Origin of the sequence: Tenacibaculum skagerrakense (assembly GCF_004345825.1) — a bacterium.
GTDB lineage: Bacteria > Bacteroidota > Bacteroidia > Flavobacteriales > Flavobacteriaceae > Polaribacter > Polaribacter skagerrakensis.
Window position 1 is genome coordinate 1 of sequence record NZ_SLXM01000010.1, and the last position, 57,671, is coordinate 57,671.

Here is a 57,671-nt window from a genome sequence, read left to right on the forward strand (position 1 = left end):
AGATGACAACGTTGATAGGCTATAGGTGTAAGTGCAGTAATGTATGTAGCCGAGTAGTACTAATAACCCATAGGCTTATGTACGTATCCCGGTCTTCGGACCGGGAACAAACTCTTTGATAATTTATGATATAATTTTACTAATATGTTAACTTATACAGTTGAAATATACTGAAACAACTTAAGGTGATTATAGCAATGGGGCTCACCTCTTACCATTCCGAACAGAGAAGTTAAGCCCATTAGCGCCGATGGTACTGCCAATGGTGGGAGAGTAGGTCGTCGCCTTTCTTTTTATAAAAAAACGCTCAATATTATATTGAGCGTTTTTTTTGTTATATAATCAACAATAAAGTATATCGTTATAGTTAATCTACTGTAAAGTTTATACAATTAAAAGTTGATTTTTTATCAACTATATAATTTTTACTGCTTTTTTTTAATAATTATTTCATCTCTTTTTTCTTGCTATTCATTAACTTTAAAGGAATGTAAATTCTTCTTTTAATGAAAGTTCTTCATACAAGTTTCGAGTGTTATCCAGTAGCTAAAGTAGGTGGTTTAGCTGATGTTGTTGGTTCCCTTCCGTCATATCAGTCCTTATTAGGTATTAATACTTCTATTATAATGCCTTATTATGATAACTCATATGTAAAAAAGCAAAACTTGAGAACCATTTATAGTGGTGAAATTTATTTAGAAACTGAAAACTACGAATATGATATTTTAGAGATAATCTCAAAAAAGAACTCTTTTAAACTTTACTTGGTTTATATAAACGGATTGTTAGATAGAGAAGCTGTATATGGATACGAAGATGAAACAGAGAGATATCTTAGTTTTCAATTAGCTGTTTTGAATTGGTTGTCTAAAGAAAATCTATCATTTGATGTAATTCACTGTCATGATCATCATACTGCGTTAATACCTTTCATGATTAATTATTGTTATGATTTTAAGAATTTAAATAATACTTCTACAGTTTTAACTATTCACAACGCTCAATATCAAGGGCAGTTTTCTCATGATAGAATACATATAATTCCTGATTTTGATTTCTCAAATGTCGGTCTATTAGATTGGTATGGTTCTATTAATCCTTTAGCAACAGGAATTAAATGTGCATCTAAGGTTAATACAGTCTCTCCATCCTATATGGAAGAATTAAAAAGTCAGGCTAATGGTTTAGAAGGACTATTAAGAAGTGAATCGGATAAATGTTCAGGTATTTTGAATGGGATTGACATTTCTTTTTGGAATCCGGAAACAGACTCTATGCTGGAGAAAAAATTTAAGATTAGTAATGTTATTTCTGGTAAAAAAGCAAATAAAAAGAAATTGTGTGATACATATGGATTTGATGCAGAATTACCATTGTTTGGTTTTATTGGTCGTTTAGTAGGTGAAAAGTCAGCAGATTTATTACCAGAAGCTATAAAACAATCTATAGAAAGTAACAAAGAAATTAATATATTTATACTGGGTTCTGGTCATAAGGAAGTTGAAAATCAATTGCTTGATTTAAAACAGGAATTAAATGGGAAATTTAATGTTTATATAGGTTATAATGAAAAGTTATCACACTTGGTTTATGCTGCTTCAGATTTCTTATTAATGCCATCACGAGTAGAACCTTGTGGTTTAAACCAAATGTATGCATTACGATACGGAACAATACCAATAGTAAGAAGAACAGGAGGATTAAAAGATACTGTTATTGATATAGGAGATGATGGTTTTGGTATTTGTCATGATCAAGCTTCGGTTTGGGATATTTGTTATTCCATTAATAGAGCTGTTGAATTGTATAAAGATGTAGATTCATTTAGAAAAATACAAAAGCGAATAATGAAAATAGATAATTCTTGGGCTAAGTCAGCACAAGAGTACATCGACTTATACAAATCAATTTAACAGACCGACCATATGATTAACAAAAAAGTTTTAGCCATTATTTTAGGAGGAGGACAAGGATCTCGTCTTTCACCACTTACAGATCAGAGATCAAAGCCAGCAGTTTCGATAGCTGGGAAATATCGTTTAGTAGATATTCCAATTTCAAATTGTATTCATTGTGATATAAAAAGGATGTTTGTATTAACTCAGTTTAATTCGGCTTCTTTAAATAGACACATTAAAAATACCTATACATTTAGTACATTCAGTGAGGCCTTTGTTGATATCATGGCTGCTGAGCAAACACCTGATAATAAAACATGGTTTCAGGGTACTGCTGATGCTGTTAGACAGTCAATGCATCACGTATTGAATCATGAATTTGAATATGCTTTAATTCTTTCTGGAGATCAATTATATCAGATGGATTTGGATGATATGTTAGACCATCATATTCGCAAAAAAGCTGAAATAAGTATAGCAACATTACCTGTAAATGCTGACGATGCTACAGGTTTTGGAATACTTAAGACAGATGATGAAAGCTATATTTCTTCTTTTGTAGAGAAGCCTTCAGCAGAACAATTAAAAGGTTGGGAATCTGAAGTTGATGATGAAATGAAGTCCCAAGAAAGAAATTATCTTGCCTCTATGGGTATCTATATTTTCAATCGTGAACTTTTGGTTGAATTAATGTCTAATCCAAATACAGTAGACTTCGGAAAAGAAATCATACCTCAATCTATAGGAAAGAATAAAGTATTAGCGTATCAATATAAAGGATATTGGACAGACATAGGAACGATTGCTTCTTTCTTTGAAGCTAATATTGGATTAACGGATGAAGTTCCAAAATTTGATTTATTCAACACTTCAAAAAATGTACTTACACGTCCAAGAATTTTACCGCCTTCAAAAATATCGGGCACATTACTAAATAAATCTATGATTGCAGATGGATGTATTATTAATGCAAAAAATATTGAGAATTCTGTAATTGGTATTCGTTCTAGAATTGGTAAAGGTTGTGATATAAAAAGCACCTATATGATTGGTGCAAATGTATATCAAGAAATAGACGAAATAGAGAACGATAAAAAAGAAGGAATACCTTACATAGGTGTTGGTGAAAATTGTGTTATTGAAAATGCTATCATAGATAAAGATGCTAGAATCGGAAATAATGTTGTTTTAAAAGGAGGTAAGCATTTAAAAGACGTAGCTGAAGAAGCTTATGTAATCAAAGATGGAATAATTGTAGTTAAAAGAAGAGCAATTATTCCGGAAGGATTTACAATTCAATAAGGATAAGATTTTTATGACTAAGGTTACTGCACACAGTTTTTTTACTGATTTTGATATTGATTTATTTAAAGGAGGAAAACACTACAGATTATATAATAAACTAGGTTCGCATATTACAACCCTAAATGGAGAAGAAGGTACTTACTTTGCCGTTTGGGCTCCATCAGCTAAAGCTGTTTCTGTTGTTGGCGATTTTAATTTTTGGAACGAAGAAGAGCATCAATTAAATGTTCGTTGGGACGGTTCTGGAATTTGGGAAGGATTTATTCCGAACGTAGGTAAAGGAAATTTATACAAGTATAAAATTCATTCTCATAACAATGGAATTGTTACAGAAAAAGCAGATCCATTTGCTAGACGATGTGAACATCCTCCTAAAACAGCTTCAGTAGTTTGGGATGATCCTTTTATTTGGGGTGATGGTAGTTGGATGAAAAAACGTCATCAACACAACGCAATTAATGCTCCATATTCGGTATATGAAGTTCATTTAGCTTCTTGGAAGAGAAAATTTAAAGATAATAATAGATCATTATCGTATGTAGAATTGGCTGATGAATTGGTTTCCTATGTTAAAGAAATGCAATTTACTCATGTAGAGTTAATGCCAATTATGGAGTATCCTTATGATCCTTCTTGGGGATATCAAATTACAGGGTATTTTGCTCCTACTTCACGCTTTGGTTATCCTGATGACTTTAAGTTTTTAATAGATAAGTTTCATCAGAATGATATTGGAGTTATTTTAGATTGGGTTCCTTCACATTTTCCGGAAGATGATCACGGATTGGGATTATTTGATGGAACACATTTATACGAACATCCAGATAAAAGAAAAGGATACCATCCAGATTGGAAAAGTTTGATTTTTAACTACGGAAGAAACGAAGTCAAAAGTTTTTTAATTAGCAATGCAATTTTTTGGTTAGATCAATTCCATGTAGATGGTTTACGAGTAGATGCAGTGGCATCTATGATTTTTCTAGATTATTCTAGAAATTATGGTGAATGGGAACCAAATATGTTTGGCGGGAATGAGTATTTAGAGGCGATAGATTTTCTAAAAGAACTCAATGAAGAAGTATATAAAAGCTTTCCAGATGTTCAGACAATTGCTGAGGAATCTACAGCTTTTCCAAAAATATCTAGACCAACGTATTTAGGAGGTTTAGGTTTTGGTATGAAATGGATGATGGGTTGGATGCACGATTCACTTCAGTATTTTTCAAAAGAACCAATATATAGAAGACATCATCAAAATGATTTAACATTTAGTATGACATATGCTTTTACCGAAAATTTTATGCTTCCCTTATCGCATGATGAAGTTGTACATGGTAAGCGAAGTATTATTGGAAGAATGCCAGGAGATGAATGGCAGAAATTTGCCAATTTAAGATTGTTGTACAGTTATATGTTTACGCACCCTGGAGCAAAGTTATTGTTTATGGGAGCTGAATTTGGACAACATGGAGAATGGAACTTTCAAGAAAGTTTGGATTGGTATGTACTGGAATATGATTTTCATTCAGGAGTACAAAAGCTAGTGAAAGATTTAAATGTACTTTATAGAAAGTATCCTGCATTGTATGAAAAGCAATTTGAACACGATGGATTTGAATGGATTAGTTATGATGATCATGAAAATTCTGTGATTAGTTACATAAGAAAGGGAAATTCAGAAGAAGATTCATTGGTTATTGTATGTAATATGACTCCAATTCCTAGAGCCAACTATAGAATTGGGCTACCTAAACTAGGTAATTTAACACAGATTTTTAATAGTGATTATAAGAAATATGGGGGAAGTGGTGTGTCAAATAAAAAGAATGTTTCTATAGATAAAATGAGTTGGAATCATAGGGAGTTTTCAGCTGAAATTACACTACCTCCTTTAGGAGCTTTGGTGTTTAAAATAGAGAGTTAGTAACAGAAAACGATTTCGTAAAAACAATAAATAATCGTTCATTAATTCAATGTTTAATTGTTCTTTTATGTAAATGTTGAATAGTACGATTACACCTAAAAAGAAGTAGTATGATTATAAATACAGAACTAGAGTACAAAGGAAATTTGTTTCCAGGAAGAATCAATTCTTTTTCCCAAGATGTAGATAAAATCAACTTTAAAACAGAAAATGGAGTTATACTTCAGGTTACAATTTTAAGAGGTAGCGTTATTCGTTTTAGGTATGCAACCGATAACAATTTTGAAAAAGATTTTTCATATGCTATAAGTAAAGATGGTGTAAGAGGATATAGTAAACTGGAAGTCGAGGAGCACAAAGATTGTTACAAGATAATTACATTAAAAATTATCATTAAAATTAGTAAAGCTGACTTAAAAGTGTCAATTTTTGATATCCATGGTAATGTGATTTGTAAAGACGATTGGGGTTTTCATTGGGAGCAAAGCTATGAGTTTGGTGGTAACATTGTTAAAATGAGTAAAGCGGCACCTCAAGGAGAATGTTATTATGGTTTAGGAGATAAACCAATGCATTTAAATTTAAAAGGGAAGCGCATCGAAAACTGGGCTACAGATCAATATGCCTTTGGGAAAGATCAAGATCCGTTGTATAAAAGTGTTCCATTTTATATTGGTATGCACGAAGAGCGTGCCTACGGAATTTTCTTTGATAATACATTTAAAACCTTTTTCGATTTTTGTCACGAACGTAGAAATGTAACAAGTTTTTGGGCACATGGAGGAGAAATGAATTACTACTTTTTTTATGGTCCAGATATGGAAGATGTTGTTACTCGATATACAGATTTAACTGGTAAACCAGAATTACCTCCTTTATGGGCATTAGGTTATCACCAGTGTAAATGGAGTTATTATCCAGAATCAAAAGTTAAAGAAGTAACCAGCAAATTCAGAGAATTAAAAATTCCTTGTGATGGTATTTATTTAGATATTGATTACATGGATGGTTTCCGTTGTTTTACATGGAATAAAGAGTATTTCCCTGATCCAAAACGAATGGTAAAGGAATTAGCAGATGATGGTTTTAAAACAATAGCCATTATAGATCCAGGAATTAAAATAGACGATGATTACTGGGTGTATAAGGAAGCTATGGAAAATGATTATTTCTGTAAACGTGCAGATGGTCCTTACATGAGAGGAAAAGTATGGCCAGGTGAATGTTACTTTCCAGATTTTACCAATCCTAAAGTAAGAGAATGGTGGTCAGGTTTATTTAAAGAAATCATAGACGAAATAGGAGTAAAGGGTATTTGGAATGATATGAACGAACCTGCGGTCATGGAAGTTCCAGGAAAAACATTCCCGGATGATGTACGTCATAATTACGATGGGCATCATTGTAGCCATAGAAAAGCGCATAATATATATGGAACGCAAATGGCGAGAGCTACGTATGAAGGAGTTAAAAAATATGCCTATCCAAAGCGTCCATTTATAATTACACGTTCTGCATATTCTGGAGCACAACGTTTCACATCTTCTTGGACAGGAGATAATATTGCTACTTGGGAACATTTATGGATTGCAAATATTCAGGCGCAACGAATGAGTATGAGTGGTATGTCTTTTACAGGAAGTGATATTGGAGGTTTTGCTGAACATCCTACAGGCGAATTGTATGCGAGATGGATTCAATTAGGAGTTTTTCATCCTTTCTGTAGAACGCATTCTTCTGGAGATCACGGAAATCAAGAACCTTGGACTTTCGGACAAGAAGTTATCAATGTTACTCGTAAGTATGTAGAATTACGTTACCAATTACTTCCATATTTATATACCATGTTTTGGGAATATGCCGAATATGGAGTGCCAATGCTAAAGTCTCTTGTATTATACGATCAATACGATCTACAAACACATTATAGAACTGATGAATTTATTTTTGGAAATCAAATTTTAGTATGTCCTATTCAAGAGCCTAATTCTAAAGGAAGAAGAATGTACATTCCTAAAGGGAAGTGGTATAACTATTGGACGAAAGAGTTTGTTACTGGTGGTTTAGAACAATGGGTAGATGCTGAATTAGATACCATTCCGATGTTTATAAAAGAGGGAGCAATTATTCCAAAATATCCAGTGCAACAATACGTGGGTGAAAAGAAAATTGAAGAACTAAAATTAGAAGTATATTTTAAGCTTGGAGCTAAAGAAGTTTCTAAGGTTTTTGAAGATGCACAAGATGGTTATGATTACATGAAAGGAAGATATAGTCTACGAACATTCTCTTTTACAGGTAAAGAAAATGAAGTGATTATTCAACAGCATAAAGACGGTACTTTTATAACCGAGTATGAAACAATGGTGTTTGAATTTATTGGACTTCCATTCAAAATAAGTGAAGTAGAAATAGATAATGAAGTTGTTGATTTAAAGACGATTGATTTTGACCCAGTAAGAAATATAATGAAGATTCCTAAAAACTTTACTGAAATTCATATTGTGGGATAAAACCTGATACAAATCATAAGCTTTATTTAAAATTAAACTAATTTTGCCTAAAATTAGAGTATGAATAAAGCAATCTATATCGCGGCAAGTGGAGCCAATTCAGGAAAGTCAATGTTAAGCTTAGGTCTTATGCAGCTTTTATTGCGCAATAAGCCTAAAGTAGGATATTTTAGACCTATAATTGATAATCCTGTTGAAGGTAAAAAAGATAATCATGTTAATACTGTTGTCAGTTTTTTCGACTTAAAGTGTGATTATAATGATACGTATGCCTTTACAAGATCTCAATTGATAGATTTACTGAATGATGATCAAGAAGATGAAGTAATTAATGTAATCTTAGACAAGTATAAAAAGCTAGAAGAGGAAAACGATTTTGTAATAGTAGAGGGAACTGATTTTTCAGATCATGGTGCTGTGATTGAAATGGATTTGAATGTTTTAATTGCAAAAAACTTAGGAATTCCTGTAATCATTGTATCTGGGGGAATTAGTAAGTCTCTAGAAGATTTCATTCAAGGTTTACGAATTACATACGATTCATTTACCAATAAAGAAGTTGAAGTAATAGCAGTTATCGCTAACAAAGTTCAAGAAAAAAACATTCCAATTATTATAGATGGTATTGGAGAAAACTTACCGAAATCGTTATTAATTAATGCGATTCCGATAAATAGTAAGTTAGACAATCCAACGATGTATGAAATTTCTAAAGCGCTAGAAGCTGAAGTGCTTTTTGGTGAAGAGTTTTTAGACTCAACTACAGGTGAAATAAAAGTTGGCGCAATGCAGTTATCTCACTTTTTAAATCATCTTACAGAAGAAGCGGTAGTTATTACTCCCTCAGATCGTTCCGATATTTTATTAGGAACACTACAAGCAAATATATCGAGTCGTTATCCAACAGTTTCAGGAATAATTCTTACAGGAGATATGGATTTAAGTCCGTCGGTAATAGAATTAATTACTGGATTGGAAAAAATAGTTCCTATTTTAAAAGTAACAGGAGGAACCTTTGGTATCGCTACAAAGTTAGGCTCAATACGTTCTCATATTTATGCAGAGAATAAGAATAAAATAAAACTATCTATCAATACTTTTGAAAAGTATGTTGATGTAGATGCATTGAGTGATAAGTTGATAACTTACAAAGGATCAAATGTACTTACACCAAGAATGTTTCAGTATAATTTATTAAAAAGAGCAAAACAATCTAGAAAGCATATTGTTTTACCTGAAGGAAACGACGATAGAATTCTAACAGCGGCTTCACAATTACAAAAACTAGATATTGTTGATCTTACCATTTTAGGAAAGCGAGTAAATGTGGAAACAGCTGTTAAAAGATTGAATATTTCATTTGATTTTGAGAAAACACAGATCATAGATCCAATCACTTCAGAATATTTTGAAGATTTTTCAGAGACATTATATGAGTTAAGAAAACATAAAGGATTAAGTCCAGCAATGGCAGAAGATTTAATGGCTGATGTTTCTTATTTCGGAACCATGATGGTATATAAAGGTTTAGCTGACGGAATGGTTTCGGGTGCAGCACATACCACACAGCATACAATTAAACCTTCATTGCAATTTGTAAAAACAAAGCCAGGATTTTCAGTAGTGTCTTCTATTTTCTTTATGTGTTTAGAAGATAGAGTTTCAGTTTTTGGAGACTGTGCGATTAATCCAAATCCAACTTCAGAACAATTAGCAGAAATCGCAATTTCTTCTGCAGATTCTAGTATTGCTTTTGGGATTGATCCAAAGATTGCGATGTTATCATATTCTTCAGGAAGCTCAGGAAAAGGAGAGGATGTTGATACCGTTAGAAAGGCAACAAAGATTGTAAAACAAAAACGTCCAGATTTAAAAGTGGAAGGACCAATTCAATATGATGCAGCTGTGGATCCAATTGTTGGTAAGAAAAAATTACCGAATTCGGAAGTAGCAGGACAAGCAAATGTATTAATCTTCCCAGATTTAAATACTGGAAATAACACCTACAAAGCTGTTCAAAGAGAAACAGGAGCATTGGCAATTGGACCAATGTTACAAGGACTAAAAAAACCAGTAAACGATTTAAGTAGAGGGTGTACCATAGATGATATTTACAACACCATTATCCTAACAGCAATTCAAGCACAAGAAAATTAGTAAATGAAAGTATTAGTTTTAAACTCAGGAAGTTCATCAATTAAATATCAGTTATTTACTATGCCTGAAGAGCAAGTAATTTGTTCAGGCTTAATTGAAAGAATTGGTTCAGCTAAAGGAGTAGTTCATTATGAATCTGCCGATAATGCTATTTCTGAAACTATTAAAATAGAAAACCATAAGGTTGGTTTAGAAAAAGTTGTAAGTCTATTATTAGATGAAAAGGTTGGCGTAATTTTTTCAACTGATGAAATAGAAATTGTTGGTCATAGAGTGGTTCATGGAGGAAGTTCATTTACCAAAACAACAGTAGTTACCGAAGAAGTAAAAAGTAAAATACAAGATTTATTTTCGTTAGCTCCGCAACATAACCCTGCTAATTTAGAAGGTATAAAAGTAGCAGAAGCTATTTTTACAAAAGCAAAACAAGTAGCTGTTTTCGATACGGCATTTCATCAAAGTATTCCTGAAAAAGCATATACGTATGCAATTCCTAAAAAGTTTCTAAATAAACATAAAATCCGATTGTACGGCTTCCATGGAACAAGCCACAAATATGTTTCTGAAAAAGCCATTGATTATTTAGGGAAGAAAGAATCTAAAATAATCACAGTTCATTTAGGAAATGGATGTAGTATTTCTGCGATTGAGAATGGTAAGAGTATTGATCATAGTTTAGGTTTTGGTCCGGTTACAGGTTTGGTAATGGGAACAAGAAGTGGAGATATAGACCATACCTTAATTTTTTATTTGGTAAATACATTAGGGTATGAGGTAAATGAAGTGAATACTTTACTACAAAAAGAAAGCGGAATGTTCGGATTAACGGGTTATAGTGATTTACGTGATATTGAAGCGGAAGCAGCTAAAGGAAATAAAGATTGCTTGTTAGCATTAGACATTAATACGTACCGAATTAAAAAATACATCGGTTCCTATATAGCTGCGATGAATGGCGTAGATGCCATTGTTTTTACAGCTGGAATAGGAGAGAATTCTTCATTAATTAGAGAGAAGGTTTGTACGGATTTAGACTTCTTTGGAATTGAAATTGACAAACAGAAAAATAATATTAGAGCAAAAGAATTAACGGAAGTACATACCGAAAATTCTAAAGTAAAATTATTGGTCATTCCAACTAATGAAGAATTGGAGATAGCTAAGCAATCATATCAGTTATAAATTTTCTAAGAAAGTACCAATACTTTCTCCTATAGTAAGTTTATACTTTTGTTTAGCTAAAGCAAATTCTATTGCACTAAGTGTTACCACAATATCACTTTTAGTAATAGCTCCCATATGTCCAACTCTAAAGTATTTGGTTTTAATTTCCGAATGTAAACCACCAGCTAGAATTACACCATATTCGCTAATACCTTTTATGAATTGGTTTCCATCAATTCCTTCAGGATAGTAAATGGCACTCATGGTATTCGCAGCTTCATCTTCTTTTTTAGGAACCAATTCTAAACCAATTTTTTGAATTGCCTTTCTAAATGCTTTTGCATATACTAAATGAGTAGCAATTCTATTTTCAATTCCTTCATTGTTAATGAGGTTCAAACTAACTTCCAAAGCACGGATTAAATTTACTGGAGGAGTTCCAAAATACGAAGGTTTTCTTTCTTCATAAGCTTTCATAATTGGTAACCAATTGGTAAAACTTCCATAGTAATTTTGAACAGGATTCTTTCTGTTTTTCCAAACATTCATAGCTTTTTCAGAAACTACAAATAAGGCTAATCCAGGAGGAACACCAATTGCTTTTTGAGAACCTGTTAAAACCACATCGATTCCCCATTCTTCTTGCTTACTAATTTCACCAGCGGTAGCACAAACACCATCCAAAATGGTTAACGTATTATATTTTTGAGCGATTTCGGCAATGGGTTGCGGATCGTTTAGTACTCCAGTTGAGGTATCAACATGTGTAATGGTTACTAATTTATAATCTTTTGAAGAAAGCTCTTTCTCAACTTCTTCTAAAGGAACAATCTCTCCAATTTCAGCCTGTAAAACAGTAACCTTTGCACCATACGTTGTAAGAATATTTTTATAGCGTTCACCAAAGTATCCTGTAGAAATTACCAATGCATTTTCTTCTGGTTCAATCAAATTACAAACAGCCATATCCATTGCTAATGTTCCGCTTCCTGCAATTATAAAAGGTTGTCCATATGGAGCTTGCCAAATTTTTCGCATTAATTCAATTGAATTTCCGAAGCATTCAATAAAGTTCGGAGCGACATGGCTGGTAGTAACTTCTCCAATGGCTCTTAGTACAGAAGGATCCACTTCAATTGGGCCAGGGATCATTAGTAATTTTCTGTTTTTCATGAAATTATGGTCTAAAAAATAAATGTTATCGTAGTGAAATTACTGAATTGTTTTTACTAAAACCTTATCGTAGCAAAAGATTACGAGTATGATAAAAACAAACTATAGTTTTTAAATTATTTTAATTTTTGAATACCAATTTTTATGTATTCTTAGCAAGTTAAGTTTGTTAGATTTGCAGTATGAATTATAACTATTCTTACTTAGTAAGGTTTCAGTATTTAGGTTTCCGATTTCATGGTTGGCAAAAACAACCGAATTTAAAAACTGTGCATTGGGCTTTAGATAAAACCTTAAAATTTGTTTGCAAAGGAGTTCGTTTTAAAACTGTTGGAGTGGGAAGAACGGACGCAAAAGTTTCTTCTACAAATTATGCCTACCAGTTATTTATAGATGAAAAGTTAGAAGAAAATAGTTTTATCAAAAGTTTTAATATCAATTCTCCTGCTGATATTCGAGTGGTTGAAATTAAAGAGTTACACGATGAAGACTTCAATATTATTCAGCATCCTAAAATTAAAGAGTATCGTTATTATTTTTCTTTTGGAGAAAAAAATCATCCGTATTGTGCCCCTTTTTTAGTGGGTTATTTGGAGGAATTGAATATCGAATTAATGAAAGAGGGAGCGAAACTATTTGAAGGTTTTCACAACTTTAAACATTATTGCACAAAACCTTCCGAAGAAACTAAAGTTGAACGAACAATTGATAGTTGTGAAATTATAGAGAACACAGAATTGTCGGCTTCATTTTTTCCTGAAAGAAGTTTTGTATTAATTATAAAAGGGCAAGGTTTTTTGAGAAATCAAATACGTTTAATAATGGGAGCTCTAGCTGAAGTTGGAAAAGGAAATTACAATTTAGATTTTATCAAGGAAAGTTTAGATGGAAATTCGAATATTGAATTTCTAAAAACTATTGCGCCCGCTTCTGGATTGCATTTGCATAAGGTTGATTTTAACTAATGATAAAAGTGTTTTGTCTAAAATTACTTTTAAAACAAAACACTTATTAAAATAATTATTCTTCTCTCAGTGTTTCAAAACCTTTGTGTTCTTTTTTAATACTGAAAAACACAATCACTGCAATTATAAATATAGATAAGAAACCAGAAATTAATAAATAGGTGTAAAATCCTTTTGAAAATTCTTGTTTAAAATAAGGTAAAAGCAGCGTGAAACCGAAAGTATATACAGCGAAACACAATGGCGTAATTATGTAGTTGATTTTTTTTCTTAATTGAAAATGTTTCTCCAAATACTTTTGAAAAGATTTGTTGTCTAAAGAAATAAGTTGTCGTTCTTTTTTGTGTAAAGAAACAAACTCTAACATAATTCTAAATACTAAACTCGAGATCATTAACAAAAGTCCGATTGTAAAATTATTCCACTTATATACAGAACAGTAAATAGTATATGCTATTAAAATAACAACAGTTATCGACAGTATTCCAATAGATATGAATTGATTACTGCGTTGTTTTTTAGCTAGTTTTATGATGTTTTCAGGAGTGTCATCGCTGGAATTGTTTTTTTGAAGATTCCATAGTTGTGTTAATTTGTCGTTTTCCATTAGTTATACATTTTAGGAGTGCTTTTCGTATTCTTGATAATCTTGTTCGTAAAGCACTGTGAGAAATTCCAGAAGTTTCTGCAATTGTAGCTTGAGGAATTTCTTCAAGTTCTAATAAAATTAAAGTCTTGTTATTTTGTGTTAACTGATCTATGCATTGATACATTTTCTGGATATCCTTTTCAATCGAATTCTCTTCGTCGCTTATATTTGTATCTTCTAGAATAGTATCGTTAATAGGTTGATGATGTTTTTTTGATTTTCTTAAATCTGCTAAGCAGGTGTTTATGGCAATTCTATAAATCCAAGTGCTAATTGAAGCATTTCCTTTAAATGTATTTCGATGCTTCCAAACTTTTATAAATGTTTGTTGCTGCCATTCTTTGGCTACATCTTCAATTCCAGAGGCATATCCTAAACAAAGTTTATAAACCTTTGGCGCATGCATATTGTATAGCTCAGTAAATTGATTTTCTATGTTCATCTACTTCAAAGCTAAACTTTTTTTAACTTGTTCTAAAAACCATTCTGGTTGATCAAACATAATAAAATGAGCTGCATTTTCTGCAATAACAAAATCATACTTAGCTAAGTTGCTATATTGTTTTTCATAAGTTTGCTTTACCATTTCTTTACCGTATGGTTTTTCTGCAGCTAGCAAGGTAACTGGAATTTTAATATTTTTTAGATGTTCTCTTACATCAAATTTTAAATAATCAGTATAACCATACACATAGGTTTTTCTATCGGCTTGGAGAATCCAATTTTTGATTTTCTTTTGAGCATTTTCATTCAAACTCATTCCTTTCGACATAGCATCGGCTAACTTTTCAAAATTTGAAGCACTCATTGCTAATTGTTGGTTGTTATACGGACTTTCATATACTAAATAATCTGGATTAAAATTTGGAATCATTAAAGCGCCCGCAGCAGGTAACGCATCAACTAGTATAATTTTTTTAATGTTATTTTGTTCTCTACTAGCTAACCACGTAGCAATTGTTCCTCCTAAACTATGACCAATTACTGTAATGTTGTTAAGTTTTTTATGAGCAATATAATTTTCTAACGCTTCATTTACTTTTGGTAACCATGGAAACTCAATAGCTTTTTCTCCTCCAAATCCAGCTAACGTAATTACGTGGCACTCATAAGTAGCTTCAAGTTGTTGTACAATGGGTTTCCAACTATCTCCTGGAACTGTAAATCCCGGAATAAAAAGAATAGGGTTTCCTTTTCCTGAAGTAGTAACGTGAATAGGTTGATTTTCTTTTTGAGCATTTATTGAAGTGATTAAAAAGAAAGCTAAAATGAATACTATTTTTTTCATGATTTCTATGTTTTAGTTTTCCTTTAGATGCAACAATAAAAAAATGTTACATCGTAATTTTCAGAAAAAATAAAATACAGAAATAAATAGATTTTCAGGAATATGTTTTCAATCAGAGATGAAACTAAAAGAAATTATTAATTCGGAAAATCATGTATTCTACTAAAAGACCTAGTCACCGTACTATCAGAATTCAATAAGGTTAAGGCGATTTTGTTTTCTTTGAAATCAATTTTCCAAAAACTTCTTTTTAGGTCATTTCCATAAGGAATTAATTCAACTTCAGGCTTATGACCGTGTACGTTGTAAACACCACTAAATTTTCCCACACTAGAATTGATGTTAAAACGCCTGTCCCATCTAAAAAATAAAAATCCATTTTCATCGAAAAAACTTCCTTTACCTTCTAAACTATCTAATTTCCATAAACCTAAAAGTTGGTCGCCATAAGTTGTAGGTAATTTAGCTGCTTTTTCTAGAGTGACTTTTACAGGTTGACCTTCTTCAGTTCTTGTCCATGTCATTGATTCTCCATGTATGGTTACAACAAAAGGTGGAGCAGTATCATTAATACCGTTGGTGTTTATTACGGTTAATTCTTTAGTTTCTTGATTCATATTCCAAGTTCCTATAGAGTGTTGAAACCAACCATTTCCTGATTCTTGAGTGAAATCAGCATTGAATTTCATCCATCTTGCGTTGGGTGTCATTTCTTGATCTCCCATGGCAACAGATTTAACAATCCATAAACCTTCGATTGAGGACTTTTTTTGTTGGCAGCTAGAAAATAGAAGTGTAATTAAAACGAAAAAAAAGGTAAAGTTTTTCATAATAGTAGTTTAGAATATTAATTGGTTAAATAATTTTCAATCAGTCTCATAATTTGATTTTTTTAAAATCATCAGACTTTAGATTGCATCAAAATTCATTCCAAGATTGTTGTTCTTTTTTAAAGTATAGGAATGTTATTTTACTCTCTTACTGTTCTAATTTTGAAATAAGAATAGAAATGCTACTTCTCTGAAAATTCTTGTAAATTATTATTGAAGTTTTTTTATCCTAACCAGTGGTCCAGGGCATAAAGTTTGATGACACGCCATACAATTGTTTACCACGTTTTCAAAATATTCCTTCTTTTGGTGAGAGTTTGAATATTTCAATTTTTCTATACTTTGTAGATAAGAATTGGCAAATGCTTTAAATTCAGATGAGGCAGCTTTTTCAGGTTCAGTTGCAATAGCATTTAAAATTTTTTCGTGGTCTAGGTTAATTTTAAGTGGTTTATTGTTTGTAATATTTTTTTTGTTCATTATTGCCTCATCATACATTTCACGCATTAATAACGCAAGTTCACTATCTTGATTTGGACTTTTAATTTTTTTATTGATGTCTTCTTTTTGAGTTTCACAAGAAGTAGTTATCAATGTTAGAATTAGTGCTATTATGAGTGAAATGTTACTTTTCATTTACGAATACATTTAGTGATAAAGATGTATTTTAGTAGTACAACCTTAAGAGTTCTTCTATTCTTAACTTTTCTGTCTTTTTACTATTAATTTTCAGTGTTTGATGCTTTAGAAAATTTTTCAGTTAATAAATCCCATAACTCTGGGTGACCATTATCATATCCTAAAGCCCAAATTCCAACGCCTCCTATTTTTTCCTGTTTAATCCAATCATATTTAATAGAAAGAGATTTTACACCATCAAAAAATAATTGTCGGTATTCTTGATTGGTATCTTTAATAACGAGATAAGTTGAAGCACTTTTAGAATCAAATTGCACGGGAATATTTAAAGAATCAATATAAAGCTCTTTTATTGAATTGTATTTTGGATGCGATTTGAATTTAGTTACCATAGTGCCAATTTCTGGTTTTTTGGTATACCATTCTGCACAATAATAAGGTAACCCAACAATTAACTTTTTTAATGGAACACCTTCGTTTTTATAATAGCTAACTGATGTTTCTAATCCATTTCCAAATTGTACACTTTTTTTAAGAGGAGAAACAGGCCCTGTAGTTTTACTAAAGCTACCATAATAATCATAGCCCATTAAGGTGTAAAAATCAATCGCTGAGTCAATAGTTTTAATATCAAATACATGATTCCAATCTTCTGCGTAAAGACATAAAGAAATCATATACTTTGGATTAACTTGTTTTAGTTGTTTTGAAACTTTTAGTATAAATTTAGAAAATGCTTCTCTATTCTTTTCAGCGACGCCTTCAAAATCAATATTAATACCATCAGCATTTCTTAATGCTAGTAAATTCGATAACTTATCGATTAAATTCTCTTGTGCTTTTGAGTTTTCTAGAAAAGTAGCATTGTTTTGATCACCAAAATTTGAAACAGAAAGAAAAACTTTACAACCATTTGCTTTAGCACTATCTAATAAAGCTGTTGTTTTCCATTGATGAATACTTTTATAATCTCCAGTTTCTGGTTGGATTGTATATGAAAAATAGGAAATTCCCCATAACATTGAAAAATTATAATTTTTCCAAGAGGTTCCATTTGAATAAATATGCCAACCAAAAGTACGTATATCTGGGTGAACTTTACCTTTTTTTAGAGTAACGTTTTTATGAGAAATATTGTTTAAACTATCCCATTGTTCTTCTCTGTCAAAATTGAATTTTTCAAATTGTTTTTCCTGTAAATTACGCTGTGTTATAAATTCTTTTTTGTTTGTAAAAACTACTGAATTTTCTTTTTTATTATTCGAAAAACATCCAGTTAAAAGAATTGATATTATAAGAGGTATTATTTTATTTTTCATTATTGCTTCGCAGAATATATAGAGTTACGGTAGAAAGACCATAATAAATATATTAATAATGTGTTTCAATTTAAAGTTTTGTTTTATAGTTGTTATTAGTATTATAAAGAAAATAAATAGCTTAAAACGTTTTTCTAAAAATATTACAACAAACCAATGTTAATACTTTTAATCAAAAGGAAGCATAATCATTTTTCATTTTGTGGTTCTATATGAATAAGTACGTGACCTAAGCCAGGTATAACTTCTCGTAAATGATCTTTTAATTGATGTGATATATAATGCCCTTCCTTTACAGTAATTTCTCCATCTACAATAGCATGCAAATCAACATGATATTTCATTCCAGCTTTTCTGATAAAGCATTTTTCGGTTCCAATGATGCCTTTAACCTTAATTGATTCTTCTCTAATTTCTTCTAAGAGATCATCATAAAGGTGTTCGTCCATTATTTCTCCAAGAGCTGGTCTAAAAATTAAATAGCTATTGTAAAGAATGAAGAAAGAAGCTAGTAAAGCTGCCCAATCATCAGCGGTTTCATATCCTTTGCCTAACACCAAGGCAATTGAAATTCCAATAAATGCCATTACAGAAGTAATCGCATCGCTTCTGTGGTGCCAAGCATCTGCTTTAAGAGAAGAACTATTAGTCTCTTTACTTTTTTTGATAACAAGTCTAAAAGAGGCTTCCTTCCATAAAATAATAGCTCCCAAGACTAATAAAGTCCATGGTTCTGGAGTTTTATGAGGTGTTTGTATATTTTGAATGCTTTCATAAGCAATTACAGTTGCCGAGGTAACAAGAAAAGCAACAACAAGGAATGTAATTAAAGGTTCAATTTTACCATGTCCGTATGGGTGATTTTCGTCGGGAGGACGTTTAGCATATTTCAAACCAAATAATACAAGCAAAGAAGAAAAGATGTCTGTTGTAGATTCAATAGCATCGGCAATTAACGCGTATGAGTTGCCAAGTATTCCTGCAATTCCTTTAATTAAAGCTAAACAAGTATTTCCTATGATGCTAAAATAAGTAGTTTGTATTGCAGTTTGTTCGTTGTTCATATACTAAACACAACAGGGTTAGGTTTAAATTTAAGTAGAATTATGTATTTGTAAATTTAGTTAAAAATTAGGGTTTGATTGTGTTTAGGTTTACAAATAGAACAAATGGAATGACATTTTTCACCTCACAATATTGTCATTACAGATAGAATCATCTCGAGAAATATTAAATATTAAAGTATCATCTAAATATTACCTTCTATTGGATAATAAAGCTCCTTAGGAATTCCACTTTTTTCATATTTGTAAATTGAAACCCTATTTATTAAAGGATTAAAACTTACTGGACCTTCATCATAAATATCATTGATTAATCTGTTACCAATTAATTCACAAAAATTAGCCCAATCAATGTTGTATTCATTTTTTTTAATCTCACCTGAGAAGAAGATTATTCCTTCAGCCAACCAGAACAAAGTTAACGCAACTCCTTTGTCACAATATTTATTATTTGCGATTGTTAAGGGTAATTTAAATCCATCATCCCAATTATACAATTCAGCACTTTCTTTTAAAAAGAATGGATTGTTTGAGTTACTAATTGAGTCAATCCATTTATTTAATTTTTTATTTCCTTGATGAAATTCAAGTAGTTGCTTTTCTTTCTCAGTTAACATAAAGAATTATTTTATCTATTTTTTTTTAACTTTTATAATTATGTAGTTTTGGCTGTACTAAAACACATTCTATACACTCACATTTAAAATGAATATTATAAAAGCGAGTCAAATATTTGCTGAGGTTTCATTTAATAATTAAGTACAATGTTTAAAAAGGCACCTGTCCAAAGAGAAGTTTTATTAACAATTGTTGAAATTCCATCACCAGCAACAGAAAGACTAAAACCTGCATTTACATAAATATTTTTAGTTACAATTTTGTTGTACTCTATAAAAAAATCATCAGCTAAATGTGCATTAGTAACTCCTGAAATAACAGTGGGAATACCATCGGAAAACTCAACCCGTGCTGCTTGTCCAAATTGAATCGGACTTAATAATCGATGTGCCCGAATGTGAGTATATCGAAGTGTAATAATATCGCGAGGTTTAATTTGAAATTTCCCTGTAAGGCCATGTGCTTGAACGTTTGAATTAATAAAAACCATAGAAGATTTTGAGCCAGTTGACCATGCACTTGGCGAACCTTCAAAATATAAAGGATCAAAACGTTCCAGACCTTCTGTATTCGGATTATCTCCTGAGAACACTTGATAAGAATACATTACCATTGGTTTCCACTTGGTCTCTGGAAATTCGTAGCCTAATTGAATTCTTCCTCCCCATGAGTTGAGGTTAATTCTTGAGTTCCATTGATAGGCTCCATCAAATGCAAAGAATAAATTCTTCAATTGAGTTTTAAAAGGATTATTTCTAGCATATAAATTCAAGGCGTTTAAATTTTCTCTACTTCCGGGTGTAATAATTGGAGCTCCGTTTCCATTTGGAGCAGCTTTCGGATAGGGAGCTTGTGATGAAACAACATTAATATAGGATAATCCAATATAACTGTTTTTTGAGGTGAAGTAATTAATATCAGAACCTATTAGCGCATTATCAGTATCATTTGAAGGCAATTCGTTTGGTGCTAAGTAGAAAAACTTACTGTTTAGTTTTTTATAGTTCATTTCTAAAAGTCCCGCATATTGCCATGCTTTTCTAGGTCCGAATTTTAAAGCTCCTCTTTCAAAACCACTTGACGCTCCATTAGCTATTAGCATTCCTGTACCCAGTTTTAACTCTTGTGAACCCAAAACTGTTTTTAGTGAAAAATTATCAGATAGTTTTGAGCTAAATCCTATGTGGGCCTCTTCTAAAGTAATTTGCCCATTATTACCCTCGTCAAAAGCATCCGTCCCTAATGTATGAGAACCGACAAGAGAAACTTTTGTGTACAATTTATTATTAGAATCAATACCATATGAAAAACTAATTCCAGGCTTTAAATATGATTCAACCCATTGGGTGTCTGAATCAAAATCTAACGATGGTGTATCTGCGAGATTCCAAAACAAATTTGTTTCTGCTACTAAATTAATTCCGGTTTGAACATGTCCTCGTAATTCTGTTTTTGACGATTTATAAAATAATAATGGATTTTTTTCTTGAGATGTAATTGATGCGACGTGGAAAATTGCAATAAACAAAAGACTAACTTTTATTGTGTTTTTTGGCCTCATAGTTTTATTTATTTATAAGATAGTCAGCTACAGCCTGGTAAGCAGGTAGAGAGGTTGGGTCAATTTTTGAGTTTTTTGCTTCAGGATGAGACGCAAAACGTACAATAACCATTTCTGCTGCTGGATTAATATAAATTGTTTGACCATGTACTCCACGAGCAGCAAAAGCTCCATTTTCATTATGTGTAATCCACCACATATTTCTATAGCTCCAGTTATTCAAAGAAGAGTATACAGATTTTCTAAAAGCTTCTTGACTTCCGCCATTCATAATGTCTTCAATTAAGGATTTCGGTAAAATTTGTTTTTTATTGAAGTATCCATTTTTACGAATCATTTCACCAAACATTCCCATATCACGTATGTTTGCGCTAAATCCTCCACCGGCAAAGGCAATTCCAGAAGCATCTACTTGGTAATAGCCATCTATATGAGTTCCTAAAGGTTTCCATATTTTCTCAGAAAGTAATTGAGTTAAACTTTTTCCTGTAACTCGAGATATTATCCAACCCATAACGTCTGTATTTACGGTTTTGTACGCAAATATTTCTCCATGATTTCCTTTATCTTTTTGTACTGTCTGTAAATATTCGAAATAATTTTTCGGACCTGAATAATTTTTGGGTTTTGGAAGAGGATTTCCAGCAGCAGAGAAAATCCATACTTCTGCTTTTGGATCAGAATAATCTTCACTATACTTTAGACTTGTTGTCATATCTAAAATTTGACGAATTGTAGCGTCTCCAAAAGCACTGTTTTTTAATTCAGGTACATAAAAATCTGCAGTCTTGTTTTCATCCAATAAACCTTCAGCTACTAACATTGCTCCTAAAGTTCCTGTGAAGGTTTTACTTACCGACATAGCTGCATGTACACCTTCAGGTTTTAGAGCACCAAAATATTTTTCATAAACTATTTTTCCTTTATGAAGAATTAGAATTCCATCAGTATAATTTTTATAAAGAGACTCAGACCATGTCATTTTTTGATTACTATTTGTTGGAATAAATTTGAGTTGGTCAATGTTATTGTCTAGTTTAACTTTAAATTTATACCGATTCTTTTGAGCTGCTGAAACTTCAGTAGTTGGTAGAAATTGTCGCATATGACAAACACTATAACGCAAAGCAGGAAATTTAAAGAAACTTCCATCTGATGCAAGGACTAATGTTTTATCTGAAGTTGGAAACCCTTTCATCCAACCCATTTTAGTTGGGTCAGATTCTTTAGCATCTAAATAGTTTTGAGCAAATAATGTACAATTGAAACAAATAGCGAGTAGTAGTAAGGTATTTTTTTTCATGTTGGTAATTAAATAAATCAAGAAGTTAAAAGAAAAAGTACCCGATTAGACTTTCCTTTTTTTTAGATATTCTTGAAAAGATTTATAAGGTTGATTTATATCTTTAAAGGTAAGATTTATTCTTCGTTGTATTACAAACTAAAAACAAAAAAGCCCATCAATAATGATGAGCTTTTGAAAATATAGTAAGTTTGAAACTATTCCTTAATTAAGCTTCTAGAAATTACAATCTTTTGAATCTCTGAAGTTCCTTCATAAATCTGAGTAATTTTTGCATCACGCATTAAACGCTCAACATGGTACTCTTTTACGAAACCATTTCCACCATGAATTTGAACAGCTTCCACTGTATGTTCCATTGCTACTTTAGATGCATATAATTTAGCCATTGCTCCAGAACGATCATAATTGTTTCCAGCATCTTTATCACAAGCAGCTTGCATTACTAAATGACGAGCAGCTGTAATATCAGTATACATGTCGGCTAATTTGAACGCAATCGCTTGGTGGTTACAAATCTCAGTTCCGAAAGCCTTACGCTCTTTAGAGTACTTTAAAGCTAATTCATAAGCTCCAGAAGCAATTCCTAAAGCTTGAGCAGCAATACCAATACGTCCTCCAGATAAAGTTTTCATTGCGAATTTAAATCCGAATCCGTCTTCACCAATTCTGTTTTCTTTTGGAACCTTTACGTCATTAAATTGTAAAGTGTGCGTATCAGAACCACGAATTCCTAACTTATCTTCTTTAGGACCAATATGGAAACCTTCCATTCCTTTCTCTACGATGAAAGCATTAATTCCTCTATGTCCTTTAGCTCTATCAGTTTGAGCAATTACTAAATATACATCAGAACGTCCTCCGTTAGTAATCCAGTTTTTAGTTCCATTTAATAAATAGTAATCTCCTTTATCTTCCGCAGTTGTTGCTTGAGAAGTTGCATCCGATCCAGCTTCAGGCTCACTTAAACAGAAAGCACCAATAGATTCACCTGTTGCTAATTTTGTTAAATATTTTTGTTTTTGCTCTTCACTACCATAAGCCTCTAAACCATAGCAAACTAAAGAGTTATTTACAGATACCATTACAGAAGCAGAAGCGTCTATCTTAGAAAGCTCTTCCATAATTAATACGTAAGAAATTGTATCCATTCCACTTCCTCCGTACTTTGGATCTACCATAACACCCATAAATCCAAGCTCTCCCATTTTTCTAACTAATTCGTCAGGAAACTGTTGTTTTTCGTCTCTTTCAATAACGCCTGGTAATAATTCATTTTGTGCAAAGTCGCGAGCAGCATCACGTATCATTAAATGCTCTTCTGTAAGATTAAAATCCATTCTAAATCGTTGTAGTTATAAATTATTCTTAAAAAATGTTCCCAAAGATACTCCTTTAATATTATTTTTTCAAAAGCTTTTATATTTTTACTTTATGCAGAATGAGTATAAATATGTTATCGGATTAATGTCCGGAACTTCACTAGACGGATTAGATTTGGTATATGTAAAATTTAATGAATCAAACTATAAAGATTTCAAAATAATTTACAGTGAAACTAAATCGTATTCACAAAATTGGAAAGTAAGACTTCAAACAGCTATAAATAAATCAAAAAAAGAATTAGCAACCCTAGATATTGATTATGGTCGGCTCCTCGGAGAAATGACTAACGAGTTTATCAAAGAGAATAAAATCGACTCGGTAGATTTTATCGCTTCCCATGGTCATACTGTTTTTCATCAACCAGATAAAGGAATTACACTACAAGTAGGAGATGGGCAAACATTAGCAAATGTTACTCATCTAAAAGTTATTTGCGACTTTAGAACGCAAGATGTAGCGCTAAAAGGTCAAGGAGCACCTTTAGTTCCTATTGGCGATGAATTGCTATTTTCAGAATATGACTATTGTTTAAATCTTGGAGGTTTTGCGAATGTATCTTTCAAAGGAAATGATAAAAGAGTCGCTTTTGATATTTGCCCTGTAAATATTGTATTAAACCATTACACTAAAAAGATTGGTTTAGAGTATGATGAAAATGGAATAATTGCTTCTGAAGGGAACTTGAACGAAGAATTACTTAAGCAATTAAATGATTTGGATTTTTATCATAAGAATCCTCCTAAATCTTTAGGTTTAGAGTGGGTTCAGAAATATGTGTTCCCATTAATTAACAATTTAGAAACGCAAGTGTCATCTATTTTAAAAACATTTGTAATACATAGTGCACAACAAATAGGAAAGGTTCTTAATGGTTCCAAGAGTGTATTGGTAACAGGAGGAGGTACTTATAATAGTTATTTAATTCAGCAAATAGAAAAATATTCTGAAACAAAAATAATCCAATCAGATGCTAATATTATTGAATTTAAGGAAGCTTTAATTTTTGCATTACTAGGATTGTTAAAAGATAGGAATGAAATAAACTGTTTAAGTTCTGTAACAGGAGCCTTAAAAGATCATTCTTCGGGAAAAAGTTTTATGCCAAAAGAGTGATTGTAATGAATTCATAAATTAATGTTAAATAAGAAAGAAACTTAGGAAACTTTTTTTGTGTTAAAAGTTTCCTTGCTAAATTGCCAGCAGATTTAAAAAGAAACAAGTAATAAATATCTTTTTGAATTTTTGTATTACTATTTGTAATACTAAAAGACTATTTTTTTGGTAAGTTTGCGAAATAAGATAAAACTTTTAAAAAGAACGAAAATGACACAACTTTAGCTTACATGATTTAAAAATAAAACAAAACACACAACCAAACTTTTTTAAACAAACCTTAACTTATTTTAAATCATGAAAGAATTATTAAAAAAATACGAAGAAAAACAACCAGAAATAGTTTTTAATTGGAAAGACTCTGAAACTGATGCAGAAGGATGGACAGTAATCAACTCTTTACGAGGTGGTGCTGCTGGAGGAGGAACAAGAATGCGTAAAGGATTAGATAAATATGAAGTAATGTCACTTGCTAAAACTATGGAAGTGAAGTTTACAGTTTCTGGTCCTGCTATTGGTGGGGCAAAATCTGGAATTAATTTTGATCCGCATGATCCAAGAAAAGAAGGAGTTTTAAGAAGATGGTACCAAGCTGTATCTCCATTGTTAAAAAATTATTACGGTACTGGTGGTGATTTAAACGTTGATGAAATCCATGAAGTAATTCCAATCACAGAAGATTGCGGAGTTTGGCATCCGCAAGAAGGAGTTTTTAACGGACACTTTAAACCATCAGAGGCCGATAAAATAAACAGAATAGGGCAGTTACGTCACGGAGTAATTAAAGTGTTAGAAAACGAGCACTATTCTCCATCAGTTCAAAGAAAGTATACTGTAGCAGATATGATCACTGGTTACGGTGTTGCTGAAGCAGTAAAGCATTATTACAATATATACGGAGGAAGTGTTGTTGGAAAAAGAGCAGTAGTACAAGGTTTTGGTAATGTTGGTTCAGCAGCAGCTTATTATTTAGCTCAAATGGGGGCTAAAGTTGTTGGGATAATAGATAGAGTTGGAGGAGTAATTAAAGAAGAAGGGTTCACATTTGAAGAAATAAAAGAACTTTTCCTTAATAAAGATGGAAATACTTTAGTAGCAGAAAACATGATTCCTTTCGAGGAAATTAATGCTAGAGTATGGAATCTTCCTTGTGAGATTTTCGCACCTTGTGCAGCTTCTCGATTAATAACAGAAAAGCAAATTAATCAAATGATTAATAGTGGTTTAGAGGTGGTTTCTTGTGGTGCAAATGTTCCTTTTGCTGATAAAGAAATTTTCTTCGGACCTATAATGGAAGAGACTGACAAAAAGGTAAGTTTAATTCCAGATTTTATTTCGAATTGTGGAATGGCAAGAGTTTTTGCTTATTTCATGGAAAAAAGGGTTTCAATGAATGATGAAGCTATTTTCCACGATACATCAAACACAATTCGAAAAGCTTTAGAAATTGCTTATGCTAAAAATTCTTCGAAGACAGGTATAAGTGAGACGGCGTTTGAAATAGCGCTAAAAGAATTAACTTAAAATAAAAGTATATTATGTTGAAACATTTCTTAGGAAATAGCCCCAAATGGTTTAAAATGACCATTATAGGTTTCTTAATTTTTAATGTGTTTTCCTTTTTTGTATTGGGAAAAACAATAACTGCTTGGTTGTTTATAGGTGAGTTTATATTCACACTAGCAATGGCGTTGAAGTGTTATCCATTACAATCAGGAGGATTGTTAGCAATAGAAGCCTTGGCGCTAGGTTTAACAACGCCTAAAAACGCATACCATGAAGTAGACCAAAATTTAGAAGTAGTTTTGTTATTGGTATTCATGGTAGCTGGTATTTACTTTATGAAACCATTACTAATGTATATTTTCAGTAAAGTGTTTACCAAAATAAAGTCTAAGTTAATCTTATCGCTTTTATTTGTTTTTTTAGCAGCTATCTTATCTGCTTTTTTAGATGCTCTTACCGTAACAGCTGTATTGATTAGTGTAGCTGTTGGTTTTTATGGGGTGTACCATAAAATTCATTCTAGTGCTGCTGCTGATTATGATGCAGACGGAATTTTAGATAGAAAAGAGTTGAGCGGAGAAACATTAGAGCAGTTCCGTAGTTTTCTGAGAAGTTTAATAATGCATGGTGTTGTAGGTACTGCACTTGGAGGGGTTTGTACCTTAGTAGGAGAGCCTCAAAATTTATTAATTGGAGAACGCTTAGGTTGGGATTTTATTGATTTTTTCATCAAAATGGCCCCAGTAACTATTCCAGTTTTAGCGGCGGGATTGTTAACAACAGTGGTGTTAGAGACAACAGGTTGGTTTGGTTTTGGAACTAAACTGCCAAATGTTGCAGCTGAAATTATTGAACAATATACTATTGAAGAAGATAAGAGAAGAACGGATAAAGAAAAATATGGACTTTTAGTTCAAGGTGTTTCAGCAGTACTTTTAATTTTAGGTTTAGCATTACATATTGCCCCTGTTGGTTTTATTGGTTTAGCATTAATTATTGTGCAAACTGCTTTCATGGGGATTATTGATGAGCATAAACTAGGTCACGCTTTTGAAGAAGCATTACCATTTACAGGTTTATTAGTGGTTTTCTTCGTAATTGTAGCGATGATTCATGATCAGCATTTATTTAAACCTATTATTGATTGGGCATTGAATCAAGACCCAGCTTCTCAACCTGGTTTATTTTATATAGCTAATGGATTCCTTTCAGCAATAAGTGATAATGTTTTTGTGGCAACAGTATATATTGGAGAGGTAGAAACAGCATTTAAGAATGGTGTAATTACTAGAGAGCATTTTGAAAAATTAGCAGTTGCTATTAATACTGGAACTAACTTACCTAGTGTAGCCACTCCAAATGGACAAGCAGCATTTTTATTCTTGTTAACATCATCTCTAGCACCATTAATTAACTTATCATACGGGAAAATGGTAAAGATGGCATTACCGTATACAATTGTACTAGGAGGATTGGGGTATATTTTAGTTAAATTAATGCTTTAATAGTTCAATCATAAAGAAATATTAAAATCCTGAATTTTTAGAATTCAGGATTTATTTTTTATACTTTTAATCAAAAGAAAACGTTTAATAAATTACATCAAATCTGTTTTATGCTTTTATATATTCAAGAAGTTGCTAAAGAAGTTTTAGACGAAAATACTCAAGAAAAAACATTATCAATATTTCAATTAATCAAAGATGGAGGTGTTGGAGGTCAAATAATTATAGCTTTATTGTTTGTGCTTTTAGGTGTGGCACTGTACATTTATTTCGAACGTTTTTTTGCAATCAAAGCAGCTGCACAAGTTGATAAAGATTTTATGAATCAAATTCGTGATTTTGTCTTAAATGGTCAGTTAGAGGCAGCAAAAGCATTATGTTCAAATACAGATAGTCCTACTTCAAGATTAATAGGTAAAGGAATTTCTAGAATAGGAAAGCCTTTAGAAGATATTAATACGGCAATTGAAAACGCTGGAAAGTTAGAAATTTATAAATTAGAGAAGAATGTTTCTGTAGTAGCAACAATATCAGGAGCTGCTCCAATGATTGGTTTCTTAGGAACTGTAATTGGTATGATCGTAGCTATTCATGAAATCGCTAATTCAGGAGGACAAATAGATATTAAAATGTTGTCTGATGGATTATATACAGCAATGACAACTACAGTTGCTGGTTTAATCGTAGGAATTGTTGCTTATATTGCTTACAACCATTTGGTGGTTAGAACCGATAAAGTGGTATATCAAATGGAAGCAAAGTCAGTAGAGTTTTTAGATTTATTAAATGAACCTATATAATGAATTTAAGAGGTAGAAATAAAGTAGATCCAAATTTTAATATGTCTTCAATGACAGATATTGTATTTCTGTTATTGATATTTTTTATGCTGACCTCTACATTGGTTACAGTTAGTGCCATTGATGTATTATTACCAAAAGCAGGAGGAAAAACAGAAAATAAAACTTCTGTAGCTGTTACAATTACTAAAGATTCTGATTTTTACATCGATAAATCTAAAGTTTCATCAGCTAGTTTGGAACAGGAATTGCTACTTAAGGTAGGGGCTAACAAAGAAAAAACAATAGTTATCAGAGGAGATCAAAATGTTCCTTATAAAAATGTAATGAGAGTTATTGATATTGCTAATAGGAATAAATTAAAAATGATTTTGGCTGTTAAAGGCAAGTAGAATATGCAATTATTTGATACTATACATAAAAGGAAATCGGCAATTATAACTTCTATTATATTGTTATTGTTACTATTTGTAATGTATGGTTTTGGTATGAGATATATGGATCCACCAATCGAATATGGAGTTGCTATTAATTTTGGTGATTCTGATGCAGGAAGTGGCCAACCAGTAGAAAAAGTTAAGGCAGATCAACCAAAAACAGAAGAGGTTAAAGAAGAGCAGGAAGAAATTAAAGAGGAAGTTCAAGAAACTCCTAAAGAAGAGGTTAATGAAGAAATCTTAACAGATGATACTGCTAAAGATGTACCTGTTGTAGAAAAGGTAGAAGAAAAAACTGAAGAGAAGAAAGAAGTTGTAAAAGAAGAGAAAAAAGAGAAAATTAAGTCTAAACCATCAAAAGCAGCAACAGATGCTTTAAATAGTTTGTTAAAAGGAAATTCTCCAGACGGAGATAATGTAAAAGGAGAAGGAGATGATACACAGCAAGGTGTAAAAGGAGATAAAAAAGGTGACCCTGATGCAAATAAGTATTATGGAAATACTGGAGGAGGTTCAGGAGGTAATTATAATTTATCAGGAAGAAAAGCATTATCTAAACCTATCGAAAAACCCGATTGCCAAGAAGAAGGAACCGTTTCTGTAACCATTAAGGTTGATCAAAACGGAAATGTTATTGAAGCCAAACCAGGAGCAAAAGGCACTACAAATTCCGCTCCATGTTTGTTTGATGCAGCTAAAAAAGCGGCGCTTAAAACAAAATGGAACGCAGATGGAAAAGCTCCCGAAACTCAAGTGGGAACAATAATTTACAAATTTTCATTATCTAAATAACAATATGACATACCAAGAAGCAATTGATTGGATGTTTAAGCAGTTGCCTATGTACCAGAATATAGGTAAAACCGCTTACAAGAAAGATTTAACAAATACTAAAAAACTTTCTAATCATTTACATAATCCTGAAAAAAAATTTAAGTCAATTCATGTTGGAGGAACAAATGGAAAAGGTTCTACGAGTCATATGATTGCTTCCGTATTGCAAGAAGCAGGTTATAAAGTTGGATTGTATACTTCTCCTCATTTAAAGAGTTTTACAGAAAGAATTAGAATAAATGGTGCTGAAATTTCAGAGCAGAATGTAGTTGGATTTTTAGAGAAAAATAAATCTTTTCTTGAAGAAAATCAGCTCTCTTTTTTTGAAATGACGGTAGGTATGGCTTTCGAATATTTTGCAAAAGAGAAGGTAGATGTTGCTGTTATTGAAGTTGGATTAGGAGGTCGTTTAGATTCAACAAATATTATTACTCCAGAAATATCGGTGATTACCAATATAGGAATGGATCATGTTCAAATATTGGGAGATACTTTAGAAAAAATAGCTTTTGAAAAAGCGGGTATTATAAAACATACTATCCCAGTAGTTATCGGAGAAAAGCAAATTGAAATTCAAGAAGTTTTTAAAGCAAAAGCGCAAGAGTGTAATGCTGAAATTATTTTTGCTTCCGACGAGGTAAAAGAAGAATATAAGACTGATTTGTTAGGAAGTTATCAAAAGCACAATACAAAAACGGCTGTTGCAGCTTTAGGAAAAGTAGAAGGTTTTGTAATAAAACCTAATCATATAGTCAATGGTTTATTAAATGTTAAAAATAATACTGGATTAAGGGGAAGGTGGGAAGTCTTAAGCGAAAAACCTAAAGTAATTTGTGATACAGCGCATAATAAAGAAGGATTAACTTATGTGTTGCAACAATTGGAAAAAGAAAATTATGATAATTTACATGTGGTTTTAGGAGTAGTTTCAGATAAAGATTTAGATGAAATTTTACCATTATTTCCTAAAAGCGCAACCTATTATTTCTCTAAACCTAATATACCTAGAGGTCTTTCTGTTGAAATTTTAAAAAATAAATCAAAGAAGTATGGTTTGCTAGGGGATAGTTATGATAGTGTTTTAAGTGCTTATGATGAGGCGGTTAGAAATAGCTCTCCGGCTGATTTAGTATTTGTTGGAGGAAGTACATTTACCGTAGCTGAAGTTTTATAAATAAAAAAATGAAAAAAACATTGTCAGAATTCAAAACTGTGTTATATTTGCATCCGCAATAGCAAATAAGGGCGCGTAGCTCAGTTGGTTCAGAGCACTTGGTTTACACCCAAGGGGTCAGGGGTTCGAATCCCTTCGCGCCCACAACCTTAAATGCTATTCGGGCGCGTAGCTCAGTTGGTTCAGAGCACTTGGTTTACACCCAAGGGGTCAGGGGTTCGAATCCCTTCGCGCCCACAAAAGCCTTCAGGAAACTGAAGGCTTTTTTATTTTACTTCATTATATTCTTTACGTTAGATTTTGTAGGTTTGCTTATTGGAATAATTACTCCTAATTATATGCGTATTCAACTTTCAAATAAAAAAATTTTAGTTACTGGTGGAGCAGGTTTTATTGGTTCTAATCTTTGTGAAGAGTTCTTGCAAAGAGAAAATTCAGTAGTTTGCTTGGATAATTTTGCAACAGGTAAAAGAGAAAATATAGAAAAGTTACAAGCTAATCCAAACTTCAAACTAATTGAAGGTGATATTCGTAATATAGATGATTGCAGTAAGGCAGTTCAAGGTGTTGATTATGTCTTACATCAAGCTGCTTTAGGTTCTGTACCAAGATCAATTAAAGATCCTATTACTTCTAATGAGGTTAATGTAACTGGTTTTTTAAATATGTTGGTGGCTTCAAGAGATGAAGGTGTCAAGCGATTTGTATATGCTGCGAGTTCATCTACTTACGGTGATTCAGAAACTTTACCTAAAGTAGAAGATAAAATCGGAAAACCGTTGTCTCCTTATGCAATTACTAAATATGTAAACGAATTGTATGCTGATGTTTTCTCTAAAACGTATGGTTTAGAAACTATAGGATTAAGATACTTTAATGTTTTCGGTAGAAAGCAAGATCCTAATGGGGCATATGCTGCAGTAATTCCAAAGTTTGTTGGTCAATTTATGAAAGGAGAGTCTCCTGTAATTAACGGTGATGGGAATTACTCTAGAGATTTTACTTACATAGATAATGTTATTCAGGCTAATTTATTAGCACTAACTGTTCAGGATAACAAAGCAGTTAATACTGTATACAATGTAGCTTACGGAGAGAGAAATACTTTGAATGATTTAGTTAGTTGCTTAAAAAAATATTTATCAGAATTTGATAATTCAATCGAAAAAATTGAAGTAAAGCACGGTCCTAACAGAATGGGAGATATTCCTCATTCATTGGCAAGTATTGACAAAGCAAAAGAATTGCTAAATTACAATCCTGTATTTTCACTGGAAGAAGGATTGAAAGAAGCAGTGAACTGGTATTGGGAAAATTTGTAATAATTTTTTATGAACGAAATTAAAATTGGAATAATTGGTTTAGGCTATGTGGGATTACCTTTAGCTAGATTATTCGCAACTAAATATGCAGTTATTGGTTTTGATATAAATCAAAATCGAGTAGATGAATTAATGAAAGGAGTTGATTCAACTTTAGAGGTTGAAAACGATTTGTTGTTGTCTGTTATAACTAATGGTTCTGCCGAAAAAGGATTGTTTTGTTCAACAGATATAAAAGCATTAGAAGATTGTAATTACTACATAGTTACTGTGCCTACTCCGGTAGATAAAAATAATCGTCCTATTTTAACTCCTTTAATTAAAGCGAGTGAAACTGTTGGAAGTGTTCTTAAAAAAGGAGATGTTGTAGTTTATGAATCGACAGTATATCCTGGTGCAACAGAGGAGGATTGTGTTCCTGTTTTAGAAAAAGTATCAGGACTTCAATTTAATATTGATTTTTTTGCTGGTTATTCTCCTGAAAGAATTAATCCTGGGGATAAAGAGCATACAGTTGATAAAATCCTAAAAGTAACTTCAGGTTCAACACCAGATATTGGTAAGAAAATAGATGAATTGTATAAATCCGTAATCTCTGCTGGAACACACTTAGCTCCAACTATTAAAGTAGCTGAAGCTGCTAAAGTGATAGAAAATTCTCAAAGAGACATTAATATTGCTTTTGTTAACGAATTGGCTAAAATATTTAGTTTGATGGATATTAACACCTATGATGTTTTGGAAGCAGCGGGTACAAAATGGAATTTCCTTCCGTTTAAACCTGGTTTGGTTGGAGGACATTGCATTGGTGTTGATCCATATTATTTAGCACAAAAAGCACAAGAGTTTGGTTATCATCCAGAAATAATTTTAGCAGGAAGAAGATTAAATGATAGCATGGGAGAATATGTAGCTTCTGATTTAGTAAAACTGATGATAAAGAATGATATTCATGTAAAAGGAGCTGATGTTTTAGTATTAGGAATTACATTCAAAGAAAATTGTCCTGATGTAAGAAACACGAAAGTTGTTGATGTTATTACAGCATTAGATGATTACGGGATGAATATTTCGTTGTTTGATCCATGGGCTGAACCTAATGAAGTGAAGAGAGAATACAATCTTACTTCAGTCAAAGAGATTCCAAGTAAAAGATTTGATGCGATTTTATTAGCCGTAGCTCATAACGAGTTTAAAAAGATAGACTTTGTTAAACTGAAAAAGGAAAAATCGGTCGTGTATGATGTGAAAAATGTATTAAGTAACGATGTAAAAGATAAAACGTTGTAAATGAAAAAATTTGCGTTAATAGGTTTGGCAGGTTATATAGCTCCGAGACACTTAAAAGCTATTAAAGATACAGGTAATGAGCTTGTAGCTGCATTAGATAAATTTGATAGTGTGGGTATTATGGATAGCTATTTCCCAAATGCTGATTTTTTTGTTGAAATAGAACGTTTTGATCGATATCTTGAAAAATTGAAGTATGACAAAGGGCAAATGCTTGATTATATGAGTATTTGTACTCCAAATTATTTGCATGATTCACATATTAGAATGGCATTAAGAAGAGGCGCGGATGCAATCTGTGAGAAACCATTGGTTTTAAATCCATGGAATATAGATGCACTTCAGAAAATGGAAAAGGAATCTGGAAAGAGAATCTGGAATATTCTTCAATTAAGAATGCATCCTAGTATTTTGAAGCTTAAAGAAAAGGTTAATAACGCTCCAAAAGATAAAATATTTGACATCGACTTAACGTATTTAACTTCTAGAGGGAATTGGTATTATACCTCATGGAAAGGAGATCAGTCTAAGTCTGGAGGGATCGCCACTAATATAGGTGTACATTTTTACGATATGTTGTCTTGGATTTTTGGAGATATACAATCTAACACTGTTCACGTGCATACGCATGATAGAGCAGCAGGGTATCTGGAGTTTAAAAGAGCGAGAGTTCGTTGGTTTTTGTCAATAAACTATAATGCTTTACCAGAAGAAATTAAAAATACAGGGCAAAGGACGTTTAGATCTATAAAAATAGAAGGTGAAGAGTTAGAGTTTTCGGGTGGTTTTACTGATTTACATACTAAGGTTTATGAAGGGATTCTTGAAGGGAACGGATATGGACTAGAGGATGCTAGACAAGCAATTGAAATCGTTCATGAGATTAGAAATGCTCAGCCAAAAGGTTTAATAGGAGATTATCATCCTTTTGCTTCTAAAAATTTGGAACCACACCCTTTTAATAGATAAAATAACTACATGAAAGTTATAGCGATAATAGGAGCTAGACCTCAATTTATTAAACATTTTCCGTTTGAAAAAGCATGTGATGGTAAACTAGATTTAGTAACAATACATACAGGACAGCATTATGATGAAAATATGAGTGCTGTTTTTTTTGAGCAATTGGGGATGAAAAAACCCGATTATATGCTTAATGTAGGGAGTGGGAACCATGGAGCTCAAACGGCTAAAATGATGGTAGAAATTGAAGAGGTTTTACTTAAAGAAAAACCCAATGGAGTTGTTGTGTATGGTGATACTAATTCTACTTTAGCAGGTGCTTTAGTGGCTTCTAAAATTCATGTACCTGTATTTCATATAGAAGCTGGATTAAGGAGTTTTAATAAAAAAATGCCAGAAGAGATCAATAGAATTCTTACTGATCATGTATCGAACTGCCTTTTTACACCTTCTACTACAGCAACAAAAAATTTAGAAAAAGAAGGGATTTTTAAAAATGTCTTTGAGGTAGGGGATATTATGAAAGACTTGGTTTTTTATATTAAAGACAAAAATCTATTAATAGAAACTTCTGCTAAGAACAGCTATTATTATGCTACTATCCACAGACCATATAATACAGATAAAAAGGAAAGGTTAAGTTATGTTTTAGGAGTTTTAAACAAGTTAAATGAGCCTGTAGTTATGTCGCTGCATCCAAGAACAAGAAACAATGCTAAATTATTTGGGTTGGATTTAGAAGCATATAAAAATATAAATTTCATTGAACCCCAATCATATATAGATAATTTGTCTTACTTAAATGATTCTAAAGGATTAATTACTGATAGTGGAGGAATGCAAAAAGAAGCCTATTGGCTTAAGAAAAAATGTGTTACCATAAGAACTGAAACAGAGTGGGTTGAAACTTTAAAGAATAATGGTAACGTATTACTTTTTGAAGATTTAAATAATTTGAATAAAGAAATTCAGAATCAATGTGAAATGTGGGATGTATTACTGTATGGAAATGGTAATAGTTCTACTATGATTGTTGAGAAAATACTCAACTATTAATTTAAGATGTACTTGTAAACAAAACATTAATAAAACGGAAAAAAACTTTAGTTTATAGAATAACTTAATATATTTGTTGCTTAAAAGAAAATAGATTATGAAAGTAGGTATAACTTTTAGTGCGTTTGATTTACTTCATGCAGGACATATAAAAATGCTTGAGGAGGCAAAACGCCAATGCGATTATCTAATCTGTGGCCTTCAAACTGATCCTTCCCAAGACAGACCAGATAAGAATAAACCCGTTCAATCTATTGTAGAAAGGTATATTCAATTGAAAGGCTGTAGGTACGTTGATGAGATTATACCTTACACTACAGAGCAAGATCTCGAAGATATTTTACATTCATTTAAAATTGACGTAAGAATTATTGGAGAGGAGTATGCTAATAAAAAATTTACCGGAAGAGATTATTGTGAAAAAAAAGGAATCAAATTATATTTTAACACAAGAGAACATAGATTTTCAAGTAGTGGATTACGAAAAGTAGTTCATGAAAAAGAAAGTTTAAAAGGTAAGGACAAATAATTCTATGAATATAACTGTAATAGGGACAGGTTATGTTGGACTAGTTTCTGGAACATGTTTTTCAGAGATGGGTAATCGAGTGACTTGTGTTGATGTCGATAAAATTAAGATAGATAATTTAAATAAAGGAATCATTCCTATTTTCGAACCTAGGTTAGAAGATATGGTTAAAAAAAATGTTTCTAAACAAAATTTATTTTTCTCTACTAATTTTGATGCAGCTATTAAGAATGCTGATATTGCAATGATAGCTGTTGGGACTCCAATGGGAGAAGATGGTTCAGCCGATTTACAACATGTTTTAAATGTAGCTTCAGAAATAGGAAAGAGCATTAATAATCCAATATTAGTAGTAAATAAGTCTACGGTACCAGTTGGTACAGCTGATAAAGTAAGAGAGACTATTCAAAATGAATTAGATCTTAGAGGTATGGCTGTAGAGTTTGATGTGGTTTCTAACCCTGAATTTTTAAAAGAGGGAGATGCTATCAATGATTTTATGAAGCCTGATAGAGTTGTTATTGGTTCAGATTCGGATTCTGCGTTTAAAAAAATGAAAGAATTATACAGTCCTTTCTTTAGAACACATGATCGTTTTATTACTATGGATGTTCGTTCAGCTGAAATGACTAAATATGCTGCAAACGCAATGCTAGCTACCAAAATTTCATTTATGAATGAAATTGCAAATATTTGTGAAAAAGTGGGTGCAGATGTGAATAATGTAAGAATAGGAATAGGATCAGATAGTAGAATTGGATATAGTTTTATATATCCAGGAGTAGGTTATGGAGGGTCTTGTTTTCCAAAAGATTTAAAAGCGCTGCAAAAAATAGCGGTAGAGAATGATTATAATGCTCAGTTAATAAAGTCTGTTGATGAGGTGAATAACCGACAGAAATTAGCGATTGTAAAAAAGATTGTGAATGCTTTTGGTGAAGATCTTTCTGATAAAGTATTTGCGCTTTGGGGTCTTGCTTTTAAGCCAGGGACGGATGATATGAGAGAAGCCCCATCAATTTATACAATTAAAGAATTATTAAAACGCGGAGCAAGGATAAAAGCATATGATCCTAAAGCTATGGATGAGTGCAAAAATTTTTACTTCAAAAATGAGTCAAGTATTGAATATGGTAACTCAAAATATGAAGTGTTAAAAGGTTCTGATGCACTGATTTTACTAACAGAATGGAAGGAATTTAGATCTCCAGATTTTGAAGAGATAAAAACGCAGTTAAATCAACCAATAATTTTTGATGGTAGAAATCAATATATCGCTTATGATATAGAAAGTAAAGGATTAGAGTATCATAGGATAGGTAAATGAATTAATAAGTAAATTATTAGTGGAAGAACAAAATAAACTTAGAAATAAAAAAATACTTATTACTGGAGGTGCTGGATTCATAGGGTATAATCTTTGTGATAAGCTAATAGAAAAGGATAGCGAAGTTGTTTGTTTAGATAATTTTGCAACAGGAAAGAGAGAGAATATTCAGCATTTTCTTAGTAACGATAAATTTACTTTAGTTGAAGGGGATATTAGAAGTTTGGAAGATTGTAAAAAGGCCGTAAAAGATGTAGACTATGTTTTACATCAAGCAGCTCTAGGATCTGTTCCTAGATCAATTAAAGATCCAATAACTTCTAACGATGTTAATATAGGTGGTTTCTTGAATATGTTAGTCGCTTCAAGAGATGTTGGAGTAAAAAGATTTGTTTATGCTGCCAGTTCTTCTACTTATGGAGATTCAGAATCATTACCAAAAGTGGAAGATAAAATAGGGAAGCCTTTATCTCCTTATGCTATTACTAAATACGTCAATGAGTTATATGCTGATGTTTTTTCTAAAACATATGGATTAGAAACAATAGGATTGAGATACTTTAATGTATTTGGACGTAGACAAGATCCAAACGGAGCATATCCAGCTGTAATACCAAAATTTGTGAGCTTATTAATGAAAGGGGAAGCTCCTATTATAAATGGAGACGGAACATACTCAAGAGATTTTACTTATATAGATAATGTTGTACAAGCTAATATCCTTTCTTTAGAAACAGAAGCTCTAAATTCAATAAATACAGTTTATAATGTAACTTATGGAGATAGAAATACGTTATTGGATTTAGTTGCTTACTTAAAAGAACATCTTTCTGAATTTGATGAAAAAATAAGTCATATAATTCCAAAGCATGGGCCTAATAGGCAAGGAGATATTCCATATTCATTGTCAAGTATAGATAAAGCGAAAGAACTATTAAATTATAATCCACAGTTTTCTCTTCAATCAGGATTGAAAGAAGCGGTAAAGTGGTATTGGGAAAACTTATAAAAATGAAACAAACAAAAATTGCAGTTATTGGTTTAGGCTATGTGGGGTTGCCATTAGCAAGGCTATTTGCAACTAAATACCCTACAATAGGCTTTGATATTAATACTGAACGTGTAGCAGAATTAATTTCTGGTAAAGATACTACATTAGAAGTGGCTGACGATGTTTTACAATCGGTATTAGTTGATAAACCCTCAAATTCTAACGGTTTATTTTGTTCTACTTCTATAGAGGATATTAAAGACTGTAATTATTACATTATAACAGTACCAACTCCTGTAGATAAAAATAATAGACCTGTATTAACCCCATTAGTTAAAGCTAGCGAAACAGTAGGGGCAGTGTTAAAACAAGATGATATTGTAGTATATGAATCAACAGTATATCCTGGTGCTACAGAAGAGGAATGTGTTCCAGTTTTAGAAAAAGTTTCAGGTTTAGTTTTTAATAAAGATTTTTATGCAGGGTATTCTCCCGAGCGTATTAATCCAGGAGATAAAGAACATACTGTAGAGAAAATATTAAAAGTGACTTCCGGTTCTACAACTGAAATAGGAAAAAAAGTTGATGATTTATATAAATCAGTAATAACAGCCGGTACACATTTAGCTCCTACTATTAAAGTAGCAGAAGCAGCTAAAGTTATTGAAAACTCTCAAAGAGATATAAATATTGCTTTCGTTAATGAGTTAGCTAAAATATTTGGGCTAATGGATATTAATACTCACGATGTTTTAGCAGCTGCAGGTACCAAGTGGAATTTTTTACCATTTAAACCAGGTCTAGTTGGAGGGCACTGTATTGGAGTTGATCCTTATTATTTAGCTCAAAAAGCACAAGAGTATGGTTATCATCCAGAGATTATTTTAGCAGGTAGAAGACTAAATGATAGTATGGGAGATTATGTCGCTTCTGAGGTTATAAAGATGATGATAAAAAAAGATATTCATATAAGAAATGCTAAGGTTTTAGTATTAGGAATAACATTCAAAGAAAATTGCCCAGATGTAAGAAATACTAAGGTAGTCGATGTTATTTCATCATTAAAATCTTATGGGGTAAATGTAACTATTTATGATCCATGGGCAAATGAGAAGGAGGTACATGAAGAATACAATTTAACTTCTACTAAATTAATGCCAACAGAAAAATTTGATTCTATAGTGGTAACAGTTGGTCATAATGAGTTTAAATCATTAGATTATATGAAGTTAAAAAAAGAGAATACGGTAATTTATGATGTGAAAAACATCTTAGATGATAGCTTAAGAACAAAAACACTTTAGTATTATTTTTTGACGAATAAAAACTAACACACTTAATTCAAACAAGTATAATGTTAAGTATAAACAATTTTATATCTAAATTCGTAACTAAAAGATTAGAGAGTATGTTTTTGGATGATATTGAAAATAACAAGACAATATTATCGGAAAGGATAAAAGATAAATCAGTATTAGTAATTGGTGGAGCAGGAACAATAGGAAGTTCATTCATTAGTGCTCTTTTGCCTTTTGAACCAAAAAGTCTAGTAGTTGTTGATATCAATGAAAATGGTTTAACAGAACTTACTAGAGATATTAGAAGCACAGAAAAATTTAATGTTCCAGAGGATTATGTTACATATCCAATGGATTATGCTCAGCCAGTATTTTTTAAAATGTTTAAAAAAAGACGTGGATTTGACATAGTAGCAAATTTTTCAGCGCATAAGCATGTAAGGAGTGAAAAAGACTTATTTTCAGTTGAAGCTCTTATGAAAAATAATGTCCTAAACGCTAAGAAATTATTAGATATATTAGTAGAGTACCCACCAAAGCATTTTTTTTGTGTTTCAACTGACAAAGCAGCAAATCCAGTTAATATAATGGGAGGTAGTAAAAAGATAATGGAAGACTTAATTATGACTTATTCTTCGATATATCCAGTAACTACTGCAAGGTTTGCTAATGTTGCTTTTTCAAACGGATCCTTACCTCAGGGATTTTTAGAAAGAATTTCAAAGCATCAACCAATTTCAGCTCCTAATGATGTAACACGCTATTTTGTTTCACCTGAAGAAAGTGGGCAGATTTGTTTATTAGCTTGTGTTTTAGGTAATACAGGTGAAATATATTTTCCTAAGCTAAAAGAAGAACAAGTTATGACTTTTTCGAATATGGCTGTTAAATTACTCGAAGAAAATGGGTATGAGATTGATTATTGTTCTTCTGATGCTGAAGCCATTAAAAAAGCTGCAGAAAAGTTTGATAAGAAATATCCAGTTCACTTTTCAGGAAGCAATACAACAGGAGAGAAGCCTTATGAAGAATTTTATACCGAGGATGAGAAAGTTTCATTAGATAGATATAAAGCTCTTGGTGTTGTGACAGATTTGAATATTCGCAAAATGTCAGAAGTCAATGAACTGTTTCATTCATTAAAATCAGCATTTGATAATGAAAAAACAACAAAAGAAGATATTGTTAATATAATGAAAGGTTTTCTAATGAACTTCGATCATAAGGAGTTAGGAAAATCTTTAGATTCTAAAATGTAATGTATCAAGAATTTATAAACTTCATAAGGAAAGAGTTTCGTACTAATGACTTTATTCCTTTACATGCTCCTGTTTTTGTTGGGAATGAAAAAAAATATTTAAATGAATGTATTGATTCAACTTTTGTTTCCAGTGTAGGCAAGTTTGTTGATTTATTTGAAAAAAAAGTTGCAGAATATACAAAGTCTAAACATGCTATTGTTTGTGTTAATGGTACTAACGCTCTTCATTTATCATTACTAGTAGCAGGTGTAAAGTCAGGAGATGAAGTACTAACTCAACCGTTAACCTTTATTGCAACAACCAATGGTATTTTGTACTCAAATGCTATCCCAGTATTTATTGATGTAGATTTGGATACAATGGGATTATCTCCTTTAGCTTTAAAAGACTTCTTAGAGAAAAACACAGTACAAAGAAACGGAGAGTGTTATAATAAAGTTACAAATAACAGAATTAAGGCATGTATGCCAATGCATACATTTGGGCATGCTTGTAGAATAGATGAAATCGCTGAAATTTGTGAGGCTTACAATATTGAATTGGTGGAAGATGCTGCTGAAGGTATGGGAAGCTTTTATAAAGAAAAGCATTTAGGAACTTTTGGTAGAATTGCAGCTATTTCATTTAATGGAAATAAAATCATGACTACTGGAGGAGGTGGAATTATTTTGACAGATGATGATGAGTTAGCTACAAAAGCAAAACATTTATCCACTCAAGCAAAAGTACCACATCAGTGGGAATATGTTCACGATAATATTGGTTTCAATTATAGAATGCCAAATATAAACGCTGCTCTTGGGTTGGCTCAATTAGAGAAATTAGATTTTTTCCTTGAGAACAAAAGGGTATTAGGTGAATCCTATATGAATTTTTTTGAAAATAAAGAGGTGACTTTTTTTAAAGAAAGAGAAGAAGAGAGATGCAATTTTTGGTTAAATGCTATACTATTTAATAATAGAAATGAAAGAGATGCTTTTTTAAAAGAAAGTAATGAGGCAGGAGTCATGACTAGACCAATTTGGCAGCTTATGAATAAGTTACCAATGTTCGAGAATAATTTTAAAGGACCACTTACTAATTCTGAGTGGTTGGAAGATAGAGTTGTTAATATACCTAGTAGTGTTAGGTTATAATAAGGTCTGAATGGAAAAACCAGAATTAATACTAATAGGAGGAGGAGGGCACTGTATATCTGTAATAGATGTTGTAGAGTCAGAGAAGAAGTATTTTATAAAAGGAATTCTGGATGCATATACAGATCAAAAAGATGTTTTAGGCTATCCTGTACTAGGAGGTGATGATTTGATTGATAAATATGTTAACAAAAAAACTTTTTTCCTAATTACAGTAGGTCAGATAAAATCATATGAAGTTAGAAAAAAAATCTCAAAGAAAATATTAGCTTCTAATGCTCAATTAGCTACAGTTATTTCTCCTAGAGCTTATGTTTCTAAACACTCTTCAGTAGGAAAAGGAACAATAATTATGCATGATGCAATTATTGGAGCTGGTGCTAGTATAGGTGATAATTGTATAATTAATACTAAAGCAAATATTGAACACGGTGTTTGTATTGGAGATTATTGCCATATTTCAACATGTGCTGTTGTTAATGGAGATTCTAAAGTTGAGTTTGGTACTTTTGTAGGGAGTAATGCAACAGTGTCGAATGGAATAATAATTAAACAAAACAGTATAATAAGTGCTGGAGAATTTATTAAAGGATGAATAAAACACTTATAATAGCGGAAGCAGGAGTTAATCATAACGGAGATATTAAATTAGCTGAAAAGTTAATTGATGTGGCGGCTGAGGCTGGGGTTGATTATGTTAAGTTTCAAACATTCAAAGCTAGTAAACTTGTAACAAAAAAAGCTAAAAGAGCTGATTATCAAGAGGTAAATACTAAAAATAATGATAGTCAATTTGAGATGCTAAGAAAATTGGAGTTGTCTTATGAGGATCATTATCACTTAAAAAATTATTGTGAAAATAAGAAAGTAAAATTTTTATCAACAGGATTTGATTTTGAAAGTATAGGTTTTTTGTATAAGTTGGGAATTCGTTTAGCTAAGATTCCTTCAGGTGAAATTACTAATTTACCCTACCTTAAAGAAATAGCACGATTATTTTCTGATATTGTATTATCAACAGGTATGGCAGATATTCAGGAGGTAAAAGAGGCTGTAGAGGTTCTCGTTAAAGAAGGTGTTGACATCAACAAGTTAACAATTTTACACTGTAATACAGAGTATCCGACTTCAATGGAAGATGTGAATTTAAGAGCGATGCTACATATCCAAGAAGAGCTAGACGTTAATATTGGTTATTCAGATCATACATTAGGAGTTGAGGTTCCAATTGCCGCAGTTGCATTAGGTGCTAAGGTTATTGAAAAACATTTTACACTTGATAGGAATATGGAGGGACCTGATCATAGAGCTTCATTAGAACCTGATGAGCTAAAATTGATGGTAAGCTCAATTCGGAATATAGAAAAGGCAATGGAGGGATCAGGAATTAAAGAACCGAGCAAAAGTGAGTTAAAAAATAAGAGTGTTGCTCGAAAAAGTATTCATCTTAGTAGAAAATTAAAAAAAGATGATGTAATTACAGAAAAAGATCTTATTTCGTTAAGACCTGGTGATGGTATATCATCTATGAATTGGGATAAAGTGATAGGTATGAGAGTAAATAAAAATCTAGAAGAATTCCACAAATTAAATTGGGACGATTTAATATGAAAATAGGAGTTTTGACTAGTTCGAGGGCTGATTACGGTATATATAAACCTCTTCTCCAGAAACTAGCTTTAATAGAAAATATTGACTTAACGTTAATCGTTTTTGGCATGCACTTACAAGAAAAACATGCTTACACAGTTTCTATTATTAAGAAAGATAATTTTGGCGAAGTTCATGAAGTAGAAGGTATGCCTATAAATGATGAGGTTATAGATATAGCCAGAGGTTATGGTGAACTTATCATTAATTTTTCAAACTACTGGAAGCAATTTTCCTCTTATGATTATGTTCTCGCATTGGGAGATAGATTTGAAATGAATGCTGCTGTTCAAGCAGGAATCCCATTTCAGGTAAATTTTGTTCATTTTCATGGGGGAGAAACAACTCTAGGTGCGACAGATAATATTTATAGACATCAAATCACTTTGGCTTCTAACATTCACTTTGTAGCTGCTGAAAACTTTAAAAATAAGGTTATAGATTTAATTGGGACATCAGATAAAGTTTATAATGTAGGAGCTTTAAGTCTTGATAATATTGATAATATGAAGCTGCCACTATGGGAAAATGTTAGATGTAAGTTTAGCATCCCTGAAGGAAAATTTATCCTTGTTACTGTTCATCCAGAAACAATGTATATTGATAGTAACAAAAACTATAGCAAAGTCATATATAAAGCGTTAGAGCTTCTTTCTGAGTCAACTCACATAGTCATTACTTTACCAAATGCCGATGCTATGGGAAGTTTATATAGACAAGAGTTTTTTACCTTAAAAGATAATTATCCTAATCGAGTAAGTTTGATTAATAATTTTGGTAAAGAGAATTATTTTGCTGCAATGAAAGCCTCAGAATTTTTATTAGGTAATACTTCAAGTGGAATTATTGAAGCTGCTTCGTTTGAAAAATACGTTATCAATCTTGGAGACAGGCAAGCAGGTCGTCTTAGAAGTGCGAATATTATAGATGTCCCTTTTGTAATAGATGAAATTTTACAGGCAGCTGATAATATTAAATCTAAAAGAAATTACAAAGGAGGTAATAAGTATTACAAAAAAAATACTGTTAATACCATAATACAAATATTGACTAAAAAATGGACTACAAAAAACATTTGATTAAAGAAAAGAAAACAATAAAAGAAGCTCTTGAATTATTGAGTAATGTCGGGGTTGATACAATTCTTTTTACTGTAGATGAATCTGAAAAGTTAATAGGTAGTGTTACTGACGGAGATATTCGTAGAGGACTTTTAAAAGGAATATCAATAGAAGATGAAGTTTTGAATGTAACTAATAAAAAATCAAAGTATCTTGAAAAATCTTCTTATTCAATTAATCAAATTATTGAGCTGCGAAAAGGAAACTATGAGTTAATTCCTGTTATAGATAATAACAGAAATATTCAAAATATATTAAACTTCAGAGAGATGGAGTCTTATTTACCGATTGATGCCGTTATAATGGCAGGAGGTTTAGGAAGTAGACTTCGTCCATTAACTAATAATGTACCTAAACCATTATTAAAAATTGGAGACAAGGCAATTATAGATTACAACCTAGATAGATTGAGAAAATATGGTGTTGACGATTTTTGGATTTCTGTGAGATATTTAGGAGAGCAAATTGAAGAACATTTAGGGAATGGAAGTAGTAGGAATATTTCCATTGAGTATGTTTATGAGAGGAATCCTCTTGGAACTATAGGGGCTGTAAGTAATATAAAAAACTTTAAGCATGATTACGTCCTTGTAACAAATTCTGACATTTTAACGAATTTAGATTATGAAGATTTTTTCTTGGATTTCATTGAGAAAGATGCTGACATGTCAGTTTTAACTATTCCTTATGATGTAGATATTCCTTATGCTGTAATGGAGACTGAAAATAATAGAGTTTTATCTTTTAAAGAAAAACCAACTTATACGTATTTTTCAAATGGAGGAATCTATTTAATTAAAAGATCAATACTTGATAAAATCCCTGAAAACAAATTTTTTAATAGTACGGATTTAATGGAACAACTGATAAAAGAAGACTTGAAGCTTATTTCTTATCCAACAAGACAATATTGGTTAGACATAGGTAAACATAAAGATTTTGAAAAGGCTCAAGAAGATGTAAAAAGAATAAAATTTTAATGAAAGCACTGTTTGTCATACCTGCACGAGGCGGTTCGAAAGGAGTGCCAAAGAAAAATATTAGAATAATTGAGGGTAAGCCGCTTATACAGAGAGCGATAGATTTCTCTAGGAAATTTACAGAAGAACCTAATATTTGTGTTTCTACCGATAGTGATGAAATTATAGCAGCTGTTGAAAAACATGGGTTAAAAGTACCTTTTAAAAGACCTGATGAATTAGCTACTGATAATGCTGGAACATATGAAGTTCTTCAACATGCAGTTAACTTTTATGAGTCTGAGGGCTTGTATTATGATATATTAGTACTTTTGCAGCCTACAACACCTTTTAGAAAAGAAAGTGATTTGCAAAATATGTTGAATAACTGGAGTGAAAATTTAGACCTTCTAGTATCTGTAAAAGAGTCACATGATTCTCCTTATTTCAATCTTTTTGAGGAAGATCATGAAGGGTATCTAAAAAAAAGCAAAGAGTCAGAAGTTAATAGAAGACAAGATTCGCCAAAAGTTTATGCTTTTAATGGTTCAATATACATTTACAATATTAACTCTTTAAAAAGTAAAAGTATTAAAGAGTTTAAAAAGATAAAAAAATATATCATGGATGATCCAATTTATTCCATAGATATTGATACAGAATTTGATTGGCTTATAGCAGAAACAGTTATTAATAAGAGATTACATGAAGACAATAAGGATAATTCCTAGATTAGATATTAAAGGACCTAATTTGGTTAAAGGTATTCATTTAGAAGGTTTAAGAGTGCTTGGCAAGCCATCAGATTTCGCAAAATTTTATTATGAAAATGGAGCAGATGAACTACTATTTATGGATGTAGTAGCTTCATTATATGATAGAAATAGTCTGCATGACATTATTTCACAAACAGCAGAGAATATCTTTATACCAATTACTGTAGGTGGAGGTTTAAGAACACTAGATGATATCAAACAAGTTTTAAGAGCAGGAGCAGATAAAGTATCATTAAATACTGCTGCTATTAAGAATCCTAAAGTAATAGAACAAGCAGCTTTAAGATTTGGTTCTTCTACTATAGTTGTTGCAATTGAGGCTATTAAACAAGAAGGAGGAAAGTATTTTTGCTTTACTGATAATGGTAGAGAATACACAGGAGTAGAGGTTGTTGATTGGGCAAAAAAAGTTCAAGATTTAGGCGCTGGTGAAATTATTATTACGTCAGTTGATAGAGAAGGAACAGGTAGAGGTTTTGATGAAGAATTGATTAATGAAATTGCCAGTAATGTTAGTGTACCGCTTATAGTGCATGGAGGAGCAGGTAAAAAAGAACATTTTAAAGAAGTTATTGAAAATTGTAATATAGATGCTGTATCAACAGCGGGTGTGTTACATTATGATTTTATAAAGAATAATAGAGGTGACATGAGCGGAGCTTCGGAAGGAAATTTCGACTTTTTACTTAGCGGAAGATCTGTAAAAAATTTAAAAACCACCACAATAAAAGAGTTAAAAGCATACTTGTCAGAAGGCAATATTAATGTTAGATAATAAGTTATTTTATTATGAGTAGAACTACAAAAGTTTCAATAATAGATTATGGAATTGGTAATCTATTTAGTGTTCTAAAGGCATGTGAATATGTTGGGATGAATCCAGAAATAACAAACAATTCAAAAGTGATAGAATCTTCAGATGCAGTTATTTTACCTGGAGTTGGAGCATTTAAAGATGCCATGATTAATCTTGAAAAGCTTGATTTGGTTAAACCGATAATTGATTTCGCGGATTCAGGTAAACCAATGATGGGAGTGTGTTTAGGGATGCAGCTGCTACTTACAGAAAGTGAGGAGTTTGGGAGTACCAAAGGATTAGGGATTTTCCAAGGGGTTTGTAAAAAATTTCCGATAATTAACCCTTTAAACAATGAGAAGGTTAAAGTCCCTCAAATAACATGGAACAATATTACAGTGCCAGATGGTATTAACTGCTTTAAAGAAAATACTCCTCTAAATGGAATAAATAATAACGAACATATGTATTTTGTACATTCATTTTATGCTGATTCTGTTAAGGAGGAAGAAGTGTTAAGTACTACTAATTATGGGGGGGTAGAATATTGTTCTTCTCTGAATAAAAATAATATATTTGCATTTCAATTTCATCCCGAAAAATCTGGTCAGGAAGGATTAAAAATTTATAGAAACTTTAAAGATATAATTAACAAAACAAATGAAAGTAGAAAATAAGAACACGCAAGAAAGATATAATTTACCTAACGAAGTAAAGTTTTGTGTAAAATGTACAATATCAAACCAAAGACCAAGAATTACTTTTGATGAGCATGGTGTGTGCTCTGCATGTAATTATGCAGAGTTTAAGAAAAATGAAATCAATTGGGATGATAGAGAAAGAGAATTAATGACTCTTTTGGATAGGCATAGGAGGAATGATGGTTCTTATGATGTCTTAGTTCCATGTAGTGGAGGTAAGGACGCAGCTTATATTGCTCATGAACTTAAACATAAATATGGGATGAACCCATTAACCGTTACTTGGGCTCCAAACCTATATACAGATATTGGTTTTCAGAATATTCAAAATATGATATTAGAAGGGGATTTAGCAAACATAATTGGTAAGCCTGCTGGTAAAACACATAAGCAATTAACAAAGTTGTCTTTTGAGATACTAGGAGATCCTTTTCAGCCTTTCATTTACGGACAGACAAATTTTCCATTACAAGTAGCTGTACAACATAAAATACCCCTAATAATGTATGGTGAAAATGGAGAAGTAGAATATGGAGGAGACATGAAAAACGCATTCAAACCAGATAGAGATTATAAATCAGATCATAAGAAGCATTATTTTTCTGGAATTGGACCAGAGGATTTAGTAAACTATGGAATTAGTGAAAATAATTTAAAACCATATATGCCACCTTCAAACGAAGAATTAGACGCATTGGGAACTGAGATTCATTTTTATGGTTATTATAAAAAATGGACACCACAGGAGAACTATTATTATTGTGTTGATAACACTGGCTTTAGTGCTAATCCAGTTAGAAGTGAAGGAACTTATTCTAAGTACGCTTCTTTAGATGATAAAATTGACGGATTCCACTATTATTTAGCATACATTAAATTTGGTTTAGGTAGATGCACATCTGATTCAGCACATGAAATTAGAGACGGTCATATTACAAGGGAAGAAGGTGTCCAATTAGTAAGAAAATACGATGGAGAATTTCCTGAGAAGTATTTTAAAACCTTCTTAGAGTTTTGTGATATTACTGAAGATTATTTCTGGGAAGTTGTTGACAGTTGGAGATCAGATCATTTATGGTCTAAAGTAGACGGAGAATGGAAACTGAATCATACAGTTGCTGGAGATGGTGTAAAGGATACTAAGTAAGTTATGCAAAAGAAAAAAGTATTAGTAGTCGGTTTTGGGATGATGGGCTGCAGACATGTGCAAGCTTTTCTTCAAGATAAGACAAAATATGAAGTGCATGTTTTGGAATTGTCTCAGGAAAACATTCAAACTAATTTAGTTAGGATAGGTGCTAAGTTAGAAGATTGTATTTGGTACGATAACTTAAAAAATGTACCTTTATTAGATGTTGCTGTTGTAGCTACTTCTTCAGCTCCAAGATTTAATATATTAAAAGAGTTAATAAATAAAGGATATAGAAAATTCTTAATTGAAAAAATTGTTTTCCAATCAGGAGATCAGTTTAAAGAAATTTTAGATTTAGTTGAATCTACCAACTCTGAGGTATACTGTAATTTTGTTAATAGATATTTTGAAGCTTATAATCGAATCAAGAAAGATTTAAGTCAAATCAATGAAGGGAAAATAAGTATGACTGTTCATGGAGGGGAGTTTGGCTTAGGTTGTAATGCCATTCATTACATTGATATTTTTCAATATATTTCTGATTCTAATAAGATTTCAAATATAAGTGCAATTGTTGATGTTTTGGAAGAACCTAATAGGAGAGGAAGTATATATAAGGAGTTTACAGGAACAATGCAATTTACTAATGAAGCTTTAGATAATATTCTTTTAGTTGCAGAGCCAAAATATGTAGGAGGAGTAACTATTAATATTCAAAAAGGTGAAAATACTTATTTACTAAATGAAAATTCTCAGGAATTTGTTTCTGTAATTAAAGGAAAAGTTAGGAGAGAAAATTTTCAGATTATCCCTACTAGCATGTTAAGCAATGTGATTATTGAAGATATATTTAACAATAATTGTCAATTAACAAAATTAAAAGATACAGAAAAATCTCATTTAGAGTTATTTAAGATTTTTAATGAGAAATTATTTGCAAAAAACTCATCTGACACAATTTGCCCAATAACATAAAAAAGATTATGAAAAAAGTATTATTAATAGGGACTGGATTTATGGCAAAGGAATATGCAAAAGTCCTAAAAGGAATGAACGTCCCATTTGATGTTGTTGGAAGAGGACAGAAGAATGCAACTCTATTTGAAAAAGAATTCGAAGTGAATACTTTTATTGGTGGTTTGGATAAGTTTATTGAAATTAATGATTTAAATAATTATTCTCATTTTATAAATGGTTCGAGTATAGATTCGTTAAAATCAACAACCATTGCACTTTTGGAAAATGGTGCTAAGAAAATTTTACTAGAAAAGCCAGGAGTGGCAACTTCAGAAGAAATTGAACATCTGTATAATGAATCAAAAAAGTATGAAGATGCAACAATCGTTTTAGCTTACAATAGAAGGTTTTTCGCGTCTGTTCAAAAAGCTAAAGAAATCATAGAGGAAGATGGGGGAGTTAATTCATTAACGTTTGAGTTTACTGAATGGGCACATGTTATAAAAACATATGATTTCAGTGATGTAATTTTGAATAATTGGTTTTTAGGAAACTCGACTCACGTAGTTGATACAGCTTTTTATTTAGCAGGAAAACCAAAAGAAATGAGTAGTTATAGAAAAGGTAGTTTAGACTGGCACCCTACAGGTTCAACTTATACAGGTTCAGGAATTACTGATAAGGATGCTTTATTTTCTTATCACGCAAATTGGGAAGGTCCAGGAAGATGGTTTTTAGAAGTAATTACACCTAAACACAGACTTATATTTAAGCCATTTGAAAAATTACAAATTCAAGAAATTGGATCGGTACAAGTAAACGAAGTAGAAGTTGATTATAGTCTTGAACAGGATTACAAACCAGGATTATTTAACCAAACAAAAGCATTTTTAAATTCAGATTATATAAATTTCTGTTCTCTAGAAGAGCAGAGAGATCTTATAAATGATGTTTATAATAAAATTAGTGGCTACTAAGTAGTTTACAGAAATGATAAAATTTCTAAGATATATTAATCGCTTTAAAAGAAATATGAGTTTTAAAGGGATTGTAAACGGGTTTTTACATTTTGTTTCAATAAAAAGAATAACACAACACGATATTCTATATTTATGTCACGATAATAGTAGACCAGTTAATTTTTTAAATAAACTTTACAGTCCACTTATTGATTCAATAAACATACAATTACAGAAAGTTTCAGGTATAACTTTGGCACTTCCTTTCTCTAAATATAGCGGGAAAAAAGTGTTTGGAAACGTGGTCAATCTAAATCTTTATTTCGTATGGGGAATTTTAGTAAGATTAATAAAGTTTAGATCTATTAGGTTAAAAGATAGCAAAAAAGATCCAATCGTTAAATTTTACGGAAGATTATTAGATGTTATTAAACCTAAGGTTATTATTGGTATTCAGCCTTCAGTAGAAATTTGTTTAGCTGCAAAAATGAGGGGAATTAAAACCTACGATGTTCAACATGGTATCATTGAATTTGACGATGAGTTTAGTTATTATTCCATGGGTAAAAGATCTAAAATCAATAATGAAGGCTTCCCTGATTATATTCTTTGTAGAAACCAACATACTGTTTCAAAAATTAAAAAAAATGATATTTTTAACTTTTCAACTCCAATTTTAATTGGTAACTTGAATCAATATTTTTTTTCTGAAATATATAAAGTAAACGATAAAATAGATTTACATAGTAGTAATAAGAGTACTGTTTTAGTAACATTACAGCCCTTTTATGACAAGGAATTTGAAAGAGAAAACAGTATAGGAGGAGTTGTATTTCCTAAGTTATTATTAAACTTGATAGAAAAGCAATGCTATAACTTCATAATAAAGCTACATCCATCTCAAATACAGAATCCTGAGATTAATAAAAAAATTATCTCTGAATTTACTAATCTATTCGGTTCAAACGATAATGTTGATTATGAGATATGTAATTTGAAACCATTAGAGTTTTCCTTGACAAAAGCGAATTTACATGTTACCTTTAATTCAGCTTGCCTTTTTGATGCATTAGATTATGGTGTACCTACAGTACTTTTAGATAAGGATATAAAACGTCTTGAAAATTATTTTGGAAATTTATTGAGCTCTAACATAGTTCATGTTGATGATGGAACAGGAATAGATATAAAAGAGTTAATTGAAAACAGTAAAATTCAAAACTCGGATTACTTAACGGATTTTCTAAAATTTAAAGAAAAACTTCTTCAGGATATTTTAGCAACTTATGAATAGAGAGAAAATAGTTAAATTCTTATTATTTTTATTTTTGATTTTGCACTTAATTCCTCTTGTTTTTAAGAGTTATTATCAAATTATAACACAAGTTAATTACTCACTTGTGTTAGCATTATTACTTGTGTTTTCGCTGAAGTCTAATAACTTGGTTTTTAGTGATTTAATAATGCTATTAATGATGATAATAGCTTTTTTTTTATATGTTTTAGGATATTCGGGCACTGTTTCAGCTCTTATACTTTCTGCTCTTACTCCCATGTTTTTCTTTAAAATGTTATTGCAGAAAAAAAAGGAGAAAAAACTTATAGATTTGCTACATAATACTATTAGAATAAATGCAATTTTATTGATTATAGTTGGAATTTATTTTTACATATTAAATATAAATAGACTTGATGATTATGCCTATTTATCAGAATGTTTTGGAATAGCTAGTATCAATTATGTCTCTTTATTATTCTTTTCTTTTTCAGTTATTTTTTATCTTGTTCTTTTTTATAAAACAGAAGTTGAAAAAAACAGGAATATCAAAGATCACTTGATTTTTATAACATTAATATCTTGTAGTATTTTTTTTAGTAATGTGTACTTAACTAGAAGTACTTTTATTGCATCTGCATTATTATTTTTAATTTATTTTAAGCGTGCCTGGTTGACGTTTTCTGCAACTATCATAGTATTTATAATAAAAAGTAAAGAAATACTTGATTTTTTAAGTGTTTACCTAGGAGCAAAGGAGTTATCTTCTGTTATTCATGATTCTAATAGAGAAGAATCTGTTCAAAAATTAATTAAAAATTCATTAGAATTAAATTTTAACTTTAGGGAATACATGTCGTTTTCATCACTTCTAAATTTGTTTTTTTGTCTTTTACCATTTTCATTACTTTTTATCCCTAAAGTCTTTAAAGCATTCAAAACGTTTATAATAGGTAAGCATTATTACTTATTGATAGTGTTGTGTTTATGTGTAGTTTTAACAATTTATCAAATGGATTTCTTATCGGTTTTCACCTTGTTTTTTTTAATAAACTTTATTGACTATTATAATCTTTTTAAGAAAAAAAATATTGAAAACTTTTAAATATATATCGTCACATATTGATAAAGCGTTATTGATTGTTAATGAGGTTTTTTCAAAGGCATTTTCTTTTTTGTTGTTCTGGATTCTTGGAATAAAGCTAATCAAGTATGAATTTGCTAGGTTTACGCTAGAGATGCCTTTTATATTTCTTTTTTCTACTGTACTTTCTTTCGGATGTGCTACATATTTCTTAGAACAGAAAAAAAAGGAAGAAGCTTTAGAAAGGAATCTGCGTTTTTCATTGTCTCTAGTTTTTATTCTAAATATTATAACGTTAATAGCTTCAAATCTATTATGTTATTTTAATTTATTAAGTATTGAAAACTTACTCTTGTTATCTGTAACTATAAGCCTTAATATAAATAATGTCCTGACTGAGTTTTTCTTTGTTTTGAAAGAAAATAAAAAAATGGTTTACACAAATGTGTTTCCCAAATTGTCTTTCTTTTTGATATTATTTGTCTTACTATCAAAAAACTATAAACTAAATATAGAATTGGTTTATTATATTTTTATAGGGTGTAATATCTTGTTTTCTATTCATGTTTTTAAGTATTTAAATCTAAATTTCAATATTAATGAAATTTTGAAATACTTTAAATTTTCTTGGATATTGACGGTACAACCATTACTTATATATCTGGCTTATGTGAGTTTTAGATATTTTATTAATTTTAAGAATGATTCTGAGTATTTAATAGAGTTTAGTGTACTACAAACATACATTGGTTTTTTTGCACTTTTGGTAAGTATGTCTAACCGGATTATTATTCATGATTTTTATGAATCATTAATTGTAAATAAAATCGATAGTAAATTGTCTTCTAAAATTCAATTTTTCAATAAGCTCTTTTTCTTGTTTAGTTTAATTTATTTCAATGTTGTTTTTTTTTATTTAACGTCAAAATTAAATTTAGATTCCAATGGATATATGATTAGTGGTATACTAATCATGATTTTAGGCTCTTTAGTTTATTTTATATCTCAGTATACCAAAGCAATTTTGGTGTTCAATAAAAAATTCGGTTTTCTTTTGAAAATAAACATACTAACTTCCTTTTTAACAATTTTGTTTTCATTTGGATGTATGATTAGTGAAATTAATATATTATATCCGACTTCAATCCTTATTATAAATTTATTAACTTATATTTTATATTTATATAGAATTGATTTAAATCTTTGGAAGAAAATTATTAAAATGGATTTTTTAATTAAATCTGCGCTCAAAGTAACATTATTAGTAGGTATAGAGTATTATATGTCTGAAAAAAGTTCATTAATGTTTTATACATTTAACTTTTTACTTTTCATTATTATCATTCTAGATATATTAAATTTTTTATTAAGAAAAAGAAAACTAACAGTAAATTTTATTGACAATGAAAAAACTGATTAATTTATTTGTTCATTTTATGCATGCCACTATCTATAGATCTAAGATAAAGTTAAGCAGTAAAAATAAAATTAGTTTATCTACTAAGTTATACGATAGTAAAATAGGTAAATACAACTATTTTGGACCAAACGTTATAATGAATAATGTAATTATAGGTAATTATTGTAGCATAGCACCAAATGTAATCGTTGGAGGTATGGAACATGATTACAAAAAAATGTCAACTTCGACTATATTGTATAAAGATCAGATAAGACATACAACTATAATTGAAGATGATGTATGGATTGGAGCAAATGCCATAATTAAAATGGGAGTCAAAATAGGTAAAGGAGCTGTAGTTGGAGCTAGTAGCGTGGTGTTAAAAGATGTCCCTCCCCATTCTATAGTTGTAGGGAGTCCTGCAAAAGTTGTAAAAAAGAGATTCGATAATCCAGAATTAATAAACAAACATAACAGTATTGATTTTTCTCTTTCTCCAGGTGAAATTAATGATTTTTTGAGTGAATAAATTGTATGGAAAACACAAATGATAATTCAGGATTGGTATCCATAATAACCCCAGTATATAACGCTAGTAGGTTTCTGGAAAAGACTGCAGAATCGGTCTTTAAACAAACGTATACAAATTGGGAATGGGTTTTAGTAGACGATTGTTCTACTGATAATTCATGGGAAATCTTAACGTCATTACAAAAGCAAGATTCAAGAATAAAAGTTTTTAAAAATATAGAGAATTTAAAATCTGGTAAGACAAGAAATTTTGCAATTAAAAAAGCGAATGGAACTTACATTGCTTTTCTAGATAGTGATGATTTGTGGCATCCTGAAAAGCTAAGTATACAAATTGCTTTTATGATTAATAATGGTTATAATTTTACACATACGTCATACGGTTATGTTGATGAAGAAGGCAATACTATAAAATCAACATTTCGTGTAAATAAAAAAGTAACATATTTTGATTTACTAAAAAGAACTGAAATTAGTTGTTTAACAGCAGTATATAATGCTAATGAGATAGGGAAGTTTTATATGTCCGAACATGCTAGAAAACAAGATTATGCTCTTTGGTTAGCCATTTTAAAGAGTGGTACACCTAGCTTTGGAATTTATCAAGAGTTAGCTTACTATCGCCAAGTAAAAAATTCAGCTACTAGTAAAAAATATAAATTAATTTTAAAACATATATCATTCCTCAAAGAAACTCAAAACTTTTCGACGATTAAAGCATTGTACTATACATCTTATTGGATGATTAATGGTTTTGTAAGATATTTCTTAAAATAAGATTAAATGAATTATTTAGTAATATTTGTCGTTCTATCCGCAGTATCTTTTATCTATTTAAAACTAGCAGATAAGTTCAATATCATCGACAAACCCAATCATAGAAGTTCTCACACTACACCAACCATTAGAGGAGGAGGAATTCTATTTTACTTTGGAATTTTAATTTTCTTTTTACTATCGGGTTTTAAATATCCATATTTTTTTGTAGGTGTTTCATTTTTAGCCATCATTAGTTTTATTGATGATATAGTTACATTAAGCTCTTCAATACGATTACCATTTCAATTTTTAGCAGTTGGTTTAAGTTTTTATGAAATAGGTATTATTCCAGAAAGTGGATTGTGGATTTTGCCATTTTTAATACTTGGTGTTGGGCTGGTGAATGAATATAACTTTATGGATGGAATAAATGGTATTACTGGTTTTTATAGTATTGTTACTATTTTAGCTTTCATAGCTATTAATCACCAAGAAAATGTAGTAGACCAAGATTTGTTAATATATGTTTTAATGTCAATTGTAATTTTCGGGTTTTATAATTTCAGAAAAAAAGCAAGAATGTTTGCAGGTGATATTGGAAGTATAACACTTGCTGTTTTACTTTGTTTTGTTGGAGGTTATTTAATTTATCAAACTATGTCGCCTGTTTTAATTTTATTAGTATCGGTGTATAGTGGAGATGCTATTTTAACTGTTATATATAGAAAATCTATAGGTGAGAGTTTAACAGAACCTCACAGAAAACATATTTACCAGAAGTTGGTACATACTTTAAAGTTGTCACATTTAAGTGTCTCTGTTATTTATGCAGTGTTACAATTAGCAATCAATGTAGTTGTATTTTATACCTATCAATTTAGTACATATAATCAGTTATTAATTACTGTAACAATAAGTATTGCCTTAATATCTCTCTACATTTATATGTTTAAGAAGATTGAAAAAAGGAGCGCCAGCTTATGAAGAATATAGCAGTAATAGGATCTGGAGGTTTAGGGAGAGAAGTTCTTGGGATTATTCAATCTATCAATAGAAAAGAAAATTCTTGGAATTTCATTGGTTTTTATGATGATAATTTGTCAAATGATTTAATTAATGGTTTTCCTATCCTTGGAAAAATAGAAGAATTAAACCAAATCAATGAAGAATTATATGTGGTAATTGCCATTGGAAATCCAAAAATTAAAGAGCTCATAAAAAATAAAATATTCAATTCACAGATTAAATTTCCAACCTTAATTCACCCTT

At 31.1% G+C, this 57,671-nt stretch carries 53 protein-coding genes, 2 tRNA genes and 2 rRNA genes (1 of these 57 running past the window's edge); 45 read left to right on the forward strand and 12 right to left on the reverse strand.

Features of this window, described 5'->3' with window-relative positions; genetic code table 11:
* The 8 genes from EV195_RS14335 to EV195_RS14370 form a co-directional block, all read left to right on the forward strand.
* Nucleotides 1–83 (forward strand): 23S ribosomal RNA (locus tag EV195_RS14335); the annotation flags it as partial.
* 98 nt (nucleotides 84–181) lie between these two features.
* A 5S ribosomal RNA gene (rrf, locus tag EV195_RS14340) occupies nucleotides 182–290 on the forward strand.
* A 216-nt stretch (nucleotides 291–506) separates the two neighbouring features.
* A complete protein-coding gene (locus EV195_RS14345; RefSeq protein WP_132795661.1) occupies nucleotides 507–1,913 on the forward strand; it encodes a glycogen synthase in 1,407 nt (468 codons plus the stop codon).
* Nucleotides 1,914–1,925: 12 nt separating this feature from the next.
* Entirely contained in the window at nucleotides 1,926–3,200 is a 1,275-nt protein-coding gene (locus EV195_RS14350; RefSeq protein WP_132795662.1) for a glucose-1-phosphate adenylyltransferase, read from the forward strand.
* Nucleotides 3,201–3,213: 13 nt separating this feature from the next.
* A complete protein-coding gene (gene glgB / locus EV195_RS14355) occupies nucleotides 3,214–5,127 on the forward strand; it encodes a 1,4-alpha-glucan branching protein GlgB (RefSeq protein WP_132795663.1) in 1,914 nt (637 codons plus the stop codon).
* A gap of 110 nt (nucleotides 5,128–5,237) precedes the next feature.
* Nucleotides 5,238–7,640, forward strand: a complete 2,403-nt coding sequence (locus tag EV195_RS14360; RefSeq protein WP_132795664.1) for a glycoside hydrolase family 31 protein — start codon at nucleotides 5,238–5,240, stop codon at nucleotides 7,638–7,640.
* A gap of 60 nt (nucleotides 7,641–7,700) precedes the next feature.
* Nucleotides 7,701–9,797, forward strand: a complete 2,097-nt coding sequence (pta, locus tag EV195_RS14365) for a phosphate acetyltransferase (protein WP_132795665.1) — start codon at nucleotides 7,701–7,703, stop codon at nucleotides 9,795–9,797.
* Nucleotides 9,798–9,800: 3 nt separating this feature from the next.
* Nucleotides 9,801–10,979, forward strand: a complete 1,179-nt coding sequence (locus tag EV195_RS14370) for an acetate/propionate family kinase (RefSeq protein WP_132795666.1) — start codon at nucleotides 9,801–9,803, stop codon at nucleotides 10,977–10,979.
* On the opposite strand, the gene EV195_RS14375 is transcribed toward EV195_RS14370, so the two are convergent.
* Nucleotides 10,974–12,134 (reverse strand): pyridoxal-phosphate-dependent aminotransferase family protein, encoded by a 1,161-nt coding sequence (locus tag EV195_RS14375; RefSeq protein ID WP_132795667.1) that lies wholly within the window; start codon nucleotides 12,132–12,134, stop codon nucleotides 10,974–10,976. The genes EV195_RS14370 and EV195_RS14375 overlap by 6 nt on opposite strands.
* Before the next feature lie 182 nt (nucleotides 12,135–12,316).
* Between EV195_RS14375 and EV195_RS14380 the strand changes: the two genes are divergently transcribed.
* Nucleotides 12,317–13,099, forward strand: coding sequence for a tRNA pseudouridine synthase A (locus EV195_RS14380; protein ID WP_132795668.1), 783 nt, complete (start codon nucleotides 12,317–12,319; stop codon nucleotides 13,097–13,099).
* Nucleotides 13,100–13,154: 55 nt separating this feature from the next.
* On the opposite strand, the gene EV195_RS14385 is transcribed toward EV195_RS14380, so the two are convergent.
* The 11 genes from EV195_RS14385 to EV195_RS14435 form a co-directional block, all read right to left on the reverse strand.
* A complete protein-coding gene (locus EV195_RS14385) occupies nucleotides 13,155–13,706 on the reverse strand; it encodes a hypothetical protein (RefSeq protein ID WP_132795669.1) in 552 nt (183 codons plus the stop codon).
* Nucleotides 13,648–14,190, reverse strand: a complete 543-nt coding sequence (locus tag EV195_RS14390) for an RNA polymerase sigma factor (protein ID WP_132795670.1) — start codon at nucleotides 14,188–14,190, stop codon at nucleotides 13,648–13,650. The genes EV195_RS14385 and EV195_RS14390 overlap by 59 nt, the downstream gene beginning before the upstream one ends.
* Nucleotides 14,191–15,036 (reverse strand): alpha/beta fold hydrolase, encoded by an 846-nt coding sequence (locus EV195_RS14395; RefSeq protein WP_132795671.1) that lies wholly within the window; start codon nucleotides 15,034–15,036, stop codon nucleotides 14,191–14,193.
* A 137-nt stretch (nucleotides 15,037–15,173) separates the two neighbouring features.
* On the reverse strand, nucleotides 15,174–15,866 hold the full coding sequence (locus EV195_RS14400) for a hypothetical protein (RefSeq protein ID WP_132795672.1): 693 nt from the start codon (nucleotides 15,864–15,866) through the stop codon (nucleotides 15,174–15,176).
* 210 nt (nucleotides 15,867–16,076) lie between these two features.
* Entirely contained in the window at nucleotides 16,077–16,502 is a 426-nt protein-coding gene (locus tag EV195_RS14405; protein WP_132795673.1) for a hypothetical protein, read from the reverse strand.
* Nucleotides 16,503–16,588: 86 nt separating this feature from the next.
* Nucleotides 16,589–17,824, reverse strand: coding sequence for a glycosyl hydrolase family 18 protein (locus EV195_RS14410; RefSeq protein WP_132795674.1), 1,236 nt, complete (start codon nucleotides 17,822–17,824; stop codon nucleotides 16,589–16,591).
* Nucleotides 17,825–18,012: 188 nt separating this feature from the next.
* Nucleotides 18,013–18,888 (reverse strand): cation diffusion facilitator family transporter, encoded by an 876-nt coding sequence (locus EV195_RS14415; protein ID WP_132795675.1) that lies wholly within the window; start codon nucleotides 18,886–18,888, stop codon nucleotides 18,013–18,015.
* A 185-nt stretch (nucleotides 18,889–19,073) separates the two neighbouring features.
* Nucleotides 19,074–19,505: a DUF4274 domain-containing protein gene (locus EV195_RS14420; RefSeq protein ID WP_132795676.1), complete on the reverse strand. Its 432-nt coding sequence runs from the start codon at nucleotides 19,503–19,505 to the stop codon at nucleotides 19,074–19,076.
* Between the two features lie 131 nt (nucleotides 19,506–19,636).
* Nucleotides 19,637–21,067 (reverse strand): alginate export family protein, encoded by a 1,431-nt coding sequence (locus EV195_RS14425; protein WP_132795677.1) that lies wholly within the window; start codon nucleotides 21,065–21,067, stop codon nucleotides 19,637–19,639.
* A 4-nt stretch (nucleotides 21,068–21,071) separates the two neighbouring features.
* Nucleotides 21,072–22,370, reverse strand: a complete 1,299-nt coding sequence (locus EV195_RS14430; RefSeq protein WP_132795678.1) for a serine hydrolase domain-containing protein — start codon at nucleotides 22,368–22,370, stop codon at nucleotides 21,072–21,074.
* A 197-nt stretch (nucleotides 22,371–22,567) separates the two neighbouring features.
* The gene (locus EV195_RS14435) at nucleotides 22,568–23,710 is read right to left on the reverse strand and encodes an acyl-CoA dehydrogenase (protein WP_132795679.1); all 1,143 of its coding nucleotides are present in this window, start codon (nucleotides 23,708–23,710) and stop codon (nucleotides 22,568–22,570) included.
* Nucleotides 23,711–23,804: 94 nt separating this feature from the next.
* Between EV195_RS14435 and EV195_RS14440 the strand changes: the two genes are divergently transcribed.
* From EV195_RS14440 to EV195_RS14615, 36 genes are all read left to right on the forward strand, one after another.
* The gene (locus EV195_RS14440; protein ID WP_132795680.1) at nucleotides 23,805–24,869 is read left to right on the forward strand and encodes an anhydro-N-acetylmuramic acid kinase; all 1,065 of its coding nucleotides are present in this window, start codon (nucleotides 23,805–23,807) and stop codon (nucleotides 24,867–24,869) included.
* A 297-nt stretch (nucleotides 24,870–25,166) separates the two neighbouring features.
* On the forward strand, nucleotides 25,167–26,393 hold the full coding sequence (locus EV195_RS14445; RefSeq protein WP_132795681.1) for a Glu/Leu/Phe/Val dehydrogenase dimerization domain-containing protein: 1,227 nt from the start codon (nucleotides 25,167–25,169) through the stop codon (nucleotides 26,391–26,393).
* A 14-nt stretch (nucleotides 26,394–26,407) separates the two neighbouring features.
* Nucleotides 26,408–27,880: a sodium/proton antiporter NhaB gene (gene nhaB / locus EV195_RS14450; RefSeq protein WP_132795682.1), complete on the forward strand. Its 1,473-nt coding sequence runs from the start codon at nucleotides 26,408–26,410 to the stop codon at nucleotides 27,878–27,880.
* A 110-nt stretch (nucleotides 27,881–27,990) separates the two neighbouring features.
* A complete protein-coding gene (locus EV195_RS14455; RefSeq protein WP_132795683.1) occupies nucleotides 27,991–28,680 on the forward strand; it encodes a MotA/TolQ/ExbB proton channel family protein in 690 nt (229 codons plus the stop codon).
* On the forward strand, nucleotides 28,680–29,072 hold the full coding sequence (locus tag EV195_RS14460; RefSeq protein WP_132795684.1) for an ExbD/TolR family protein: 393 nt from the start codon (nucleotides 28,680–28,682) through the stop codon (nucleotides 29,070–29,072). Before EV195_RS14455 ends, EV195_RS14460 begins: the two co-directional genes overlap by 1 nt.
* Before the next feature lie 3 nt (nucleotides 29,073–29,075).
* Nucleotides 29,076–29,909 carry an energy transducer TonB gene (locus EV195_RS14465; RefSeq protein ID WP_132795685.1) on the forward strand — a complete coding sequence of 278 codons (834 nt, stop codon included), beginning with the start codon at nucleotides 29,076–29,078 and terminating at the stop codon, nucleotides 29,907–29,909.
* Nucleotides 29,910–29,913: 4 nt separating this feature from the next.
* Nucleotides 29,914–31,125: a bifunctional folylpolyglutamate synthase/dihydrofolate synthase gene (locus tag EV195_RS14470; protein WP_132795686.1), complete on the forward strand. Its 1,212-nt coding sequence runs from the start codon at nucleotides 29,914–29,916 to the stop codon at nucleotides 31,123–31,125.
* A gap of 69 nt (nucleotides 31,126–31,194) precedes the next feature.
* A tRNA-Val gene (locus EV195_RS14475) sits at nucleotides 31,195–31,269 on the forward strand.
* 18 nt (nucleotides 31,270–31,287) lie between these two features.
* A tRNA-Val gene (locus EV195_RS14480) sits at nucleotides 31,288–31,362 on the forward strand.
* 101 nt (nucleotides 31,363–31,463) lie between these two features.
* Nucleotides 31,464–32,447, forward strand: a complete 984-nt coding sequence (locus EV195_RS14485) for an SDR family oxidoreductase (RefSeq protein ID WP_132795773.1) — start codon at nucleotides 31,464–31,466, stop codon at nucleotides 32,445–32,447.
* 9 nt (nucleotides 32,448–32,456) lie between these two features.
* Entirely contained in the window at nucleotides 32,457–33,737 is a 1,281-nt protein-coding gene (locus EV195_RS14490; RefSeq protein ID WP_165915746.1) for a nucleotide sugar dehydrogenase, read from the forward strand.
* Nucleotides 33,738–34,706, forward strand: a complete 969-nt coding sequence (locus EV195_RS14495) for a Gfo/Idh/MocA family protein (protein WP_132795687.1) — start codon at nucleotides 33,738–33,740, stop codon at nucleotides 34,704–34,706.
* A 9-nt stretch (nucleotides 34,707–34,715) separates the two neighbouring features.
* A complete protein-coding gene (gene wecB, locus EV195_RS14500; RefSeq protein WP_132795688.1) occupies nucleotides 34,716–35,756 on the forward strand; it encodes a non-hydrolyzing UDP-N-acetylglucosamine 2-epimerase in 1,041 nt (346 codons plus the stop codon).
* 97 nt (nucleotides 35,757–35,853) lie between these two features.
* On the forward strand, nucleotides 35,854–36,285 hold the full coding sequence (locus EV195_RS14505; protein ID WP_132795689.1) for an adenylyltransferase/cytidyltransferase family protein: 432 nt from the start codon (nucleotides 35,854–35,856) through the stop codon (nucleotides 36,283–36,285).
* A gap of 4 nt (nucleotides 36,286–36,289) precedes the next feature.
* Complete coding sequence (locus EV195_RS14510) at nucleotides 36,290–37,612, forward strand: UDP-glucose dehydrogenase family protein (protein ID WP_132795690.1); 1,323 nt, start codon at nucleotides 36,290–36,292, stop codon at nucleotides 37,610–37,612.
* 19 nt (nucleotides 37,613–37,631) lie between these two features.
* Nucleotides 37,632–38,621 (forward strand): SDR family oxidoreductase, encoded by a 990-nt coding sequence (locus EV195_RS14515; protein WP_243693132.1) that lies wholly within the window; start codon nucleotides 37,632–37,634, stop codon nucleotides 38,619–38,621.
* Between the two features lie 2 nt (nucleotides 38,622–38,623).
* The gene (locus tag EV195_RS14520) at nucleotides 38,624–39,907 is read left to right on the forward strand and encodes a nucleotide sugar dehydrogenase (protein ID WP_132795692.1); all 1,284 of its coding nucleotides are present in this window, start codon (nucleotides 38,624–38,626) and stop codon (nucleotides 39,905–39,907) included.
* Nucleotides 39,908–39,957: 50 nt separating this feature from the next.
* On the forward strand, nucleotides 39,958–41,160 hold the full coding sequence (locus EV195_RS14525) for a polysaccharide biosynthesis protein (RefSeq protein ID WP_132795693.1): 1,203 nt from the start codon (nucleotides 39,958–39,960) through the stop codon (nucleotides 41,158–41,160).
* Entirely contained in the window at nucleotides 41,160–42,299 is a 1,140-nt protein-coding gene (locus tag EV195_RS14530; protein ID WP_132795694.1) for a LegC family aminotransferase, read from the forward strand. Before EV195_RS14525 ends, EV195_RS14530 begins: the two co-directional genes overlap by 1 nt.
* 10 nt (nucleotides 42,300–42,309) lie before the next feature.
* Nucleotides 42,310–42,894 (forward strand): NeuD/PglB/VioB family sugar acetyltransferase, encoded by a 585-nt coding sequence (locus tag EV195_RS14535; protein WP_132795695.1) that lies wholly within the window; start codon nucleotides 42,310–42,312, stop codon nucleotides 42,892–42,894.
* Nucleotides 42,891–43,910: an N-acetylneuraminate synthase gene (neuB, locus tag EV195_RS14540; protein ID WP_132795696.1), complete on the forward strand. Its 1,020-nt coding sequence runs from the start codon at nucleotides 42,891–42,893 to the stop codon at nucleotides 43,908–43,910. The genes EV195_RS14535 and neuB overlap by 4 nt, the downstream gene beginning before the upstream one ends.
* 11 nt (nucleotides 43,911–43,921) lie before the next feature.
* Nucleotides 43,922–45,028 (forward strand): UDP-N-acetylglucosamine 2-epimerase, encoded by a 1,107-nt coding sequence (gene neuC / locus EV195_RS14545; protein WP_207899794.1) that lies wholly within the window; start codon nucleotides 43,922–43,924, stop codon nucleotides 45,026–45,028.
* The gene (locus EV195_RS14550) at nucleotides 45,007–46,050 is read left to right on the forward strand and encodes a nucleotidyltransferase family protein (RefSeq protein ID WP_132795698.1); all 1,044 of its coding nucleotides are present in this window, start codon (nucleotides 45,007–45,009) and stop codon (nucleotides 46,048–46,050) included. The genes neuC and EV195_RS14550 overlap by 22 nt, the downstream gene beginning before the upstream one ends.
* Nucleotides 46,050–46,760: an acylneuraminate cytidylyltransferase family protein gene (locus EV195_RS14555; protein ID WP_132795699.1), complete on the forward strand. Its 711-nt coding sequence runs from the start codon at nucleotides 46,050–46,052 to the stop codon at nucleotides 46,758–46,760. Before EV195_RS14550 ends, EV195_RS14555 begins: the two co-directional genes overlap by 1 nt.
* A complete protein-coding gene (hisF, locus tag EV195_RS14560; protein ID WP_132795700.1) occupies nucleotides 46,735–47,580 on the forward strand; it encodes an imidazole glycerol phosphate synthase subunit HisF in 846 nt (281 codons plus the stop codon). Before EV195_RS14555 ends, hisF begins: the two co-directional genes overlap by 26 nt.
* Nucleotides 47,581–47,594: 14 nt before the next feature.
* A complete protein-coding gene (gene hisH / locus EV195_RS14565) occupies nucleotides 47,595–48,278 on the forward strand; it encodes an imidazole glycerol phosphate synthase subunit HisH (protein ID WP_132795701.1) in 684 nt (227 codons plus the stop codon).
* A complete protein-coding gene (locus EV195_RS14570) occupies nucleotides 48,262–49,449 on the forward strand; it encodes an N-acetyl sugar amidotransferase (protein WP_132795702.1) in 1,188 nt (395 codons plus the stop codon). Before hisH ends, EV195_RS14570 begins: the two co-directional genes overlap by 17 nt.
* 3 nt (nucleotides 49,450–49,452) lie before the next feature.
* Nucleotides 49,453–50,409, forward strand: coding sequence for a Gfo/Idh/MocA family oxidoreductase (locus EV195_RS14575; protein ID WP_132795703.1), 957 nt, complete (start codon nucleotides 49,453–49,455; stop codon nucleotides 50,407–50,409).
* Nucleotides 50,410–50,417: 8 nt separating this feature from the next.
* Complete coding sequence (locus EV195_RS14580) at nucleotides 50,418–51,368, forward strand: Gfo/Idh/MocA family protein (RefSeq protein WP_132795704.1); 951 nt, start codon at nucleotides 50,418–50,420, stop codon at nucleotides 51,366–51,368.
* Between the two features lie 13 nt (nucleotides 51,369–51,381).
* A complete protein-coding gene (locus EV195_RS14585; protein WP_132795705.1) occupies nucleotides 51,382–52,644 on the forward strand; it encodes a hypothetical protein in 1,263 nt (420 codons plus the stop codon).
* Entirely contained in the window at nucleotides 52,637–53,731 is a 1,095-nt protein-coding gene (locus EV195_RS14590) for a hypothetical protein (RefSeq protein WP_132795706.1), read from the forward strand. The genes EV195_RS14585 and EV195_RS14590 overlap by 8 nt, the downstream gene beginning before the upstream one ends.
* Nucleotides 53,718–55,130 (forward strand): hypothetical protein, encoded by a 1,413-nt coding sequence (locus tag EV195_RS14595; protein WP_132795707.1) that lies wholly within the window; start codon nucleotides 53,718–53,720, stop codon nucleotides 55,128–55,130. Before EV195_RS14590 ends, EV195_RS14595 begins: the two co-directional genes overlap by 14 nt.
* Nucleotides 55,131–55,146: 16 nt before the next feature.
* The gene (locus EV195_RS14600) at nucleotides 55,147–55,641 is read left to right on the forward strand and encodes a CatB-related O-acetyltransferase (protein WP_165915747.1); all 495 of its coding nucleotides are present in this window, start codon (nucleotides 55,147–55,149) and stop codon (nucleotides 55,639–55,641) included.
* Between the two features lie 5 nt (nucleotides 55,642–55,646).
* Nucleotides 55,647–56,420: a glycosyltransferase family 2 protein gene (locus EV195_RS14605; RefSeq protein WP_132795709.1), complete on the forward strand. Its 774-nt coding sequence runs from the start codon at nucleotides 55,647–55,649 to the stop codon at nucleotides 56,418–56,420.
* Nucleotides 56,421–56,426: 6 nt separating this feature from the next.
* Nucleotides 56,427–57,386: an MraY family glycosyltransferase gene (locus EV195_RS14610; RefSeq protein ID WP_132795710.1), complete on the forward strand. Its 960-nt coding sequence runs from the start codon at nucleotides 56,427–56,429 to the stop codon at nucleotides 57,384–57,386.
* Nucleotides 57,383–57,671: the 5' portion of a PglD-related sugar-binding protein gene (locus EV195_RS14615; RefSeq protein WP_132795711.1), read on the forward strand. It continues 296 nt past the right edge of the window; 289 of the gene's 585 nt are visible here — the first part of the coding sequence; the start codon lies at nucleotides 57,383–57,385; its stop codon lies off the right edge, out of view. The genes EV195_RS14610 and EV195_RS14615 overlap by 4 nt, the downstream gene beginning before the upstream one ends.

Coding starts and splice junctions, on each gene's coding strand:
- EV195_RS14380 (WP_132795668.1), top strand. CDS start 12,317: ATGAATTATAACTATTCTTACTTAGTAAGGTTTCAGTATTTAGGTTTC.
- EV195_RS14420 (WP_132795676.1), bottom strand. CDS start 19,505: ATGTTAACTGAGAAAGAAAAGCAACTACTTGAATTTCATCAAGGAAAT.
- EV195_RS14585 (WP_132795705.1), top strand. CDS start 51,382: ATGATAAAATTTCTAAGATATATTAATCGCTTTAAAAGAAATATGAGT.
- EV195_RS14555 (WP_132795699.1), top strand. CDS start 46,050: ATGAAAGCACTGTTTGTCATACCTGCACGAGGCGGTTCGAAAGGAGTG.
- EV195_RS14360 (WP_132795664.1), top strand. CDS start 5,238: ATGATTATAAATACAGAACTAGAGTACAAAGGAAATTTGTTTCCAGGA.
- EV195_RS14435 (WP_132795679.1), bottom strand. CDS start 23,710: ATGGATTTTAATCTTACAGAAGAGCATTTAATGATACGTGATGCTGCT.
- EV195_RS14575 (WP_132795703.1), top strand. CDS start 49,453: ATGCAAAAGAAAAAAGTATTAGTAGTCGGTTTTGGGATGATGGGCTGC.
- EV195_RS14350 (WP_132795662.1), top strand. CDS start 1,926: ATGATTAACAAAAAAGTTTTAGCCATTATTTTAGGAGGAGGACAAGGA.
- EV195_RS14590 (WP_132795706.1), top strand. CDS start 52,637: ATGAATAGAGAGAAAATAGTTAAATTCTTATTATTTTTATTTTTGATT.
- EV195_RS14570 (WP_132795702.1), top strand. CDS start 48,262: ATGAAAGTAGAAAATAAGAACACGCAAGAAAGATATAATTTACCTAAC.
- EV195_RS14495 (WP_132795687.1), top strand. CDS start 33,738: ATGAAAAAATTTGCGTTAATAGGTTTGGCAGGTTATATAGCTCCGAGA.
- EV195_RS14370 (WP_132795666.1), top strand. CDS start 9,801: ATGAAAGTATTAGTTTTAAACTCAGGAAGTTCATCAATTAAATATCAG.
- EV195_RS14470 (WP_132795686.1), top strand. CDS start 29,914: ATGACATACCAAGAAGCAATTGATTGGATGTTTAAGCAGTTGCCTATG.
- EV195_RS14390 (WP_132795670.1), bottom strand. CDS start 14,190: ATGAACATAGAAAATCAATTTACTGAGCTATACAATATGCATGCGCCA.
- EV195_RS14440 (WP_132795680.1), top strand. CDS start 23,805: ATGCAGAATGAGTATAAATATGTTATCGGATTAATGTCCGGAACTTCA.
- EV195_RS14395 (WP_132795671.1), bottom strand. CDS start 15,036: ATGAAAAAAATAGTATTCATTTTAGCTTTCTTTTTAATCACTTCAATA.
- EV195_RS14505 (WP_132795689.1), top strand. CDS start 35,854: ATGAAAGTAGGTATAACTTTTAGTGCGTTTGATTTACTTCATGCAGGA.
- EV195_RS14490 (WP_165915746.1), top strand. CDS start 32,457: ATGAACGAAATTAAAATTGGAATAATTGGTTTAGGCTATGTGGGATTA.
- neuB (WP_132795696.1), top strand. CDS start 42,891: ATGAATAAAACACTTATAATAGCGGAAGCAGGAGTTAATCATAACGGA.
- EV195_RS14430 (WP_132795678.1), bottom strand. CDS start 22,370: ATGAAAAAAAATACCTTACTACTACTCGCTATTTGTTTCAATTGTACA.
- EV195_RS14445 (WP_132795681.1), top strand. CDS start 25,167: ATGAAAGAATTATTAAAAAAATACGAAGAAAAACAACCAGAAATAGTT.
- EV195_RS14535 (WP_132795695.1), top strand. CDS start 42,310: ATGGAAAAACCAGAATTAATACTAATAGGAGGAGGAGGGCACTGTATA.
- EV195_RS14550 (WP_132795698.1), top strand. CDS start 45,007: ATGGACTACAAAAAACATTTGATTAAAGAAAAGAAAACAATAAAAGAA.
- wecB (WP_132795688.1), top strand. CDS start 34,716: ATGAAAGTTATAGCGATAATAGGAGCTAGACCTCAATTTATTAAACAT.
- EV195_RS14610 (WP_132795710.1), top strand. CDS start 56,427: ATGAATTATTTAGTAATATTTGTCGTTCTATCCGCAGTATCTTTTATC.
- EV195_RS14375 (WP_132795667.1), bottom strand. CDS start 12,134: ATGAAAAACAGAAAATTACTAATGATCCCTGGCCCAATTGAAGTGGAT.
- EV195_RS14385 (WP_132795669.1), bottom strand. CDS start 13,706: ATGGAAAACGACAAATTAACACAACTATGGAATCTTCAAAAAAACAAT.
- EV195_RS14600 (WP_165915747.1), top strand. CDS start 55,147: ATGCATGCCACTATCTATAGATCTAAGATAAAGTTAAGCAGTAAAAAT.
- EV195_RS14510 (WP_132795690.1), top strand. CDS start 36,290: ATGAATATAACTGTAATAGGGACAGGTTATGTTGGACTAGTTTCTGGA.
- EV195_RS14520 (WP_132795692.1), top strand. CDS start 38,624: ATGAAACAAACAAAAATTGCAGTTATTGGTTTAGGCTATGTGGGGTTG.
- EV195_RS14455 (WP_132795683.1), top strand. CDS start 27,991: ATGCTTTTATATATTCAAGAAGTTGCTAAAGAAGTTTTAGACGAAAAT.
- hisF (WP_132795700.1), top strand. CDS start 46,735: ATGAAGACAATAAGGATAATTCCTAGATTAGATATTAAAGGACCTAAT.
- EV195_RS14605 (WP_132795709.1), top strand. CDS start 55,647: ATGGAAAACACAAATGATAATTCAGGATTGGTATCCATAATAACCCCA.
- EV195_RS14530 (WP_132795694.1), top strand. CDS start 41,160: ATGTATCAAGAATTTATAAACTTCATAAGGAAAGAGTTTCGTACTAAT.
- EV195_RS14460 (WP_132795684.1), top strand. CDS start 28,680: ATGAATTTAAGAGGTAGAAATAAAGTAGATCCAAATTTTAATATGTCT.
- EV195_RS14525 (WP_132795693.1), top strand. CDS start 39,958: ATGTTAAGTATAAACAATTTTATATCTAAATTCGTAACTAAAAGATTA.
- hisH (WP_132795701.1), top strand. CDS start 47,595: ATGAGTAGAACTACAAAAGTTTCAATAATAGATTATGGAATTGGTAAT.
- EV195_RS14345 (WP_132795661.1), top strand. CDS start 507: ATGAAAGTTCTTCATACAAGTTTCGAGTGTTATCCAGTAGCTAAAGTA.
- EV195_RS14580 (WP_132795704.1), top strand. CDS start 50,418: ATGAAAAAAGTATTATTAATAGGGACTGGATTTATGGCAAAGGAATAT.
- EV195_RS14415 (WP_132795675.1), bottom strand. CDS start 18,888: ATGAACAACGAACAAACTGCAATACAAACTACTTATTTTAGCATCATA.
- glgB (WP_132795663.1), top strand. CDS start 3,214: ATGACTAAGGTTACTGCACACAGTTTTTTTACTGATTTTGATATTGAT.
- EV195_RS14485 (WP_132795773.1), top strand. CDS start 31,464: ATGCGTATTCAACTTTCAAATAAAAAAATTTTAGTTACTGGTGGAGCA.
- EV195_RS14405 (WP_132795673.1), bottom strand. CDS start 16,502: ATGAAAAGTAACATTTCACTCATAATAGCACTAATTCTAACATTGATA.
- EV195_RS14465 (WP_132795685.1), top strand. CDS start 29,076: ATGCAATTATTTGATACTATACATAAAAGGAAATCGGCAATTATAACT.
- EV195_RS14410 (WP_132795674.1), bottom strand. CDS start 17,824: ATGAAAAATAAAATAATACCTCTTATAATATCAATTCTTTTAACTGGA.
- pta (WP_132795665.1), top strand. CDS start 7,701: ATGAATAAAGCAATCTATATCGCGGCAAGTGGAGCCAATTCAGGAAAG.
- EV195_RS14425 (WP_132795677.1), bottom strand. CDS start 21,067: ATGAGGCCAAAAAACACAATAAAAGTTAGTCTTTTGTTTATTGCAATT.
- nhaB (WP_132795682.1), top strand. CDS start 26,408: ATGTTGAAACATTTCTTAGGAAATAGCCCCAAATGGTTTAAAATGACC.
- EV195_RS14400 (WP_132795672.1), bottom strand. CDS start 15,866: ATGAAAAACTTTACCTTTTTTTTCGTTTTAATTACACTTCTATTTTCT.